Genomic DNA, 56,829 nt, shown 5'->3' on the forward strand with positions numbered 1-56,829 from the left:
CCTGACCACCGGCCTGCCGCGACATCGACTCGCCCCAGCCGCGCAGGCGCGGGAGCAGGTACTCGAGCTGCGCGAGCTCGACCTGCGCCTTGCCTTCGCGACTCTTGGCGTGCTGGCTGAAGATGTCGAGGATCACCGCGGTGCGGTCGATCACCTTCACCTTCACCACGTCTTCGAGAGCGCGCCGCTGGCTCGACGCCAGCTCGGTGTCCGCCACCACGGTGTCGGCGCCGAGGGCGGCGACCACTCCGGCGAGCTCCTCCGCCTTGCCCCGTCCGAGATACGTGCTCGGGTCCGGGTGCGGCCGCCGCTGGAGCAGCCCGTCGAGCACGGCGGCTCCCGCCGTCTCGGCGAGGGCCGCGAGCTCGCGCATGGAGTTCTCGGCGTCCTGCAGGCTGCCCTGCGAGTAGACGCCGATCAGCACCACGTTCTCGAGGCGCAGCTGCCGGTACTCGACCTCCGTGACGTCTTCGAGTTCGGTCGAGAGGCCGCTGACGCGACGCAGGGCCGCGCGCTCCTCCCGGTCGAACTGCTCGCCGTCGTGCGAGCCGTCGGCGGTGCCCGTCGACTGGAGCGCCTGCGCCCCCGTGCCGAAGAGCGTCACGCTCGCGCGGTTCTTCTCGGTCGCCAGCACGCGCGCGACGACGTCGTCGGTGTCGTGTTCTTCGATTTCGGTTCGTTCAGTCATCGTTCGTCCCCGTTCCGGGTCCACCCCAGTTTGTCAGTTCGGCTGCGTCCTGTACGGTCCTCTTATGGCGAGCGGAGACCACTACTTTTCCACGGCTCCCGAGAGCGAGATGAACCTGCGGCCGATCACCGTACGACTGGCCGGCCAGACGTACGAGCTGACGACCGCGAACGGCATCTTCAGCCCCGAGCGCATCGACACGGGAACGAGAGTCCTGCTCGACCATGTCCCCTCGGCGCCGCCGGGCGGTCAGTTCCTCGACCTCGGCTGCGGCTGGGGGCCCCTGGCTCTCACACTTGCTCTCGAATCCCCTCATGCGACGGTCTGGGCCGTCGACGTCAACACCCGAGCCCTGGATGTGGTGCGCTTGAACGCGCAGAAGCTCGGTCTCACCAATGTTAACCCCGTCACCCCCGACGATGTTCCCGACGACGTGATGTTCACGACCATCTGGTCAAATCCGCCGATCCGGATCGGCAAGGACGAGCTCCACAACATCCTCACGCAGTGGCTGCCCCGTCTCGAGCCCGGCTCCGATGCCTGGCTGGTCGTGCAGCGCAATCTCGGCAGCGACTCGCTTCAGCGGTGGATCGAGGCGACCATGCCGGAGCTGAAGACGACCCGGCAGGCGATCTCCAAGGGCTACCGCGTGCTCCGTTCGCACCGCCCCCTCGGCTGACGGCAGCGCGTCCGGCCGCGTGCCCGACCGTGTCAGGCGAGTTCCAGCGTGCCCGTGTAGACGAGTTCGGCGGGACCGGACAGCGCGACGTGCTCGCCGTCCTCCGTCGCGAACATGCGCACGCCCACGGTGCCGCCCGGGACGTCCACCCGCCACTGGTTCGGTGCGCCCTCGCCGGCCCAGTACCGCACGGCCAGCGCGGCCGCCGCGGCCCCGGTGCCGCAGGACAGGGTCTCGCCGCTCCCCCGCTCGTGCACCCGCATGCGTATGCGTCCGATGCCGTCCTTGATGAGCGGCTCGTGCGGGACGACGAACTCCACGTTCGCCCCGTCCTCCGGCGCCGGCTCCAGATGCGGGATGTAGGTGAGGTCGGCCGCCTCCAGCTCGCTTTCGTCCGCGACGGCGACGACGACATGCGGGTTGCCCATGTCGATGCCGAGTCCCGGCCGTGCCACCGGGAGCTCCTTGGCGCGCACCAGCGGTTCGCCGCCGTCGAGCGCCCAGCGGCCGAGGTCGACCTGGAAGCCCGTGAGGTTGCGCTGCACGTCGCGGACGCCCGAGCGCGTGCCGATCGCGAGGGTGTCTCCGTCGGCGAGCTCCACCAGCCCCGACTCGATCAGGTAGCGGGTGTAGACGCGGATGCCGTTGCCGCACATCTCGGCGGCCGAGCCGTCCGCGTTGTAGTAGTCCATGAACCACTCCGCCGCGTCGTCCTCCGCGAGCGCCTCGGCGCCCTCCGGGAGGTGCTTCGACTTCACCGCGCGGATCACGCCGTCGGCGCCGACGCCGAAGTGGCGGTCGCAGATCTCGGCGATCTGGGCGGCCGTCAACGGCAGGCGGCCGTCAGGGTCGGAGTAGAGCACGAAGTCGTTCCCGGTGCCCTGACCTTTGGTGAAGTGGAGTGTCGCCATGCTCACAGCCTAGCGAGCGCGGAGCCGACCAGTTCCGGGGCGTCGTAGGCGAGCCAGTGGAGGTCCGGGTACCGCTTGAACCAGCTGACCTGACGTCGCGCGTAGCGGCGCGTCAGCTGCTGCGTCTGCGCGATGGCGTCCGCCCGGGTGAGGTCCCCGCGCAGCTCGCCGAGCGCTTGGGCGTAGCCGATCGCGCGTCCCGCGGTGACCCCGCGCTCGATCCCCTGAGGGATCAGCTGCCGCACCTCGTCGAGGAGCCCGGCCTCCCACATCCGTTCGACCCGGGCGTCGAGTCTCAGCACCAGTTCGTCGCGCGGTGCCGAGAGTCCCAGGATCGTCGTGGGACGCCACAGCACCGGAGCGTCGGGGAGGGTGCCGCTCACCGGCTCTCCGGTCAGTTCGGCGACTTCGAGCGCGCGCACGATGCGCCGGCCGTTGGTCGACCCGATGCGCGCTGCCGCCTCCGGGTCGACCTCGGCGAGACGACGGAAGAGCAGTCCCGGCCCCTGCTCGCCGAGCTCGCGCTCGAGGCGGGCGCGCAGCTGCGGGTCCGTGCCCGGGAAGCGGAAGTCGAAGATCACACTGGAGACGTACAGCCCCGAACCGCCGACCAGGATGGGCACCGCACCCCGCGCGAGGATCCCCTCGACCGCGGCCCGGGCCTCCGGCTGGTAGCGGGCGACGGTGGCCTCTTCCGTGACGTCGAGCACGTCGAAGAGGTGATGCGGGACGCCGCGCCAGTCGGCCTGCGGGATCTTCGCCGTGCCGATGTCCATGCCGCGATAGAGCTGCATCGCGTCGGCGTTGACGACCTCCGCCGCCTGCCCACGCTCGCGCAGCCGTTCGGCCAGGGCGAGCGACAGGTCGGTCTTGCCTGTCCCTGTCGGCCCGACGATGGCGATGATGCCCGGCGCGCCGAGCCGGGCCGTTGCCTCGCCGGTGGACGCCTCGGCGCTCAGCGCTGTCCGTCCGTCGGGTCGTAGATCGGCATCGTCCCGACGCCGGGAGAGGTGAGCGGTTCGCGTGTGCGCAGGGTGGGAAGCCCGAGCGAGACCGGGCCGGCTCCACTCGCGGCGCCCGATCCGTGGGCCGGGACGGCGCAGGACTCGGCCTCGGCCCGATCCCAGGCGTCGCCCGCCTGCGTGCGCCGAACGGCGAGCGGTGCACCGGTCGCAGCGTCGGCGATCAGGTAGTGCGGCGCCGCTTGGGTGATGTGCACGGTGACGATGTCGCCGGGCCGCGGAGCCTCCGTGCCCTCGGGGAGCTCGAAGTGCACGAGCCGGCTGTCGCGGGCGCGACCGGTCAGCCGGCGCGTGTCCGAGTCCTTGCGGCCCTCTCCGTTGGCGACGAGCAGTTCGACCTCGCGCCCGACCAGCTTCTCGTTCTCCTCCAGGGAGATGCGCTCCTGCAGGCCGATCAGGCGCTCGTAGCGCTCCTGGACGATCTCCTTGGGAACCTGGTCCTCCATCGTCGCGGCGGGTGTCCCCGGCCGGATCGAGTACTGGAAGGTGAAGGCCGACGCGAAGCGGGCGGCCTCGACGACGCGCATCGTCTCGAGGAAGTCCTCCTCGGTCTCACCGGGGAATCCCACGATGATGTCGGTGCTGATGGCGGCGTCCGGCAGCTTGGCGCGCACGCGGTCGAGGATGCCGAGGAACTTCTCGGAGCGGTACGACCGGCGCATGCTGCGCAGGATGCGGTCCGAGCCGGACTGCAACGGCATGTGGAGCTGTGGCATCACGTTCGGCGTCTCGGCCATCGCGTCGATCACGTCGTCGGTGAAGGCCGCCGGGTGCGGGCTGGTGAAGCGGATGCGCTCGAGCCCGCTGATCTGACCGGCAGCCCGCAGCAGCTTGCTGAACGCCTGGCGGTCGCCGAACTCGACGCCGTAGGAGTTCACGTTCTGTCCGAGCAGGGTGACCTCGATGGCGCCGTCGTCGACGAGTGCCTGGATCTCGGCGAGGATGTCGCCGGGGCGGCGGTCCTTCTCCTTGCCGCGCAGCGACGGGACGATGCAGAAGGTGCACGTGTTGTTGCAGCCGACCGAGATGGACACCCAGCCCGAGTACGACGAGTCGCGCTTGGTGGGCAGCGTGGAGGGGAACGTCTCCAGCGATTCGAGGATCTCGATCTCGGCGGCGTCGTTGTGGCGGGCACGCTCGAGCAGGCTGGGGAGGGCGCCCATGTTGTGGGTGCCGAAGACGACGTCCACCCAGGGCGCCTTCTCGAGGATGACGTTCTTGTCCTTCTGGGCGAGGCAGCCACCGACGGCGATCTGCATGCCTTCGTGGCGGCGCTTGACTCCGGCCAGGTGACCGAGGTTGCCGTAGAGCTTGTTGTCCGCGTTCTCGCGCACGGCGCACGTGTTGATCACCACGATGTCCGCCTCGTCGCCGTCCGCGGGCACGTAACCGGCCGCTTCGAGCGAGCCGCTCAGCCGCTCGGAGTCGTGGACGTTCATCTGGCAGCCGAAAGTGCGGACCTCATAGGTGCGTGGCCGCCCGTCGGCCCGGAGGGCCGCCGCCGACGGATCGATGACGCTGCGCTGTTCGACGATGCTGCGCTGTTCGGTGATGCTCATGATGCCGACAATTCTACGTTCGCCTCGCCGTGGATCCGAACGGCTACTGGAACCGCACGCCGCCCCGCTTGCGGGAGACGAATGCCGCATCCATCGCCTGACGCACGATGCCGGAGCTGTAGCCCTTGCGCGCGAGGTAGCCGTGGAGCCGTCGACGGACCGTCTCGTCGTCGTAGGACGACAATTGGCCGATGCGCTTGACGGCGAGTTCGGTGGCGCGTTCCAGCTCGTCCTCGTCGGCGATGTCTGCCAGGGCGATCTCGATGAGCTCCGGATCGATGTGGCGCCGCTTCAAGTCCTGCTCGATGACGCTCCGACCCACACCCTTCCGGCTGTGCTGTGTGAAGGCCAGGCTCACCGCGAGCGACGCATCGTCGATCACGCCGAGAGCCTCGAGCCGGTCGAGTTCGGGGCCGAACGCCTCCGGCTCGATCTCGCGCTTGAGGAGCACCTGCTCCAGCTCCCAGCGAGACATCCCCCGCCGCGCGAGCTGCCGGATCGTCACGGCCGAGACCTTCTTGCTCTGCCGGTCGGCTTCGTCGTCCGCCGGCTCCACCGGCTCCGGGTCGGATCCGGAACGGGCGCCCGCGGCCCGTCCCTCGTCGCCCCAGGTGTTGTTCCATCGTGTCGAACCGGGAAGCTCGACGACCTCCCCGGCCGGCTCGTGACCGGAAGAGCCGCCCACCCGACGACCGCTGCCAGCCGGATGCGTGCTGCCCTCGCGAGGTGTCGCGTTGCGCCGCAACGGCGTCACCGGGGCGAGATGCTCTCCCCCGGTGACACCGTCTGCGTCAGCGCGGGTGTCACCCTGCTCGCCGCCGAAAGGATCGGACGGGAATCTCACGACCATGCAGATCTCCTCGTGCGACGAACGGATGGACAGGCGGCGGGCGGACCGCCCGCCGCCCGTGTCACGCGCCCTTGCGAGCGCGCAGCTTCTCCTCGATGGAGTCGACCTCGGCCTCGGCCACGGGAGCCGCGGCCGGGTTCGGGTCGGGGATGATGCCGAGCTTGATCTTGATCTTCGTCTCGATCTCCGCCGCGATGTCGGGGTTGGCGATGAGGAAGTTGCGCGAGTTCTCCTTGCCCTGACCGAGCTGGTCACCCTCGTACGTGTACCAGGCACCGGACTTCTTGACGATGGCGTGCTCCACGCCGAAGTCGATCAGGCTGCCCTCGCGCGAGATGCCGACGCCGTAGAGGATGTCGAACTCGGCCTGCTTGAACGGCGGTGCCATCTTGTTCTTCACGACCTTGACGCGGGTACGGTTGCCGACCGCGTCGGTGCCGTCCTTCAGGGTCTCGATGCGGCGGATGTCGAGTCGCACCGACGCGTAGAACTTGAGCGCCTTACCACCGGCGGTGGTCTCGGGGCTTCCGAAGAAGACGCCGATCTTCTCGCGCAGCTGGTTGATGAAGATCATCGTGGTGTTCGTCTGGTTGAGCCCACCGGTGAGCTTGCGGAGCGCCTGGGACATGAGGCGCGCCTGGAGACCGACATGGGAGTCACCCATCTCGCCCTCGATCTCGGCGCGGGGCACGAGCGCGGCGACGGAGTCGATGACGATGAGGTCGATGGACCCCGAGCGCACCAGCATGTCGGCGATCTCGAGCGCCTGCTCACCCGTGTCGGGCTGGGAGACGAGCAGGGCGTCGATGTCGACGCCGAGCTTGCGGGCGTACTCCGGGTCGAGCGCGTGCTCGGCGTCGATGAAGGCCGCGATGCCGCCGGCCCGCTGTGCGTTGGCGATGGCGTGGAGGGTCAGGGTCGTCTTACCCGACGACTCCGGACCGTAGATCTCGACGATGCGGCCGCGCGGCAGTCCGCCGATGCCGAGCGCGACGTCGAGGGCGATCGAGCCCGTCGGGACGACCTCCACCGGGGCGCGATCGTCGCTGCCCAGTCGCATGACCGAGCCTTTTCCGAACTGACGGTCGATCTGCGCGAGTGCGGTCTCGAGCGCCTTCTCGCGGTCTGCGGGTGATGGCATGTGCGGTTCTCCTTCTTACGCTTCGCTGACGAGTTCGACTGTACGAGGAACGTCCGACACGGGGCCGTCGTCCGGGAGATCTGTGGGCAACTCGTTTTCGATTGCGGTTGTGAAGCGAGTCTAACCACTTCCGAACATATCTTCGAGTCGTTCGAATCGGCGTGTCGGAGTCAGGGCTTCGGCGCCGGGCGCCCGGCGCCGTACCAGTGCGACGCGGGCACACCGGCTTCGCGGCAGAGCGCGAGCCAGACCTCCCGCGCCGGCACGCCCGCGTCGAGCGCCTGCTGGGCGGTGCGGCCGCCGACCTCGCCGAGCACGAGGTCGGTCAGCACCGCCTGGCCGTAGCTGCTGCCGAACTCGTCGACGACGGCGCGCTGGAATTCGCTGAGCTTCATGGGTCCATTCTCACGGGTGGGGCATGACGAAAGGCGCCCCGCTCACGCGGGGCGCCTTCGAGTCTGGATGGGATGTGGGGTCAGCGAGAGACCAGCGGCGACTCCATCGCCGTGACGAACTCGTCCGGGACCGTGTCGGGGATGACCGGCTCGAGGCCTTCGAGGACGGCGATGCGGTCTCCGACCTCACGCATGATGACCGAGACCGGGGTGTCCAGAGCATCGGCGACCGACGCGAGGATCTCGCTCGACGCCTCCTTCTGACCGCGCTCGACCTCGCTCAGATAGCCGAGGGCTACGCTCGCCTTGCTGGCGACCTGCCGCAACGTGCGGCCCTTCTGCAGGCGGAAGTCCCTGAGCACGTCGCCGATTTCCTGACGTACAAGAATCATTCGGAGCCTCCTTTTCTACCCTGCCGACGAATCGATGGGATGCAACTGTACCGCATCCCTGATGTTCACGATATCGGCGACGACTGGGCTTTTCTTGTGAATGCAGCAGATGTAACGAGACGGAAACAGTGGCTATTCCCGCGGCTTTCCGGGGCGTCCGCAGGCACGTCAGGCGCCTGTCTCGGCGATGAGCTCCGCGACGGCGCGCTCGACCGTCGCACGCCGGATCGCGTCGCGGTCCCCGGACAGGGCGAGCTCGACGACGCGGGTGCCCGACGCCGACGCGATGCCGACGAAGACCGTGCCGACCTCCCGGCCGCCCTGCGGGTCCGGTCCGGCGACGCCGGTCGTCGCCACACCGATGTCGGCCGGGCGGCCGCCGACCGCGAGCCGGCGCCGCACCCCCTCGGCGAGCTGGGCTGCGACCCGCGGGTGCACCGGCCCCTCGGCCGCGAGCAGGTCCGCATCCACCCCGAGGAGCGCGTGCTTCAACTCCGTCGCGTAGACCACCGCTCCCCCGAGCACCACGGCGGACGCACCCGGGATGCGGGTGAGCTCGGCCGTCAGCCCCCCGCCGGTGAGCGACTCGGCCGCGGCGATGGTCCGGCCCGTCGCGCGGAGGCGGGCGATCAGCCGGGCGGTCGGATCAGACAGCGGCACGCTTGGCCCGGTGGCCCTTCCAGGCCTGCCAGAGATAGTCGAGACCGGTGACGACCGTGAGGATGACGGCGAGCGTCATGAAGACGCCGTTGACCCAGAAGACCCAGTCGCCGAGCACCGTCCAGAACGGGAAGAGGGCGAGCGAGATCGCGATGGACTGCACGATCGTCTTGATCTTGCCGCCGCGCGATGCGGCGATGACGCCCTGCCTGATCACGACGAAGCGGTAGAGGGTGATGCCGATCTCGCGCACCAGGATGACGATGGTGACCCACCACGGCAGCTCGCCGAGGATCGAGAGCGAGATGAGCGCGCCGCCCGTCAGCACCTTGTCCGCGATCGGGTCCAGCAGCTTGCCGAGGTCGGTGACGAGGTTGTTGCGGCGCGCGATGGCGCCGTCGACCCCGTCGGTCGCGATCGCGAGGACGAACAGCACGGCCGCCGCCCAGCGCAGCCACCCGTCGGCGCCGGCGTCGGCCAGCAGCATCCACACGAACAGCGGGGCGAGCAGGATGCGCACCACCGTGATCACGTTGGGCACGTTCCAGTTGCTCGGCCGCGGAACCGGGGCTCCCGCCAGCGGGGGTGTCTCGGACGCCATCGCGCTCATCTACTCCCTGCCGGTCAGCTGCCAGGCGTCCTCACCCGAGTCGCCGTCCACCTCAGGATAGCCCTCGGTCATCGCCGCGACCGGGTCGGATCCGTACCGGTCGTCGTCCGCGGGGTGAGCCGGCGGAGCCGCTGGGGCAGCCGCGGCCGGACCGGCGGCGGGAGCGGCAGCGGGAGCAGCGGGGCGTGCGGCCGGCTCCTCGCCGCGCAGGCGCCCGAGCACGTCGGCCAGCTGCTCGACGGTGACGAGCACGTCACGCGCCTTCGACCCCTCCGAGGGGCCGACGATCTCGCGCGACTCGAGCAGGTCCATCAGGCGGCCCGCCTTCGCGAATCCGACGCGCAGCTTGCGCTGCAGCATGGAGGTCGAGCCGAACTGCGACGAGACGACGAGCTCGGCGGCGGCGAGCAGCAGCTCCAGGTCGTCGCCGATGTCCGAGTCGATCTGCTTCTTCTCCGCGGCCTCGGTGACGTCCTGCCGGTACTCGGGACGCGCCTGCCGGGTGACGTGCTCGACGACCTTCTGGATCTCGTCCTCGTTGACCCACGCCCCCTGCACCCGGACGGCCTTGGAGGCGCCCATCGGCAGGAAGAGCCCGTCGCCCTGGCCGATGAGCTTGTCGGCGCCGGGCTGGTCGAGGATGACCCGCGAGTCGGTGACGCTGGTGACCGCGAAGGCGAGTCGCGACGGCACGTTGGCCTTGATCAGTCCCGTCACGACGTCGACCGACGGCCGCTGCGTCGCGAGCACCAGGTGGATGCCGGAGGCACGGGCGAGCTGCGTGATGCGCACGATCGAGTCCTCGACGTCGCGCGGGGCGACCATCATCAGGTCGGCGAGCTCGTCGACCACCACCAGGAGGTACGGGTACGGCTTGAGCGTGCGCTCGCTTCCGGCCGGCAGCACGATCTCGTCGTTGATCACGGCCTTGTTGAAGTCGTCGATGTGACGGAAGCCGAAGCTCGCCAGGTCGTCGTAGCGCATGTCCATCTCTTTGACGACCCACTGCAGCGCCTCGGCGGCCTTCTTGGGGTTCGTGATGATGGGCGTGATCAGGTGGGGCACCCCGCCGTAGATGGTCAGCTCGACCCGCTTGGGGTCGATGAGCACCATGCGCACCTCCGAGGGCTGCGCCCGCATCAGGAGGCTGGTGATCATCGAGTTGACGAAGCTCGACTTGCCCGAACCGGTCGAACCGGCCACGAGGAGGTGGGGCATCTTGGCCAGGTTGGCGACGACGTAGCCGCCGCCGACGTCCTTGCCGACGCCGATGGTCATCGGGTGCACGCTCTTGGTGGCGGCCGGGGAGCGCAGCACGTCGCCGAGCGAGACGATCTCGCGGTCCGAGTTCGGGATCTCGACGCCGATCGCGCTCTTGCCGGGGATCGGCGACAGGATGCGCACCTCGTTGCTGGCGACCGCGTACGAGAGGTTCTTGCTCAGCGCGGTGACCCGCTCGACCTTGACGCCCGGCCCCAGCTCGATCTCGTACTGTGTGACCGTCGGGCCGCGCGAGTATCCGGTGACCTTGGCATCCACGCCGAACTGCGTGAGCACCTCGGTGATCGCCGCGACGATCTCCTCGTTGGCGTTCGAGCGCAGCTTCGCGGGGGTTCCCGGCGACAGCATCGACGCCGACGGGAGGTGGTAGGGAGCGGCTGGACCGCCGTCCGAGGGCACGCTCGTGGACGCGTCGAAGTCCGGTGCCCCCGCCTGGAAGCCGGGGAGCACGGCAGGCGCGGTCGGGACCGCGGCCGCGGCGACGGCCGTGGCGGGGACCTCGCCGGTGAACCGTTTGAGGGCGTCCTCCGCCAGGGCGAGCTCACCGAGCACCTCGGTGTTGTAGTGGTCGCTCGACGGGTCGGGCTCGAGCGGGGTCGCGAACTCGCCCTTGCCGCGCGTCGGCTCGCCGAAGACCTCCGTGAGGCTGTCGCGACCGGAGCCGTCGTACTCCGGGTCCTCCTCGCGCTGCGATTTGTTGCGCCGCCACCAGGGCAGGTTGCCCTCGGGCTCCGGCTCGTCGTCGTCGACGCCGTCGAGCGGGACCTGTTTGGTCTTCGCCTCCTTGGCGGCCTCGCGCGCCTCCTGGCGCTCCTCGTCCGTCGCCAGCTGGGCGCCGAAGAGGTAGGAGTACAGCTCGCGGATGCGGGCCGGGAGCTTGTTCGGCGGCGTCTTGGTGATGATGAACAGGCTGAGCAGGAGCAGGACGATGATCACCGCGCCTGCGCCGTAGGGCGTGATCAGGAGCGACAGCGGCGCCGCGATCAGCCAGCCGAGCACGCCCCCCGCCTGGGCGAGCGCCATCATCCCGTCGCTGGGCGTCGGATGGTGGCTGAACAGGTGGCACAGGCCGGAGACCATGAGCAGCAGGATGCTCAGGCCGATCCCGATCCGCGTGTTGTCGTGCACGGAGCTCGGGTGCCGGAAGAGCCAGGCGGCGAACAGCACCATAATCACGGGCAGCGCGAACGCGACGCGGCCGAACAGGCCGCCGAAGGTCCAGGCGTCGAGCGTGCGCGCGACCTGGTCGTTGATCAGGAACCACTCCACGACCGCACCGGCGACGGCGAGGAGGACGAGGAAGAACGGGAAGCCGTCGCGGCGCTCCTCTTTGCTCAGCTTCTCGGGGCCGAGTGCGCGGAAGGCGCCGCCGGTCAGGTGGGCCAGGCCCATCCAGGCGCGCACGAGAGGGCTCGGTGCGGCGTCGGCGGCCGGGTAGGCCACCGTCTTCTGTGCGGCGGTCTTCGACGCCGGCTTGCGCGCGCTCGAGCTGCCGCGGCCGGAACCGCCGGAGCGCGCGTTCGACTTGGTGCTCGTAGCCATGGGGTCAACGGTACTTCGCACCCGCGACAGCTCGCGGATCCCGCGCCTGGAAACGCGAGAATCGGCCGTTCAGCGCAGAGCGCGCACCATCACATCCGCCCGGTCGTCGGACGCCACCGTGACGTAGCCTTCGCTCACATAGAGACGCTGGGCGAAATTGGCCCGGTCGACGCTGAGGCTGAGGCGCGCGACCCCGGTCGCCGCCCCGCGCCGGGCGATCTCCTTCAAGAGGGCCCGGCCCACCCCGTGCGCGCGCCACTGCGGGTTCACCCCGAGCGTGAGCTCGGGGACGCCGACCGCCACGAATCCGGAGCCCGGCGCGTTGGCCGGGAACAGCCGCGCCCAGCAGGCGCCGACCGGGGTGCCGTTGTGGTCCTCGGCGATGCAGCCGAAGTCGCCCGGACGCATCCAGCCCGCGATGTAGCGCGACACGAACGGGTCCTCGAGCACGGTCACCCGGGGGCGGGCCCGCAGCGCGTTCCAGTTCACGGCCTCGACGAGCATGTCCGCGATGGCCCGCGCATCGTCGCCCGCGGCCGGGCGGATCCGGTATCCGCTCATGGGGGAACGCTACTCGTCTCCGTGTTTCGCGGAGGTTACGGTTGCTCCGGCGACACGTGCCTCAGTACCGGATCGCGTCGATGACCTTCACCCGTACGGCGACCAGCGCCGGGAGCAGACCCGCGATCGCGCCGACGGCCGTCGCGGCGACCAGTCCGAGGATCGCGGCCTCGGCCGGGAAGGGAGGCGGGTCGGCCACCATCCCCCGCCCCACGAGCTCCTCGACCCAGGGGCTCTTGACGATCAGGATCGCCAGCGCGACACCCGCGGCGCCCGCGACGCTCGTGGCGACGACGCTCTCCATCATCACGGCGAAGAAGACCCGGGCGGCGGTCGCGCCGACGCTGCGGCGGATCCCGATCTCGCGGATGCGCCCGCGCACGGTCACCATGGCGATGTTGATCAGGCCGAGCGCACCGAGCAGGAGGATCAGACCGGCGATCCCTCCGACCAGCAGCTTGAGGAAGAGCAGCGGATCCTCCGACTGGTACGCCTGGTAGTCGGAGCGGTTCACGCTGACCGCGCCGACGCCCAGCGAGCGCTCGAACTCGGCGGTGATGGCCCTCGTCATCTCGGCGCCGACCTCGGGCGGCACCCAGGCCTCCTGCGTCGGCGAACCGTACATCTCGGGGTCGGACGAGACGAGCGCGGGCGCTCCCGCGCCGAGGACGAGCGCACTCGGCTGATCCGGCTGGTCGGGGGTGCGGACGACCCCGACGACGACCGCCGTCACCTTCTGCTCGCCGCGGAGGACGGTGGCGGTGGGATGCGCGTCGAGCGACGGGCTGCCCAGCCGGTTCCAGAAGTCCTCGTTCACGACGAGCGACGGAGCCAGGTTCGCGGCATCGGCGTCCGTGAACCAGCGTCCCTGCTTGACGATCGTGCGATGCATGGCGGCGTACGGCTGGTCCACCGTCTGCGTCTGGACCTCCATCGCCCCGGTGCGGAACTGGACCCGGACGCTCCCGCCCTGCACCTGGGAGGTGTACGTGATGCCGTGTCGCTCGACGATCTGCGCCCAGACGGCCTGACTGCGCTCGGCGCTGACGGTTCCGTCACCGGGGTAGACCGAGATCAGTGCCGGGCGGCCGCCGTAGCGTTCGTTGTTCTCGCGCAGCGACTGCTCGGCGATGTTCGCGAGTCCCACGACGGAGCTGAGCGCGCAGACCGCGACGCCGACGCCGATGAGCGACAGCAGCACGCGGGTGCGGTGGATGCGCAGCTCCTGCCACGCCTCGAGAATCGCGCCCCACAGGGACTCGACGGCCCTCATGCGACGACCTCGCTCGCCGCGTGCAGCCGCCCGGCCTCCAGCCGGTAGCGGACGACCGAGCGCGCGGCGACCGCGGGGTCGTGCGTGATGACCACGAGGGCCGCGTCGTTCTCGGCCGCGACCTCCTCGAGGAGGTCGATGACGTCGGCACCGGTCTCGACGTCGAGCGCTCCGGTCGGCTCGTCCGCGAGGATGAGCCGCGGCGTCCTGACGAGGGCGCGGGCGATCGCGACGCGCTGCTGCTCGCCGCCCGACAGGACCTCGGGACGGGCGTCGAGACGATGGCCGAGACCGACGCGGTCGAGCATCGCCGCCGCGATCTCCCGACGGCGCCAGAACTGCCGGCCCCGCGCGTACAGCAGCGGGGTGACGACGTTCTCCAGGGCGGTCCGGCCGGAGAGCAGGTTGAACTGCTGGAAGACGAAGCCGACCGCGTCTCCGCGGAGCCGGTCGCGTGCCCCGCCGCCGAGCCGGTGGACGGGCGCACCGTCGAACGCGAACTCCCCGCCGCTCGGGGCGTCGAGGAGCCCGAGGATGTTGAGCAGCGTCGACTTGCCCGAACCGGACCGGCCGACGACCGAGACGCGCTCGCCTGCGCCGACCTCGAGGTCGATCCCGTGCAGGATGGTCAGCGGCTCGGCATCCGGGATGCGGACGGTCTTGGTGACGCCGTCGAGTCGCAGCAGGCTCACGGCGCCGCGGTCCCCGAGCAGACCGTCCCGTTGCCGACCTGCACGCAGCCGTCCGCACCCGTCGCGGGTGCTCCCGGCACGAATTCCAGGATGGTGTCGCCCTCGGCGAGCCCGCCGGTGATCTGGACGGAGGTTCCGTCAGTGAGGCCGAGCGTGACCGCGACCTCCTTCGGGTCTCCGCCGGCCTCGTCGGGGACGTAGACGATCCCCTTCTCGGCCGAGCCCTTCACGGCCGTGGTCGGGACGGTGAGCACGCCCTCCGCCGTGCCGGCCGAGATGGTGATGTCGGCGGAGAGCCCCGCGAAGACGGTGACGTCGCCGGGGACGGCGCAGCGCACGGTGGTCGTCGAGCCCGACCCCGAACCTCCCGCACCCGACGACGTCCCGGCGCCCGGAGCTGCGCCCGAGGGCGCCTCCGAGGCCGTCGCCGGCGGGGTCGTGATCGACAGCGCCGTGCAGGTGAACGGAGCAGGTCCGCCCTTGACGGTGACCGAGGCGGAGTCCGGGCGCTCGACGAGCCGGTACTGCTGCTCGGGCGGGAGGGAGGCGGTGGCCGAGAACGTCGGCGGCGCGACCGCGCCCGCCTTGTCGCCGATCGCGACGGTCTGACCGCTCAGGACGGGCAGCTCGCTCACGGTGCCTGCGATCGGCGCCGTGACGGCCGAGTAGGTCACCAGCGGCTTGCGCTCGGTGACGGTCTGCGAGCCGTCGGGCGCGGTGGCGACCACCGGGTCGCGGGGCGTCTCGATCTTCACGTCGAAGAGCACGTCGCCGGCCTCCACGTGCTTCCCGACGGCCGTCTGCACCTCGTTGACCGTGCCGGCCGCGGTCACCCGCGCGGGCACGGCGTCGTCGGCGACGATCGACCCCGTCACCCGCACGTCGTTCACGATCGTGCCCGTCGCGACCGCGGTGACGGGATCGCTCAGCTCCCCCGTCGGCACGGCCGGATCGGCCGCCGTCGCCTCGCCGCTCGGGAAGAACGCGAGTTTGACGAGTGCGACGGCGATCGCCGCCATCACGACGATTCTGAGGACCGGGAACACCCAGCGCCGCATAACCCCCATCTGCTGCTGCCTTTCGTCTGCCGGGCCCCTCGCCCGGTACCTCAGTGAATGAGTCGGTCCGCGATCACGCTTCGATGACGAGCGGGACGATCATCGGCCGGCGGCGGTAGCTGGTGTTCACCCAGCGCCCGACCGTGCGGCGCACGACCTGCGAGAGGGCGTGCGAGTCGCGCACGCCGTTCTGCGCGGCCTCGGAGAGCGCCGCGGCGATCTTCGGCTTGACCGCGTCGAAGACCGCGTCGTCCTCCGCGAATCCACGGGCGTGGATCTCGGGCCCGGTGACGATGCGGCCGGTCGCCGCCTCGACCACGACGATGATGGAGATGAAGCCCTCCTCGCCGAGGATGCGCCGGTCCTTGAGGTCGGCGTCCGTGATCTCGCCCACGCTGGAACCGTCGACGTAGACGAACCCGAGGTCGAGCTGTCCGACGACGCGCGCGACGCCGTCGCGGAGATCCACCACGGTGCCGTCCTCCGCGAGGATCGTGTTCTTCTCCGGAACGCCGGTGTCCATCGCCAGCTTCGCGTTCGCCACCAGGTGCCGGTACTCGCCGTGCACCGGCATGACGTTGCGCGGCTTCAGGATGTTGTAGCAGTAGAGCAGCTCGCCGGCGGCCGCGTGGCCCGACACGTGCACCTTCGCGTTGCCCTTGTGCACGACGTTGGCGCCGAGCTTGGTGAGGCCGTCGATGACGCGGTAGACCGCGTTCTCGTTGCCCGGGATGAGGCTGGAGGCGAGGATGACGGTGTCGCCGGGCCCGACCTCGATCTGGTGGTCGAGGTTGGCCATCCGGGCGAGGACAGCCATCGGCTCGCCCTGGGAGCCCGTGGACATGTAGACGATCTTGTCGTCGGGGAGGTCCGACGCCTTCTTGTAGTCGATCAGCACGCCCTCCGGCACCTTCAGGTACCCGAGCTCGGCCGCGATGGTCATGTTGCGCACCATCGAGCGGCCGAGGAGCGCGACGCGTCGGCCGTTCGCGTGGGCGGCGTCGAGCACCTGCTGCACGCGGTGCACGTGGCTGGAGAAGCTCGCGACGATGACCCGGCGCGGCGCGCGGGCGATCACGTTGTCGAGCACCGGGCCGATCGAGCGCTCGAGCGGGGTGAAGCCGGGGACGTCCGCATTGGTGGAGTCGGCCATGAAGAGGTCGACGCCCGCCTCGCCGAGGCGGGCGAAGGCGCGCAGGTCGGTGATGCGGTCGTCGAGCGGCAGCTGGTCCATCTTGAAGTCGCCGGTGTGCAGCACGACGCCGGCCGGGGTCTTGATGGCGACGGCGAGCGCATCCGGGATGGAGTGGTTCACGGCGACGAACTCCAGGTCGAACGGCCCGAGCTGCTCGTGCTGTCCCTCCTTGACCGACAGCGTGTACGGCTGGATGCGGTGCTCCTTGAGCTTCGCCTCCACCAGGGCCAGGGTGAGCCCCGAGCCGATCAGGGGGATGTCCGCGCGCAGCTTCAGCAGGTACGGGACGGCGCCGATGTGGTCCTCGTGGCCGTGCGTGAGCACGACGCCGAGCACGTCGTCGAGACGGTCGCGCACCGGCGCGAAGTCCGGGAGGATCAGGTCGACGCCCGGCTGGTTCTCCTCCGGGAAGAGCACGCCGCAGTCGACGATGAGGAGCTTGCCCTCGTACTCGAAGACGGTCATGTTGCGGCCGATCTCGCCGAGACCGCCCGTCGGGATGATGCGGAGCGTTCCGGGTTCGAGAGCGGGCGGATCGGTGACGAGGTTGGGCATATGCCCTCCTAAAGGTGTTTCGAATGAGTCGGGGGCGCGTCGCGCCCGGGCCGTTTGGTGACGGCGGCCCCTACCGCGTGGTCCCGGCGATCTTGGGGAGCGCTCCACCGGCGGCCGCGTTGCGGTCCGGCCGGAAGTTGGAGAAGTCCACACCGGGGATGTCCTTGACCAGATCGAGCTCGTCCTCGATCTGTGCGGCCTCCCACTCCTCCGGGCCGACGAGCGGCAACCGGACGCGGGGGCTGGAGATACGGCCGAGGCCGTGGAGGATGTACTTCGCCGCGACCGTCCCCGGGACGTGCGTCATGACCGCACGCACCAGGGGTTCGAGCTTCTGGTGCGCGGCGGTCGCCGTGGCGAGATCGCCCGCGTTCACGGCGTCCACGATCTGACGGTACGGGGTGGGGGCGATGTTCGCCGTCACCCCGATCAGACCGCTGGCTCCGATCGCGAGGTGCGGGAGCACGTTCGCGTCGTCGCCCGAGAAGTAGAGCAGGTCGGTCTGGTTCAGCACCCGGCTGACCTCGCTGAAGTCGCCCTTCGCGTCCTTGATGGCCAGCACGTTGGGGTGCTTGGCGATGCGCAGGATCGTCTCGTATTTGATCGGCACCCCGGTGCGACCCGGGATGTCGTACAGGATGACCGGCAGATCGGTCGAGTCGGCGATCATCCGGAAATGGGTCAGGATGCCCGCCTGCGTCGGCTTGTTGTAGTACGGGGTGACCACCATGACGCCGTCGGCCCCGGCCTTCTCGCTCTGCTGATAGAGCTGGATGGCGTGCGCCGTCTCGTTCGAGCCGCCGCCGGTGATGATCTTGGCCCGGCCTGCCGAGACGGACTTGCCGACCTCGACGAGCCGGAGCTTCTCGGAGTCGGTGAGGGTGGACGTCTCGCCGGTGGTCCCGGTGACGACGATGCCGTCCGCACCCGCGGTGATGACGTCGTCGATGTGCTTCTCCACGCCGGCCCAGTCGACTTCGCCATCGGCGGTGAACGGGGTGACCAGGGCGACGAGGACCTGGCCGAACGGGTTCGCAGAGGAAGACATGGGTCCAGGTTATCGGGTCGCGCCGGGGCGGCGCCTCCCCGCCGGGCCCGTCATCTTCCGACACAAACCCTGCGCGCGCGACGTGCCCGCGCGTAGGGTCGGCGCACCATGAACGGCATCGCAGCGCTCGGCGTCCTGCTCGCACTGGTGGCCGTCGCCACCGTCGCGGGCCTGCTCTGGCGCGCCACGACCGGGCGCGCCCGCGCGGCACGCCGTTCCCCGGTCGTCCGCGCCGACGAGGTCGGGGCCGCCGCGCTCGGGGAGCGCGCGACCCTCCTCCAGTTCTCGACGGAGTTCTGCGCCCTCTGCCCGGCCACGTCCCGCGTCCTCGACGGAACCGCGAGCGGTCGGCAGGGCGTCGCCCACGTGGAGGTCGACCTCACCACGCGCCCGGACCTCGCGCAGCGCTTCTCGGTGCTGCAGACCCCCACCACCCTCGTGCTCGACGCGACGGGCGCCGTGCGCGCCCGGATCGGCGGCGCCGTCCGTCCCGCCGACGTGCGGGCCACCCTCGACCGCATCCTCGGGAGCGACCATGTCTCAGCCTGACCGCCCTGCCGGCATCGACCCGCGGTCTCCGCGGTTCGGGGCGGGCATCACCGCCGTCCTCCTGCTGGTGGTCGTCTTCCTCGCCCTGATCGGAGCGACGACGGCGGCGGCGCTGCTCCTGCTGGCCATCGCGCTGCTGTTCGCCTGGGGCGCCTTCGCGGGCATCCGGCGGCATCCCTACGGCGTGCTCTACCGGCGGCTGGTCCAGCCGCGCCTGGCCCCGCCCGCCGAGCGCGAGGATCCGGCCCCGCCGACCTTCGCGCAGGGCGTCGGGCTCGTCGTGACGGCGGTCGGCCTGCTGCTGCACGTCGTGGGCGTGCCGTTTGCGCTGCCCGTCGCCGCCGGCCTCGCCTTCGTCGCCGCCTTCCTGAACTCGGTGTTCGGCTACTGCCTGGGCTGCCAGATCTACCTCCTCCTGGTCCGCGCCGGACTGGTCCGTCGACGCCCCGCCGCGAGCGGCCCTGCGGTCTGAGCGGTCAAACCGGGAATCCCCCGGACGCCGCGGGAGCCGCCCCGGGCCGCCAGTAGTCTGGACGAACCCGCCGTCCCGTGGCGGGACGAACAGGAGTACTCATGCCCGTCACCAGCGAATCCACCACCGTCTGGACCGGAGACCTCACGTCCGGTTCCGGGAACGTCACGCTCGATTCGTCGGGCGCCGCGAGCCTTCCCGTGACGTGGAAGGCGCGCTCGCACGGCGGCGGCGACGTGACGACCCCGGAGGAACTGCTGGGTGCGGCCCACGCCTCCTGCTTCTCGATGGCCTTCTCGAACATCCTCGCGGGCTTCGGCTCCACCGCCGAGAGCATCCGGACCACCGCCGCAGTGACGTTCGACCCCGCCGAGGGCATCACCGGAAGCCACCTCACGGTCGAGGCGACCGTGCCCGGCCTGTCCGCCGAGGACTTCCAGCGCCTCGCCGACGAGGCCAAGCGCACCTGCCCCGTCTCGCGTGCGCTGGTCGGCATCCCGATCACCCTCACCGCCAGCCTGGTCTGAACCATGCAGGTGCTCGTCGCCGGGGCCTCCGGCATGATCGGCACCGAGCTCGTCCGCGGGCTCGCCGCAGCGGGGCACGAGGTGCGCCGGCTCGTGCGTCGCCGTCCGCAGTCCGCGGACGAGTTCCACTGGTCGCCCTCCACCCGGATGATCGACGTGAACGTGATGGAGACGGCCGACGCCGTCGTCAACCTCTCGGGCGCGTCGCTCAACCACCTGCCGTGGACGCCGGCGACGAAGCGCCGCATTCTCTCGTCGCGCCTGGAGGCCACCGGCACTCTGACGGACGCGATGCGCCAGGCGTCGAGCCCTCCGCGCGTCTTCCTGAGCGGCTCGGCCGTCGGGTTCTACGGCGACCGGCCGGGTCAGAAGCTGACCGAGGACTCGGCGAAGGGCACGGGATTCCTCTCGGATGTCGTCGAGGCCTGGGAGACCGCGGCGGGGCTCGCCCCGGAGAAGACGCGGGTCGTGCTGCTGCGCACCGGTCTCGTCATCGGACGCGGCGGGGCGATGAAGCCGCTGCTCCCGGTCGCGCGGCTCGGCCTGGCCGGGCCGATCGCCGGCGGCGGGATGCACTGGCCGTGGGTGAGCCTGCACGACGAGGCCGCGGCGATCGTGCACCTGCTCACGTCGACGCTCGAGGGGCCCGTCAACATCGTCGGCCCGACCCCCGCGACGGCGGGCGGAGTGCTGCGCGCCCTCGCGGCGGCCGTGCACCGCCCGTACGGGCTTCCGGTGCCCGAGAAGGCGGTCACCCTCGCCCTGCGCGACGCCGGGCGCGAACTGCTCCTGGCGAGCCAGAAGGTGGTCCCGGCACGGTTGCTGGACGACGGATTCGTCTTCCGCGACACCACGGTCCGCGACGCGATGGAGCACCTGGTCGCGTCGAAGGCCGCCTGACGGGACCGCGCGCCTCGAGGGCCGCGGTCAGGGTCGCGCGGTGCGCGCCTCGGCCCGGTGGAGCCGGATCGACTGGCGCAGCGCCTCGCGCGCCCGGCGCCGGTCGCCCGAGGCGTCGTAGGCCAGCCCCAGACGGAACCAGGCGCGCCAGCTCTCCGGCTCCGCCTCGACCTCTGCCTTGTACACGGGGAACTCGGCGTCGGCCGCGTCGCGCAGCGGACGTCCGCTCGCGCGGTGCGGGAGGTCCTCCACCGGAAGTCCGCCCTCGGCGTCGAGGATGCGCACGAGCTTCTCGGTCTGGGCTCCGAAGAGCAGTTCGCGGCCGATGGCCCACGCGGCGATGATCGGGAGCAGGAGCAGCGCGATGCCCATGGCGACGCCGACCGGTTCGCCGGTGGCGATGAGCATGATCGAGCGCTGGAAGACCAGCACCAGATACACCAGCAGGATGATCGCCATGACGATGGCGGCGATGCGGTTCCTCACGGCGGGCTCAGCCCTCGCGCACGGTGGGCCGCGGCGGCTCGCCGTCCGGTCCGGAGATGCCGAGGTCGACGAGCGCGTCGAGTCCGACGACCACACCGGTCGCGGTCGCGGCCGCCCGCAGCGCGAGGAGGATGCCCGCCTCGTAGGCCTCGGGGCCGACGGTGTCGTGGCGGATCGTGAGGGTCTCCCCCGCTCCGCCGAAGATCACCTGCTGCTCGGCGACGACGCCGCGCATCCGGAGGCTGTGGATGGGGACGCTCGCGACCTGCTGGCCGCGGGCGCGCTGGTCGGTGTGCGGCGCGTCCACCGGGCCGCGGCCGGCCCGGGCCGCGCCGATCAGCTCGGCCGTGCGCACCGCGGTGCCCGACGGCGAGTCGACCTTGGTCGCGCCGTGCGTCTCGACGATCTCGATCGAGTCGAAGAAGCGCGCGGCGACCGTGGCGAAGGCGGTGCCGAGGGCCGAGCCGAGGGAGAAGTTCGGGATGACGACGGCACCGCTGCCCTCGTGGGCGGCCACGCGACGCTCCAGATCGAGGATCCGGTCGGCGGACCAGCCCGACGTGCCGACGAGGACCTTGAGCCCGTTGTCGACGGCGAAGGCCACGATGCCCGGACTCACCTGCGGCAGCGTCATGTCCACGAGCACATCGGCGCCGAACATCTCCTCGAGCGAGGACGCCGAACCGAGGGTCGCGACGAGCTCGAGGTCGTCCGCCTGCTCGATGAGCCGGACAGCCACGCTTCCCAGTTTTCCGCTCGCCCCCGCGACGGCCACGCGAATAGTCACCCGGACAGCCTACCTGCGTACGGAGCCCGCCCGGCGCGGCCCGTCGTGACGACGCCGCGGCCGGGGCGCGGCGCTACTCTGGGGCGATGGTGTCTTTCGCAGATGTCGCCGTCACCGACGCGACCGCCCACCGGATGCTCGCGGACTACTTCGCCGAACGCGCGTCGACGTTCCCGGCGACCCAGGGCGCCTACCGCACGACCTTCCCGGACCCGGGGCAGTTCGTCGCTCCGGCCGGCGTCTTCCTGCTCGCCTACGACGAGGACGGCGAGGCGGGATGCGGCGGGATCCGCGAGCTGACGGTCCCGGTGGCCGAGACGGAGGATGCCGCACCGATCGTCCGGTACGAGATCAAGCATCTGTGGGTGTCGCCGACCCACCGGGGCCGTGGCCTCGGCCGCGCCATCCTGTCGGAGCTGGAGCACCGCGCGCGGGGGTTCGGGGCGACCGAGATCGTGCTCGACACGAACGCCAGCCTAGAGGCCGCGGGCTCCCTCTACCGTTCGCACGGCTACGCGGACATCCAGCCGTACAACGGCAACCCGAACGCGACGGACTGGCTGGGCAAGTCGCTGGACTGAGGTCCACGCCCTGACCGCGCGGCCGATCGATCAGACCGGCTGCAGCTCCGGGAGCCCGGTGCGCAGCTCGACCGGGAGGTGTCCCAGGTCGTTGTGGACCACGAGCACCGGTGGCTTCGCCGAACGCACCCGGATGATGGTCAGGCCGCAGTTCGCCTGGTTCAGCCCGAGCCACCGCCAGGCGGGGGCGTCGAAGACGTGGCGCACGAACCAGCCGATGACGAAGTTGTGGGTGACCAGGAGGTCGTGGCGGTCGCCCAGCGCGGGCGTCAGGAACTCCCCCACCGCGTCGTCCATCTGAGCGCGCCCCGCTTCGATCTCGGCCTCAGTCACCGAGCCGAAGAACGACTCGAACGCTTTCGGCATGTCGGGCGTCGGACCCGACGGGATGCAGTCGAACAGCAGGCTCGACGGCTCCGGCTCCAGAGCCGGCATCCGCTCGGCCATGATCGACGCGGTCTCGGCGGCACGCACGAGCGGCGAGTGGTACATGGCGGTGAACGGGATGCCGCTCAGTCGTTCGGCGATCAGCTGCGCCTGCCGCTTGCCGCGAGGGGAGAGCGGGCCGTCGGGGAGACCATGTTCGGCGTCCTGCTGCTCGCCGTGACGGACGAGGTAGAGGTAGTGGGGCACCGGGAGACCTTTCGGAAGAGGATGTCGTCGAGCGGAGGATCAGGGGGCGAGACCAACGAGGAGATCGTCGGTCACACTCCCCACCGCGGAGACCGAGACCGGGCGGTCGGCCAGGTCGCGGGCGAGGTCGCGCACGTCGTCGGCGGTGACGAGATGCAGTCGACGGAGGCTTTCGTCGAGGTCGGCGAACTCGCCGAGGCTGATCTCGGCGCGGCCGAGACGGGACATGCGGGTGTCGGAGTCCTCGAGGGCGAGGGCGGCGCCACCGGAGAGCTGGCCGACCGCGCGGCGCAGCTCGTCGGGGGTGATCCCGTCGTCGGCGAGGCGGTGCAGTTCGGCGAGCATCAGCTCGGCGACCTGGCGGGCCTTGGCCGGCGCGCAGCCCGCGTAGAGCCCGAAGATGCCGGCGTCGGAGTAGGAGCCCGAGAACGAGTAGACGGCGTAGGCCAGCCCGCGGCGCTCCCGGATCTCCTGGAAGAGGCGGGACGACATCCCGCCGCCGAGCACGGAGTTGAGGACGCTCATGGCCGTGCGGCGCGGGTCGGTCGCCACGATCCCGGGGACGCCGATCAGGAGGTTGGCCTGCTCGGTCGGCCGCTGCACGGTCACGAGGGCGGCGCCGCGCCGGATAGGTGCGGCGGCGGAGGAGCGGCGGGCGACGGGCGCGGCCGTCACCGCGGGATCCCAGCCGGCGGCCGCGAGCGCACGGACGACCCCGTCGACGAGCAGGTCGTGGTCGACGGCACCGGCCGCCGTGATGACCAGGTCCTGCGGCCGGTAGTTCGCCCGGTAGTGGGACCAGACCGCGTCCCGCGAGGCCTCGCGGATCGTCTCGGGGCGACCGCCGATCGGGCGGCCGAGCGGGTGCTCGCCGAGCACCGCGGAGAAGAGCCGCTCGTTGGCGACGTCGGCCGGATCGTCCTCGGCCATCGAGAGCTCCTCGAGGATGACGCCGCGCTCGTTCTCGAACTCGACCGGGTCGAGCAGCGACGACGTCAGCATGTCGCCGATGACCTCCACCGCCATCGCGAGGTCGCGATCCTGCACCTTGGCGTAGTAGCAGGTGTACTCCTTCGCCGTCATCGCGTTGTGCTCGCCGCCGACGGAGTCGAACGAGATCGCGATGTCGAGGGCGTTGCGGGAGGGCGTCCCCTTGAAGAGCAGGTGCTCCAGGAAGTGCGTGGATCCGAGGCTCCCCGGTGCGTCCGTCTCGTCGCGCGAGCCCACCGCGACCCAGTAGCCGAGGGTGGCGCTGCGCGCACCGGGCACCTGCTCGCTGAGGACGCGGACGCCGCTGGGGAGGACGGTTCGGCGGACCAGCGCCTCGCCGGATGCGGCGAAAGTGAGGTCGGCCAGACCGAGAGGGAGGTCGACTGCGCTGTTCATCCCCCCCAGCCTACGCCAGTGCCTCCGGAATGCCTGAGACTCTTCAATGAGGACAAACAGACTGGTCTGTCTACCTATATACTGGACTCACCACCCGGACCGGTCGCATCCCCCCGGACCCCGTCCCGACCGGTCCGGTGGTTCCCATCCCTGTGGAGGCGGTCACCGCCTCCCGCTACAGAAGGAGTCGCGCCCGATGGTCGTAAGTGCCCGAGCGACGATCCGGCCGCCTGCGCCGTCGAAGGTCAAGATCCTCGCAACCGCGGACGAGCTGTTCTATCAGGAGGGCATCCACACCGTCGGCGTGGACCGCATCATCGCGGGAGCGCGGGTGACGAAGGCGACCTTCTACAAGCACTTCCGCTCCAAGGACCTCCTCATCATCGCGTACGTCGAGGGCCGCGACCGCCAGGTGCGCGAGTGGTTCACCGCACGCGAGCAGGAGGGCGACGACCCGCGCGAGATCGCGCGGGCGCTGGTCGACTCCATCAACGACGAGGCGATCCGCCCCGGTTTCCGCGGCGATCCGTTCATCAACGCGGCCGCGCAGTTCGCCGATGAGAACCACCCGGTGCGCATCGCCGTCACCGCGCACCGCGATTGGTATGCCAAGAGGATCGAGCAGCTCTTCCGCGACCTGGGGCACCCGCGCCCCGGCGACGCCGCGGACGACCTGATCCTCGCGCGCGACGGCGCCCTGGCCGGCGGCTACGTGGGCGACCCGATCGCTGCAGGAGCCGCGCTGCACCGCTCCCTCGAGCGCATCCTCGGCGAGAAGTAACTCCGGAGTTCTCGCGCGGCGCGCCGCTCCGTTCACTGGCCGCACGGAGTTCCGGGGCCGGTCGGCGCACATCTTCCGGAACAGGCAGATGCGGGGCGGCAGCCTCGGTTACTCGGAGACGCGGTCCAGGTCGAGCATCTGGGCGCGGGTCAGCCGGATGCCGGCTGCGACCATGAGCGCGTCCACCTGCTCGGGCCGGCTGGCGCTCGCCACCGGTGCCGCGATGCTGCGCTTGGCCAGCAGCCAGGCGATCGCGATGCTGGCCGGCGCGACCGCGTGCTCGGCGGCGATGCGGTCGACCACGGCGAGCACGCGCTGGCCGCGGCGGTTGACGTACGCGGAGGCGCGCACGCTCCGCGCGTCGGCCGTGAGGTCTCCCTTGGAGCGGTACTTGCCGGTGAGGAAGCCGTTCGCGAGCGCGTAGTACGGCATCACCGACAGGCCCTGCGCCGCGGCGACGATGCGCAGCGCGCTCTCGAACTCGGCCCGGTGCATGAGGTTGTACTGGGTCTGGATGGCGACGAACTTGGGCAGGCCGGAGGACGCCAGGATGCGCGCCTCGATGAGCCGGTCCGCACTGAAGTTGGAGGCGGCGAGGTAGCGGACCTTGCCGGACTCGATGAGCCACTCGGCGGTCGCGAGGCTGTCCTCCAGCGGGACCTCGGTGTCGTCGTCGTGGAAGTAGAGCAGGTCGATGCGATCGGTCTGCAGACGCTCGAGCGACGCCTCGACGGCGCGCACGATGCTGACCGAGCCGAGCCCGGGGTTCTCGTGGTGCCGGCCGACCTTGGTGGCGACCACGACGTCGTCGCGGTTGCCGCGCTCGCGCATCCACTTGCCGATGAGGACCTCGCTGCGGCCGCCGACGTAGCTGTCGGCCGTGTCGATGAAGTTGCCGCCGAGGGCCGCGAACCGGTCGAGGATGGCCAGCGAGGTGTCGCCGTCGGCCGTCCAGCCGAAGACGCTCGCGCCGAGCGACAGGGGGTAGACGGTGAGATCGCTCTCGCCGATGCGGCGCGGGGCGATGATCGAGAGGGGCGCCGTGCGCTCCAGCGCGGGATCGATGTCGAGCGGGCCCCCGGTGTCGGTCGAGGGCTCGACGATCGGCGTCGCGACCGGGGCGGTGCGGAGGCCGACCGTTTCGAGCAGACGCAGGGGAAGCAGCTGCGGCATGTCATCCCCCTGCACCCGATCCTGCCGCTGACCGGCTGGATCGTACTGTCGAATCGATTCGAGAACGGTCTTCTCCCGAACGGTACTTGCAGATTACGGCAAACCTCCGACGCGGCGACGGGGAAACGGGTGAACTGCGACAGAAACCTAGATCACGGTTTCATCACGTTCGGGACCGCCGTCGCCGACGCCCCCTACCGCGTCGCGCGCCGCACGACCGCGCGGGCGTGGGCGAGGACCGGGCCGTCGACCATGCCGCCGCGGAAGCGGAACACCCCTCCCCCGGCCTCCTCGGCCGCGGCCAGCAGCTCGCGCGCAGCGGCCTCCTGCTCGCCCGTCGGACGATAGGCCGAGCGGATCGTGTCGACCTGGCCGGGGTGGATGCACGCCGTCGCGGCGAAACCGACGGCGACGGCGTCCTCCGCCTCCGCCCGCAGCCCGGCGTCGTCCGCGATGTCGAGGTGGACGGTGTCGACGGCGTGCACGCCTGCGGCCCCGGCCGCGAGCAGGACCGCGGATCGGGCGTGACGCGCGACGTCGCGGTACGAACCGTCGGGGTGCCTGCTGGATGTGCCGCCCAGCGAGGCGACCAGATCCTCCGCCCCCCACATCAGCGCCAGCACGTTGCCGGCCCGCGCGAGCTCCGGCGCGGCGAGGACTCCGGCGGCGGTCTCGCAGAGCGCGATGACCTCCATGCCGTCGAAGGCGGCCAGGTCGGCGGCCCGCTCGGCCTTCGGGAGCATGACCGCCCGGTACGGCGTCATCTCCAGAGCCGCGAGGTCGGCGTCGTGATCGCGCCCGCCCGCCGGGTTCACCCGGACGATGACCCGGGCCGGGTCGAGGTCGGAGGCGGCGAGCGCCTCGCGGGCGGCGGTGCGGCGGGAGGGGTCGACCGCATCCTCCAGATCGAGGATGACCGCATCGGCGCGCTCGAGCGCCTTGGCGTAGCGGTCCGGCCGGTCCGCCGGGCAGAACAGCAGCGCAGGCCCCCACGGGAAGACGCGGGTCACGTCGCCGCCTTCTCGTGGGCCTCCCGGCACCAGACCATGACCTGACGAGTCGCCGTGGCGACGACGACGCCGTCCTGGTTGCGCCCGGTGTGCTCCAGCGTGACGATCCCCTGGCCGGGCCGCGAGGCGGAGAGGCGCTTGGCGGTCACGACCGTCTCGGCGTAGAGGGTGTCGCCGTGGTGCATCGGGTGCGGGAAGACCACGTCGGAGAAGCCGAGGTTGGCGACGATGGTGCCCTGGGTGAGCTGCGCGACCGACGAGCCCACCAGGGTGGAGAGGGTCAGCATCGAGTTGACGAGCCGCTCGCCGAACGGCTGGCGGGCCGACCACGCCGCGTCGAGGTGGAGTGCCTGGGTGTTCATCGTGAGCGTGGTGAACAGCACGTTGTCGGCTTCGGTGAGGGTGCGCCCCGGTCGGTGCAGATAGCGGGTCTCGAGGTCGAGCTCCTCGAAGTAGAGCCCGCGCTGCTCGACCTCCCTCACGATGCCTGCTCCAGCTGCACCGACAGCGGCGCACCGGTGGCGGCGACGACCTCGTCGACCGACACCCCCGGTGCGACCTCGCGCAGTACCAGGCCGTCGGGCGTCACGTCGATGACGGCCAGGTCGGTCACGATGCGGTCGACGCAGCCCGAGCCGGTGAGCGGGAGGGTGCACTCGCGCAGGATCTTCGGCCGGCCCTCGCGGTCCAGGTGCTCCATCATCACGATGAGCCGTTTCGCGCCGAACACGAGGTCCATCGCACCGCCCATCCCCTTGACCATCTTGCCGGGGATCATCCAGTTGGCGAGGTCTCCGGTCTCGGACACCTCCATGGCGCCGAGGACGGCGACGTCGACGTGGCCGCCGCGCACCATCCCGAACGACAGGGCCGAGTCGAAGTAGGCGGCGCCCCGCTCGACGGTCACCGTCTCTTTGCCGGCGTTGATGAGGTCGGGATCGACGTCGGCGTCCGCGGGATACGGGCCGACGCCGAGCACGCCGTTCTCGGAGTGCAGGATGACCTCCACGCCCTCGGGGATGTAGTTCGGGATGAGTGTCGGCATGCCGATGCCGAGGTTGACGTACTGGCCGTTGCGCAGCTCGCGCGCCACCCGGGCGGCGAGCTCGGTGCGGGCGAGGCTCATGGGCGGTTCCCTTCGGCGACGGTGCGGCGTTCGATGCGCTTCTCGACCCCGGGCGCGTGCACGACCCGCTGGACGAAGATGCCCGGGCAGTGCACCGAGCCGGGATCGATCTCGCCGGGCTCGACCAGCTCCTCCACCTCGGCGATCGTGATGCGGCCGGCCATCGCGGCGAGCGGGTTGAAGTTCATCGCCGCCGCGTGGAACACCAGGTTGCCGTGGCGGTCGCCCTTCGCTGCGTGCACCAGCGCGAACTCCGGGCGGAGCGACTCCTCCAGCACGTAGTCGGCGCCGTCGAAGGTGCGCACCTCTTTGGGCTCCGATGCGACCGCGATCGTGCCGTCGGGTGCGTACCGGCGGGGCAGGCCGCCCTGGGCGATCTGCGTCCCGACGCCCGCCGGAGTGTAGAACGCCGGGATGCCCGCACCGCCGGCGCGCAGCTTCTCGGCGAGAGTGCCCTGCGGCGTGAGCTCGACCTCCAGCTCCCCCGAGAGGAACTGCCGGGCGAACTCCTTGTTCTCTCCGACGTACGAGCTGATCATCTTGCGGATGCGGCGCTCGGCGAGCAGGAGACCGAGTCCCCAGTCGTCCACGCCGCAGTTGTTGCTGACCACCTCGAGGTCGGTCGTGCCCGCCTCCAGCAGCGCTCCGATCAGGGCGCTCGGGATGCCGCACAGGCCGAATCCGCCGACCGCGAGACTCGCGCCGTCGCCCACGTCGGCGACGGCCTCCGCCGCGGTGGCCATCGTCTTGTCGATCACGCCGGTCCTCCTTCTCTCACCATCGAGCTGCTGTCATTGTCGCGCACGGGGACCGGGCTCAGGAGGTGAACCCGAGAGCCCGCGAGATGACCATGAGCTGGACCTCCGAGGTGCCCTCGCCAATCTCCAGGATCTTCGAGTCGCGGTAGTGCCGGGCGACCGGGTTCTCGTTGAGGAAGCCGTAGCCGCCGAAGATCTGCGTCGCGTCACGCGCGTTGTCCATCGCGGCCTCGCTGGCGGTGAGCTTGGCGATGGAGGCCTCCATCTTGAACGGCGTGCCCGCCATCAGCTTGAAGCAGGCGTCGTAGTACGCCAGCCGTGCCGCGTGCACCCGGGCCTGCATCCGGGCGAGCTTGAAGGCGATGTGCTGGTTGGAGCCGATCGGGCGGCCGAACACGTTGCGCGTCTTCGCGTAGCGCAGCGCCTCCTCCAGGCAGCCCTGCGCCGCACCGGTGCAGAGGGCCGCGAAGGCGACCCGGCCCTCGTCGAGGGTGGCCACGAAGTTGGCGTAGCCCCGGCCGCGCTCCCCCAGCAGGTTCGCCTCCGGGACGTGCACGTCGGTGAGCGTCAGCGGGTGGGTGTCCGAGGTGTGCCAGCCGACCTTGTCGTAGACGGGTTCGGCGACGAAGCCCGGCGTGCCGGAGGGGACGATGATCGCCGACAGCTCCTTCTTGATCGAGCCGTCCGCACGCCGCTCCTCCCCCGTGACGGCGGTGATCGTCACCAGGGCCGTGATCTCCGAGCCGGAGTTGGTGATGAACTGCTTGGTCCCGTCGATGACCCACTCGCCGTCGCGGAGGACGGCGGTCGTCTTCGTGCCGGACGCGTCCGACCCGGCGTCGGCCTCGGTGAGCCCGAACCCGGCGAGCGCCTCGCCGCGGGCCAGCATCGGCAGCCAGCGCTGCTTCTGCTCCTCGCTGCCGCTGCGGAAGATCGGCATGGCGCCGAGGCCGACGCCGGCCTCCAAGGTCACTCCGATGGACTGGTCGACGCGGCCGAGCTGCTCGACGGCGAGGCACAGCGAGAGGTAGTCCTTGCCCTGGCCGCCGTACTCGACCGGGAAGGGCAGGCCGAAGAGTCCCATCCGCCCCATCTCGGCGATGATGCCGTACGGGAGGCTGCGCTTGGTGTCGTACTCGTAGGCGGCGGGCGCGACGACGGTGTCGGCGAAGTCGCGCACCTCGTCCCGCAGGGCGCGCTGCGCGGCGGTGAGCTCGAAGCCGGTGACATCGGAGTCGGCGGCGACGCTGCGCCCGGTCATCTGCATGGTCATGGGGTTCCTGTCTCTTGTGGTGACTGTCCATGGGGTTCCGCGTCGTCCGGCGATGGTGTCGCGTCGACGTGGGCGACGAGCTGATCGAGTCGCACGAGGTCGCCGGGGGCGACCTGCACGCGCACGACGCCCGAGATCGGGGCGAGGAGACGGTGCTCCATCTTCATGGCCTCCACGACGGCCACGGTGTCGCCGGCCACGACGGGGTCGCCGTCGGCGACCGGCACGGCCACGACGGTCCCCGGCATCGGGGACCGCAGTTCGGGATGCGCGGCGGCGTCGCCGCGCTCGACCGCGGCCAAAGTGTCGGCCAGGCGCTCCTCGCGGGTGCGCAGGCGCAGCCCGCGGGTGCGGCCGTCGCCGGCCACCCAGACGGTCGCGCCGTCCACCGCGACGTCGTAGCCGGCGGTGACGCCGTCGACGGTGAGGATCGCCCGGTCGGGCTCACCCGGCCGACCGCCCCGGACGGTGAGCTCCGTCGTGTGCTCGCGATCGGCGACCCGGACGCGCGCACCGCCGTCGGTCACGGCGACGGCGTGACCGTCGACGTCGTAGCCGACCGGCCGGGAACCCGCCATCCGCCAGCCGGTGGGGGCGCCCCACAGGGCACCGGCCCCCTGCGGTGCCGACGCGGACCGCGCGCGGTGCGCCAGCAGGGCGGCGAGCACGAGCTCGGCGACGGAGGCCGCGGCCGGTTCGCGGTCGGAGTGACGACGGTCGATGAGCGTGGTGTCCATCGTGCCGTCGACGACATCCCGATCCGCGAGCAGATCCCGCAGCCATCCGACATTGTTCGTCGCGCCCAGGATGCTCGTCCCGGCGAGGGCGGCATCGAGGCGGGCCAGCGCCAGGGGGCGGTCGTCGCCCCAGGCGACGATCTTCGACAGCATCGGGTCGTACTCGGTCACGACGTCGAGCCCGGCGACGAGACCGCTGTCGACGCGCACGCCCTCCCCCGCCGGCTCGCGCAGGGCGAGCACGCGTCCGCCACCCGGCAGGAACCCCCGATCGGGGTCCTCGGCGTAGACGCGTGCCTCGACGGCGTGCCCGCTCAGGCGCACATCGCTCTGCGCGAAGCCGAGCGGCTCGCCCGCGGCGATGCGCAGCTGCCACTCCACCAGATCGAGTCCGGTCACCAGCTCGGTCACGGGATGCTCGACCTGCAGCCGCGTGTTCATCTCCATGAAGAAGAACTCGCCGGGAGCATCCGCTGAGACGAGGAACTCCACGGTGCCCGCGCCGACGTAGTCGACGCTCGCAGCCACGCGGCATGCCGCCGCACCGATCCGCGCGCGGGTCTCGCCGTCGAGGAGCGGCGACGGCGCCTCCTCGATCACCTTCTGGTGGCGGCGCTGGAGGGAGCACTCGCGCTCGCCGAGGTGGACCACCGTGCCGTGCGTGTCGGCCAGCACCTGCACCTCGATGTGCCGGGGGGCGTCGACGAGGCGCTCCAGGAAGAGGGTGTCGTCGCCGAAGGCGGAGGCGGCGACCCGGCGGGCGGTGCGCAGCGCCTCCGGGAGGTCGTCCGCGTCGCGCACGGCCTGCATCCCCTTGCCGCCGCCGCCCGCGGACGGCTTCACCAGCACCGGGAATCCGATCCGCTGCGCGGCGGCGATCAGGGCCTCGTCGTCGAGCTCGGGTTCGGCGATGCCCGGGATCGTCGGCACGCCGTGCGACTCGACCTCGCGTTTCGCCGCGATCTTGTCGCCCATGACCTCCAGGGCGCGGACTCCCGGGCCGACGAAGACGACGCCCGCAGCGGCGCACGCCTGGGCGAGCTCCGCGTTCTCGGAGAGGAATCCGTACCCGGGGTGCACGGCGGAGGCGCCTGTCGCGGTCGCGGCGGCGACGATGGCGTCGACGTCGAGGTAGCTCTCGCGTGCCGCGGCGGGGCCGAGCCGCACGGCGACGTCGGCGAGCGCCACGTGCGGGGCGTTCCGGTCGGCGTCGCTGTACACCGCGACCGAGCGGATCCCGAGCCGGCGCAGGGTGCGGATGACGCGGCACGCGATCTCGCCGCGGTTGGCGACGAGCACGGAGGGGAAGGGCACTGACGGGAAGGGAACGGAAGAGGAGGGAGCGGGAGAGGTCACGGTCACGGCGATCACATCCGGAAGAGCCCGAAGGCGGTGTCGGGGAGCGGGCTGCGGGAGCAGACGTCGAGCGCGAGCCCCAGCACGGTGCGGGTCTCCGCCGGGTCGATCACGCCGTCGTCCCACAGCCGGGCGGTCGAGTAGTAGGGGTCGCCCTGCTCTTCGTAGCGGGCGGCGATGGGAGCACTGAACGCCGCCTCGTCGTCGGCGCTCCACTCCTCGCCGTCGCCCTCGAGCTGGTCGCGCTTGACGGTCGCGAGCACGCTCGCCGCCTGCGCGCCGCCCATCACGGAGATCCGCGCGGCCGGCCACATCCAGAGGAACCGGGGCGAATAGGCACGCCCGCACATCGAGTAGTTGCCTGCACCGAACGAGCCCCCGATGACGACGGTCAGCTTGGGGACGCGGGCCGTCGCGACCGCGGTGACCATCTTCGCGCCGTTCTTGGCGATGCCGCCGGCCTCGTAGTCGCGTCCGACCATGAAGCCGGAGATGTTCTGCAGGAACAGCAGCGGGATGCCGCGCTGGTCGCACAGCTCGATGAAGTGCGCTCCCTTGAGGGCGGATTCGCTGAAGAGCACCCCGTTGTTGGCGACGATGCCGACGGGGTGGCCGTGGATGCGCGCGAAGCCGGTGACGAGGGTCGTGCCGTACTCCGGCTTGAACTCGTGCAGCCCGCCGGCGTCCACGATGCGGGCGATGACCTCGTGCACGTCGTACGGCGCCTGGACGTCGACGGGGACGACGTCGTACAGCTCCGCCTGGTCGGCCTCCGGCTCCTGCGCGGGCAGCACCTCCCAGGCCGGTGCCGCGGGCGGCGGCAGGGTCGCGACGATGTCGCGCACGATGGCGAGCGCATGCTCGTCGTTCTCGGCGAGGTGGTCGACGACGCCGGAGGTGCGGGCGTGCAGGTCGCCCCCGCCGAGCTCCTCGGCCGTGACGATCTCGCCGATCGCGGCCTTCACGAGGGGCGGCCCGCCGAGGAAGATCGTGCCCTGGTTGCGCACGATCACGGTCTCGTCGCTCATGGCGGGCACGTACGCGCCTCCCGCCGTGCAGGAGCCGAGCACGGCGGCGATCTGCGGGATCTTCGCCGCCGAGAGCCGGGCCTGGTTGTAGAAGATGCGGCCGAAGTGGTCGCGGTCGGGGAAGACGTCGTCCTGCATCGGAAGGAACGCACCCCCGGAGTCCACCAGGTAGATGCACGGGAGGCGGTTCTCCAGGGCGATCTCCTGCGCCCGCAGATGCTTCTTGACGGTCATCGGGTAGTACGTGCCGCCTTTGACGGTGGCGTCGTTGCAGACCACCATCACGTGCCGTCCGCGGACGAGCCCGATGCCGGCGATCACTCCGGCCGACGGGCTCTCGTCGCCGTACATCCCCGTGGCCGCGAGCGGCGCGATCTCGAGGAAGGGACTGCCCTCGTCGAGGAGGGTGTCGATGCGGTCGCGCGGGAGCAGCTTGCCACGGGCGACATGACGCTCGCGCGAGCGCTCCGGACCGCCCGCCGCCGCGACGGCGAGGCGCTCGTGCAGCTCGGCGACCAGCTCGCGCTGGGTGGTGGTGGCGGGCATCGTGCTCCCTGTCGTCGTCGACATTCGGTTAGTAGTCGCTAACCCGTTTTTAGGTTAGTGTTCATTAACCCAAATGTCCAGCCATCCGGAGACCGCATGACCGACCTCGACGCACCCGGCCGCCCCACCCAGCGCAGCCAGGCCAAGGCCGACCGGCGCGCCGCGCTGCTCGACGCCGCCGCCGGGCTGTTCGCCGATCGCGGCTACAACGGCGTCTCCATCGAGGACCTCGGATCGGCCGTCGGCGTCAGCGGCCCGGCCGTGTACCGCCACTTCGCCTCCAAGCAGGCCGTGCTCGCGGCACTGCTCGTCGGGGTGAGCGAGAGCCTGCTCGACGGAGGCACGACGGTCGAGCAGGACAGCGGCGACCCGGCGGGAGCCCTGCGCGCCCTCATCGCCTTCCACGTCGACTTCGCACTCGGCGCCCCGGACACCATCCGCGTGCAGGACCGCGACCTCGAGGCCCTCCCCGAGGAGGACCAGCGCGAGGTCCGGCGGCTCCAGCGCCGCTACGTCGAGCTCTGGACCCGGGTGCTCGGCGCGCTCCACCCCTCCCTCGCCCCCGACGAGCTGCGGGTCCGCGTGCAGGCGACCTTCGGACTGATCAACTCCACCCCGCACTCGACCCGCGTCGGCTCGTCGCACGTCGCCGACGCCGAGGTGCGCCCGGTGCTGGAGCGGATGGCCTGGGCGGCGCTGACCTCCCGCTGAGTCGAGACCGGGTCGCAGCCGAAGCGCTGCCGCGACGTCACCCGCGTGGGTTAGGGTCCAAGGACAGCACCGAGCTCGAGGAGGGACGTGGGCGACGACACCCCGCGACTGCGACGGCACCACCGGGTCCTTCGGGTGGTGGGCGGTGTGCTCGCGGTGCTCCTGGTCGTCGCGGCCATCGCCGGCGGCGCCGGATTCTGGACGGTGACGCGCTCCTTCCCGCAGACCTCCGGATCGCTCGACGTCCCCGGCCTCCAGAAGCCCGTCACGGTCTACCGCGACAGCGCGGGCGTCCCCCAGATCGTCGCGTCGACGGCCGACGACCTCTTCCGCGCGCAGGGCTTCGTGCACGCGCAGGACCGCTTCTGGGAGATGGACTTCCGGCGCCACGTGACCGCAGGGCGCCTCTCGGAGATGTTCGGTGCGAGCCAGGTCCCGACGGACACCTTCATCCGCACCCTCGGCTGGCGCCGTGTCGCCGAGCAGGAGGTGAAACTCCTCGACCCGACGGCCCTGCGGTACTACCAGGACTACGCCGACGGAGTGAACGCCTACCTCGCCACGCACTCGGGAGCCCAGCTGAGCGTCGAGTACGCCGTCCTCGGCCTCCAGAACCCCGGCTACCGCCCCGAGAAGTGGACGCCGGCCGACTCCATCGCCTGGCTGAAGGCGATGGCCTGGGACCTCCGCTCCAACCTCGAGGAGGAGGTGGACCGCGGACTGCTCGCCGCCACCCTCACCCCGCAGCAGATCGCGGACCTCCATCCCGGCTACGACTACGCGGCGCACCCGACCATCACCGCGGAGGGCGGCGGCGACCCGGCCCGGACGACCCCCGATGCGGTGGCAGCGGGCTCCGCGACGGATCCCGGAGCGACGGCGGATGCCGGCGCTCTCGCCACGGCACCGCCGTCGGACTACCGCGCACAGCTGGAGCAGGTGTCGGCGAGCCTGGAGTCGCTCCCCCGCCTGATGGGGCCGGCCGGGAGCGACATCGGCTCCAACTCCTGGGTCGTCTCGGGCGCGCTGACCGCCACGGGCAAGCCGCTGCTCGCCAACGACCCGCATCTCGGGGCCTCGCTGCCGTCCGTCTGGTACCAGGTCGGCCTGCACTGCGCGACGGTGGACGCGCAGTGCCCGTTCGACGTCAGCGGGTTCGGGTTCTCCGGCTTCCCCGGCGTCGTCATCGGCCACAACGACCGCATCTCCTGGGGTTTCACGAACCTCGGGCCCGACGTCGCCGACCTCTACGTCGAGAAGGTCAGCGGGGACACCTACGAGTACGACGGCGCACAGGTGCCGCTCGACGTCCGGCGCGAGACCATCAGGGTCGCCGGCGGCGCAGACGTCCCCCTCACGATCCGGTCCACCCGGCACGGCCCCATCATCACCGACCTCAGCGACGGGTACGCCGCGATCGCGAAGGATCAGGCCGGCAAGCTCGGCATCCCCGCACAGCAGTTCCAGTTGTCCCTGGAGTGGACCGCCCTCACACCCGGGCCGACGGCCGGGGCGATCTTCGCGTTCGACACGGCGCACGACTGGGCCGGCTTCCGGGCTGCGGCGGCGGAGTTCCAGGTGCCGTCGCAGAACCTCGTCTACGCCGACGTGGACGGGCACATCGGCTACCAGGCGCCCGGCAGCGTTCCCATCCGGGCCGCAGGTGACGGCACCGTGCCGGTCCCCGGCTGGACGAGTCAGTACGGCTGGGTCGGCACCGTGCCGTACGACCAGCTCCCCTCGGTGCTCGACCCGCCCAGCGGCTACATCGTCACCGCCAACAACGCCGCCGTCGGACCGGACTACCCGGTGATGATCACGCGGGACTGGGAGTACGGCTACCGGGCCAACCAGATCGCCGTGCGCCTGCAGGGGCTCATCGCCTCGGGGAAGAAGGTCACCGCGACGCAGATGGCCGCGATCCAGGGCGACACCTACGATGCGAACGCCGCGACGCTCGTGCCCCTCCTGCACACTGTCGGGGAGGCGGCCGACCCGACGTCGGGCGTCGCCCGCGGGGCCGCGCTCCTCGCGGGCTGGGACTACCACGACGATGCCGACAGCGCCGCCGCCGCCTATTTCAACGTGTTCTGGAAGAACCTCCTGCACGATGCGTTCGGGCGCAAGCTCCCGTCGACAGCCCAGCCGACGGGCGGCGACCGCTGGTTCGCCGTGACGCAGAACCTGGTCGCGCAGCCCGATTCGCCCTGGTGGGCCGACTCGGAACTGGGCACGAGCGACCGCGACTCGATGATCGCCCGCGCGGCCGACCAGGCGTGGACGGAGGCGCGCTCCCTGATGGGCGACGATCCGTCACGCTGGCGCTGGGACCGCATCCACACGCTCACCCTCACGAACGCCAGCCTCGGCGAATCGGGCATCGGTCCGGTGGAGTGGCTCCTCAACCGCGGACCGTATCCGATCGGGGGCAGCGCGAGCGTCGTGGAGGCGACCGGGTGGGACGCCTCAGTGGGTTACGGAGCCGACCGGGTCCCGTCGATGCGCATGGTCGTCGACCTGGCCGATTTCGACCGGAGCCGCTGGATCAACCTCGCCGGGGCCTCCGGTCACGCGTTCGACCCGCACTACACCGATCAGACCGATCTCTGGGCGGCGAACAAGACCCTGCCTTGGGCCTTCAGCCGCGCGGCCATCGCCGCAGCGGCCGCACAGACGCTCACCCTGCGCCCGGCGTCGCGCTGACGCGCGCCTCGTCGAAGACGACCGGATGCCGGGCCGCTCGGCTCAGCGGTCGATGGGCCAGGAGCGCTCGGGGCTGCCCGTGTAGAGCTGCTGCGGGCGGCCGATCTTCGTGGCCGGGTCGAGGTTCATCTCACGCCAGTGGGCGATCCAGCCCGGCAGCCGGCCGATCGCGAAGAGCACGGTGAACATGCGGGTCGGGAAGCCCATCGCCTTGTAGATCACACCGGTGTAGAAGTCCACGTTCGGGTAGAGCTTGCGGTCGATGAAGTACTGGTCGGCCAGCGCGACCTCCTCCAGCTCCTTCGCGATGTCGAGCAGCGGGTCGTGCACACCCAGCGCGGCGAGCACTTCGTCCGCCGACTGCTTGACCAGCCGGGCGCGGGGGTCGAAGTTCTTGTAGACGCGGTGCCCGAAGCCCATCAGCTTGACGCCGGACTCCTTGTTCTTCACGCGCTCGACGAACTTCTGGACACTCTCGCCCGAGTCGCGGATACCCGCGAGCATGTCGAGCACGGCCTCGTTCGCGCCGCCGTGCAGCGGCCCGTAGAGGGCGTTGATGCCCGCGGAGACGGAGGCGAACAGATTCGCCTGGGTGGAGCCGACGAGGCGCACGGTCGAGGTGGAGGCGTTCTGCTCGTGGTCCTCGTGCAGCATGAGCAGACGCTCGAGCGCACGGGAGAGGACCGGGTTGACCTCGTACGGCTCGGCGAGCGTCCCGAAGTTGAGGCGCAGGAAGTTGTCGACGAAGCTCAGCGAGTTGTCCGGGTACAGGAACGCCTGACCCAGGCTCTTCTTGTGCGCGTACGCGGCGATGACCGGCAGCTTGGCGAGCAGGCGGATGGTGGAGAGCTCGACCTGCTCGGGGTCCGAGACGCTCAGCGAGTCCTGGTAGAAGGTCGAGAGCGCGGAGACGGCGCTCGAGAGCACCGACATCGGGTGCGCGTCGTGCGGCAGCGCACTGAAGAATCGGCGCAGGTCTTCGTGGAGCAGGGTGTGACGGCGGATGCGCTCGTCGAAGTCCGCGAGCTCGGCCGGCGTCGGCAGCTCGCCGTGGATCAGGAGCCACGCCGTCTCGAGGAACGAGGAGTTCTCGGCGATCTGCTCGATCGGGTAGCCGCGGTAGCGCAGGATGCCCTGGTCGCCGTCGATGTAGGTGATCGCGGAGCGCGTCGCCGCGGTGTTCACGAAGCCGTAGTCGAGGCTCGTCAGCCCGGTCTGCCGGGTGAGGCTGGAGAGGTCGATGCTCGACGCGCCCGAGGTGCTCGGCAGGATGGGGAACTCGGCCACGCCTCCCGGGTAGCGGAGCTCGGCGACGGGCGCCTCGCCCTCGACGGAGCCGACACGCTCCGCCGGTGCATTCTCGGTGCCGAGTCCAGTCACAACGCCTCCAGGTCTTGGGGTTGGCATAACCACGCGCGCCGATCGTGGCAGCGCTGCAATCATTCGTGCGGGTACAGCCTAACGAACGCGCGCGGCTACTGTCGCATCGCGCAAAGCCGAGGGCCTCGCGTTAGAGGGAGTCTCCAAACGCGCGCAGACGCGCGGCCCCCGCGGCGATCCGTTCGTCGGTCGCGGTCAGCGACAGCCGCACGTGCTGAGGGTAGGCGTCGCCGTAGAAGTGACCGGGGCCGGCCAGGATGCCGAGGTCGGCGAGACGGCCGATGCTCTCCCAGGCGTCGCGGCCCTCCGTCGCCCAGAGGTACAGGCCCGCCTCGCTGTGGTCGATGCGGAAGCCGGCCGCCTCGAGCGCGGGACGCAGCTGCTCGCGACGGGCGCGGTAGCGCTCGCGCTGCACCGCGACGTGCTCGTCGTCTCCCAGAGCGACCACCATCGCGGCCTGCAGCGGGGAGGGCAGCATCAAGCCGGCGTGCTTGCGCACGTTGGTCAGCCTCCCGACGACCGTGCGGCAGCCCGCCACGAAGGCGGCGCGGTAGCCGGCGAGGTTGGACTGCTTGCTGAGGGAGTACACGGCGAGGATGTTGCGGCGGTCGTCTCCGATCACGCGCGGGTCGAGCACGCTCGGGATGCGCTCGCCGTCCCACGGGGAGTCCCAGCCGAGCTCGGCGTAGCACTCGTCGCTGGCCAGGTAGGCGCCCAGCTCCCGGGCGCGGGCGACGGCCGCACGCAGCTCCTCGACCGACAGCACCCGGCCGTCGGGGTTGCCCGGGCTGTTCAGCCAGATCAGACGCGTGTTCTCGGGCCACTCGGCGGGGTCGTCGCTGGCGAGCGCATCGGCGCCCGCCATCGCCGCGCCGATCGCGTAGGTGGGGTACGCGGCGCGCGGGTGCACCACGACGTCGCCCTCCCCCAATCCCAGGAGGAACGGCAGGAAGGCGACGAGCTCTTTGGACCCGATCGTCGGGAGCACGTTGTCCACGGTAAGCCCGGGGACGCCGCGCCGGCGCGCGAACCAGTGGACGATCGCCTCGCGCAGCGCCGGAGTCCCGACCGTCTGCGGGTATGCGTGCGCGTCCGTCGCCTCGGCGAGCGCCGCGCGGATCAGATCGGGCGTCGCATCCACCGGCGAGCCGATGGAGAGATCGACGATGCCGTCGACGTGCCCGCGGGCACGCGCGGCGTACGGGGCCATGAGATCCCAGGGGTAGTCCGGGAGCTCCTTCAGCGCCACGTCAGTGCGCCTGAGGCGGCAGGGCGGCGATGACGGGGTGGTCCTTGGCGATGACGCCGACCTTGGCCGCGCCGCCGGGCGAGCCGATGTCGTCGAAGAACTCGACGTTGGCCTTGTAGTAGTCCGCCCACTCCTCGGGGAGGTCGTCCTCGTAGTAGATCGCCTCGACGGGGCACACGGGCTCGCAGGCGCCGCAGTCCACACACTCGTCGGGGTGGATGTAGAGCGACCGTTCACCCTCGTAGATGCAGTCGACCGGGCATTCGTCGATGCAGGCGCGGTCTTTGACGTCCACGCACGGGAGGGCGATGACATAGGTCACGGTGTTTCTGTTCCCTTCGCGAGAGCTACGAGAGCTACTCGCCTAGCTTATTCCGAAATGGATTCGGCTTATTCCGAAATGGATTCGGCGGATTCCGCGGCAGGCCCGGGAGCCGGGGCGGCTGCTGCGGGCCGCGCGTCCCGGCGGCGGAGGTCGGGCCACGCGATCACGATGGCCGCGATCAGCAGAGGGGCGACGAGCCAGATCTGACCGGGCAGGGTGTTCGGGATGAGCACCGAGCCTCCCGGGCTCTGCTGGGTGAAGAGCAGGATCGTCCCGATCGCGCCGAGCGCGGCGAGGATCGCGGGAACGCGGGTCTCGGCGAGCAGCCGCAGCCCGACCAGCAGCAGGGTGAACGCCAGCAGGCTGCCGACGAGCCCGAGCGGGATGCTCACACCCCAGGTGACGTCGATCTGATGCGCCACCGTTCCGACCGCCCCGACCAGGATGCCGGCCAGCACGAGCAGGACGGCGTTGAGGATCCGGCTGAGCATTCTCGCATCCTATCTGGACAGATCGAGAGGGCAGGACGTACTCTCGAATCGGTAAGGTTAGCCTTACCAATCCCCTCCCCCTCTCTCAGCAAGGTCCTCTGTGCTCGCGAACTACCTGATCGGCCTCCGCGAAGGCCTCGAGATGGCGTTGATCGTCACCATCCTCATCGCCTATGTCGTCAAGGTCGGCCGGAAGGACGTGCTCTCCAAGCTCTGGGTCGGCGTCGGCATCGCCCTCGTCGTCCCGCTCGGGATCGGCGCCCTGCTCACCTGGGGGCCCTACGGTCTCAGCTTCCAGGCGCAGGAGATCGTCGGCGGCGGCCTCTCCGTGGTCGCGGTCGGCTTCGTGACCTGGATGATCTTCTGGATGGGCAAGACAGCCCGCTCGATGAAGTCCCTGCTCCACGACAAGCTCGACTCCGTGCTCGTCGGCGCGGGCTGGGGCGTCGTCATCCTGGCGATGCTCAGCGTCGGCCGCGAGGGCATCGAGACGGCCCTCTTCGTGTGGGCCACCGTCGACAGCGCCGGCGGAGGCTGGGAGCCGTTCGTGGGCGCCGTGCTCGGCCTCCTGACGGCGGCCGTGCTCGGCTTCCTGCTCTACCGAGGAATGGTCCGCATCAACCTCGGCACCTTCTTCGCCTGGACCGGCGCCTTCCTGATCCTGGTCGCCGGCGGCGTGCTCGCCTACGGGATCGGCGACCTGCAGGAGGCGGGCGTGATCCCGGGCGCCGGCATCCACGCCTACGACATCAGCGCGGCCATCCCCGCCTCGAGCTGGTACGGCACCGTGCTCGCCGGGGTCATCAACTTCAACCCGTCGCCCACCTGGTTCCAGGTGATCGCGTGGTTCGGCTACATCCTCATCGTCTCGTTCTTCTACATCCGCGCCCAGCGGGCGGCCCACCGGAAGCCCGCGGCCACCGGCCCGGCCGGGAAGACGGCCGGGACGCCTGTGGCGTCCTGACGGGCCCCGCACCACCACAGCACCGCATTCCACAGCACCGCATTCCACAGCACCCGAAGAGAAAGCACAGCACTCACATGGCTCGATACCGTCCGCTCGGCGTCATCGCCGGCAGCATCGCCGGCGCCGCCGCCCTCGCCGCCGCCCTGACGGGGTGCGTCCCGAACAAGGCCACCGCCGAGGCCGAGGCGATCTCTGTCACGCTCACCGACGACAGCTGCACCGTGTCGACCGCGACGGCCCCGTCGGGTCCGGTCACCTTCCAGGTCACCAACAAGGGCACCGACGTCAACGAGTTCGAGGTGCTCGCCCAGGACAAGCTCCGCATCGCCGGCGAGAAGGAGAACATCGGCCCGGGCACGACCGTCAACTACGTCGTGCAGCTCGCCGAGGGCGACTACTTCACCGCCTGCAAGAAGGGCATGGTCGGCAGCCCCACCTCCGTCACGGCGTTCTCCGTGACCAAGGGTGCGGCCGACACGAAGACCGCGAGCGAGAGCAAGCAGGTCGCGCAGGCCGTCACCAACTACACCAGCTACGTGAAGGACCAGGCCGGTCAGCTCCTCACCGCGACGAAGGCGTTCGCCGCCTCGTACGAGAGCGGCGACGACGCGGCCGCGCAGGCCCAGTACCCCGCCGCCCGCATGTTCTACGAGCGCATCGAGCCCACCGCCGAGCAGTTCGGCGACATCGACCCGGCCCTGGACCTGCGCGAGGCCGACCTCGAGGCCGGCCAGGACTGGACCGGCTGGCACCGTATCGAGAAGGACCTCTGGGCACCGGCCGGCTTCACCGCCTCCGACGCCGCAGGCCGCAAGGTGCTCGGCGACCAGCTCGTCGCCGACACCCAGAAGCTCTACGACCTGGTCTACGCCAAGGACTTCACCCTCACCCTCGATCAGATCTCCAACGGCGCCAGCGGTCTGATGGAGGAGGTCTCGCGCAGCAAGATCACCGGCGAGGAGGAGACGTTCTCGCACACCGATCTGTGGGACTTCAAAGCGAACGTCGAGGGCGCCGAGGTCGCATACGGAACCGTCCGTGACATCCTGTTGGAGAAGGGCAGCACCGGCAAGAGCACTGCGAAGACGCTCGACACGGAGTTCGCCGCGATCGACAAGCTGCTCGCCCAGTACACCTCGGGCGACGGCTACGTCAGCTACACCGAGCTCACCACCGAGCAGGTGAAGGAGCTCTCCGACGAGGTCAACGCCCTCAGCGAGCCGCTCAGCCAGCTGACGTCGATCCTCGTCAAGTAGGAGGCGCGTGAGCGAGGAAACACCCGTCGAGCGCCCGGAGTCCGCCGAGGACCCCGGGCGCTCCGGCCTGTCCCGGCGGGGCCTCCTAGGCCTCGCCGGTCTCGGCGTGGGAGCCGGGGTCGTCGGATTCGGCGCCGGGATCGCCGTCGACCGCGCCGTGTCCGGAGCGCAGGCCGATGCAGGCGCCGTCCACCCGTTCTACGGCGAGCACCAGGCCGGCATCACGACGGCCGTGCAGGACCGCCTGCATTTCGCGGCGTTCGACGTGCTCCCCGGCATGGACCGCGCCGGACTGATCGAGCTGCTGCGCGACTGGACCGTCGCCTCCGCCCGCATGACGCAGGGCAAGGCGGCCGGGAAGTACGGTCCGGCGTCGGGACCGGCGGACCAGCCGCCGGACGACACCGGTGAGGCGCTCGACCTCCCCCCGGGCGGACTGACGCTGACGTTCGGGTTCGGCCCGACGCTCTTCACGACGGCCGACGGACAGGACCGATTCGGCATCGCCTCCCGGCGACCCGCAGCCCTGGTCGACATCCCCCACTTCCCCGGCGACGCCCTCGTGGAGTCGGCGAGCGGCGGCGACCTCTGCATCCAGGCGTGCAGCGAAGACCCGCAGGTCGCCGTGCACGCCATCCGCAACCTCTCCCGCATCGCCTTCGGCCGGGCGGCGATCCGCTGGTCGCAGCTCGGGTTCGGCCGCACGTCGTCGACGTCACGCAGCCAGGTGACCGCCCGCAACCTGTTCGGCTTCAAGGACGGCACCGCCAACATCAAATCGGAGGACCCGAAGGTCGTCGACAGCCAGGTGTGGGCCGCAGGGTCCGACGGCGCCGGATGGATGGAGGGCGGCTCCTACCTCGTCGCCCGCAAGATCCGGATGGTGATCGAGAACTGGGACCGCCAGCAGCTCGGCGAGCAGGAGCGCATCATCGGTCGCGACAAGGGCGAAGGCGCGCCGCTCTCGGGTGGGACCGAGTTCAGCGACCCGAATTTCCTCGCGCTCGCCCCCGACGGCGGCACGAAGATCGACCCTGACTCGCACGTGCGGCTCGCCCACCCCACGATGAACGACGGCGCGCAGCTGCTGCGCCGCGGCTACAACTTCGTGGACGGCAACGACGACCTCGGGCGGCTCAACGCGGGACTGTTCTTCATCGCCTTCCAGCGCGATCCGCGCACGCAGTTCATCGCCATCCAGTCGCGCCTCTCGCGCAGCGACCTGATGAACGAGTACCTCAAGCACGTCGGCTCCGGCATCTTCGCCGTACCGCCCGGCGCGGCCGAGGGTTCGTACGTGGGGGCTCCGCTCTTCTCATAGCGCCCACCTTCGTGCCGAATGCGCGAAAAGGGGCGGGGATTCGCGACATTCGTCACGAATCCCCGCCCCTTCGTCGTCGGCGCTACGCGTCCTGGCGCTTGAGGCGCGCGGCGGCACGGCCGCGGGCGGTGGCGTCGAGCTCGACCTTGCGGATGCGCACGGCCTCCGGGGTCACCTCCACGCACTCGTCCTCGCGGGCGAACTCCAGGCACTCCTCGAGCGTCAGCTGACGCGACGGCGTCATCGACTCGAAGTTGTCGGCCGTCGACTGACGCATGTTGGTCAGCTTCTTCTCCTTGGTGATGTTCACGTCCATGTCGTCGGCGCGCGAGTTCTCGCCGATGACCATGCCCTCGTAGACCTCCTCCGTGGGGTTCACGAAGAAGGTCATGCGCTCCTGGAGCGCGATGATGGCGAACGGGGTGACCACACCGGCGCGGTCGGCCACGATGGAGCCGTTGCTGCGGGTGACGATCTGGCCGGCCCACTCGTCGTAGCCCTGCGAGATCGCGTTCGCGATGCCGGTGCCGCGGGTGGTGGTCAGGAACTCGGTGCGGAAGCCGATGAGGCCCCGCGACGGGATGATGAACTCCATGCGGACCCAGCCGGTGCCGTGGTTCGCCATGTTGTCCATGCGGCCCTTGCGCGCTGCGAGCAGCTGCGTGATCGCGCCGAGGTACTCCTCGGGCGCGTCGATCGTGAGGTGCTCGAACGGCTCCTGGAGCTTGCCGTCGACGCGCTTGGTGACCACCTGCGGCTTGCCGACGGTGAGCTCGTAGCCCTCGCGGCGCATCTGCTCGACGAGGATCGCCAGCGCGAGCTCGCCGCGGCCCTGGACCTCCCACGCGTCCGGACGGCCGATGTCGAGCACGCGGAGCGACACGTTGCCGATGAGCTCGCGGTCGAGGCGGTCCTTCACCATGCGGGCGGTGAGCTTGTGGCCCTTGATCTTGCCGACCAGCGGGGACGTGTTCGTGCCGATGGTCATCGAGATCGCGGGCTCGTCGACGTGGATGGCCGGAAGCGGCCGGATGTCGTCGGGGTCGGCGAGCGTGTCGCCGATCATGATGTCGGCGAAGCCGGCGACGGCGACGATGTCACCGGGGCCCGCGCTCTCGGCCGGGTAGCGGTCGAGCGCCTTGGTGATCATGAGCTCGGTCACGCGCACGTTGTGCACGTCGCCGTCGTGGCGCACCCAGGCGACGGTCTGGCCCTTGCGGAGCGTGCCGTTGAAGATGCGGAGCAGGGCGAGACGACCGAGGAACGGCGAGGCGTCGAGGTTGGTCACGTGGGCCTGCAGCGGCGCCTCGGGGTCGTAGCTCGGGGCCGGGATGTGCTCGAGGATGGCCTCGAAGAGCGGCTCGAGGTCGTCGTTGTCGGGCAGCTCGCCGTTGGCGGGCTGGTTGCGGCTCGCGGCGCCGGCACGGCCGGACGCATAGACCACCGGCACGTCGAGGATGGCGTCGAGGTCGAGGTCGGGGACGTCGTCGGCGAGGTCGCTCGCGAGACCGAGGAGCAGGTCCTGGCTCTCGCTCACGACCTCCTCGATGCGGGCGTCGCTGCGGTCGGTCTTGTTGACCGCGAGGATGACGGGGAGCTTGGCCTCGAGCGCCTTGCGCAGCACGAAGCGGGTCTGCGGGAGCGGGCCCTCGCTCGAGTCGACCAGGAGCACGACGCCGTCGACCATGGACAGGCCGCGCTCGACCTCGCCGCCGAAGTCGGCGTGGCCGGGGGTGTCGATCACGTTGATGGTGATCGGACCGTTGGCGGCGTGCTTGCCCTTGTACGAGATCGCCGTGTTCTTGGCGAGGATCGTGATGCCCTTCTCACGCTCCAGCTCGTTGGAGTCCATCGCACGCTCTTCGACGTGCTCGTGGTCACCGAACGAGTTCGTCTGGCGCAGCATGGCATCGACCAGCGTGGTCTTGCCGTGGTCGACGTGGGCCACGATCGCGACGTTGCGCAGATCGTCGCGGTGGGCGACGGCGTTCTCGGACATGCGTGAAGGCTCGACTCTCGTCAGGTGGTTTTCGGGGAACGGTCCATTCTATCCCCTCCGGACAGCACAGAACGCCGCCTCCGCGCGGAGCGGGGCGGCGTTCCGTGACCATCCGGTGGACGGGAGGTTACAGACCCTGTGCGACCGGCGGCTCGGGCTCCTGCGGCAGGCCCTCGTTGACGGGCACGACCTCGTCGGATCCGGCGGCCAGCAGTTCGAGGCGCAGGGCGCGGCGGGCGCGCTGCTGCTCCGGGTCCGGCAGGGGCACCGCGGCGAGGAGGCGCTGCGTGTACGCCTCCTTCGGGTAGCGGAGGATCTCGTCGCGCGTGCCGACCTCGACCAGGCTGCCGTGGTGCATCACGGCGATGCGGTCGGCGAGCACGTCGATGACGGCGAGGTCGTGCGTGATGAACAGGCAGGCGAAGTTCATCTCCTTCTGCAGCTGCTGCATGAGCTCCAGGACACGCGCCTGCACCGACACGTCGAGCGCACTGGTCGGCTCGTCGGCGATGAGCACCTGCGGCTTCAGCGACAGCGCGCGGGCGATACCGACACGCTGCTTCTGGCCGCCCGAGAGCTCGTGTGGGAAGCGGCTGCGGTAGGCGCGCGGCAGCTCGACGCTGTCGAGCAGGCGGTCGACCTCCTTGGAGAGGTCGGCGCCCTTCAGGCCCTTGGCCAGGCGCAGCGGCTCGCCGATCGAGTCCGAGATCTGCAGGCGCGGGTTGAGCGACGACGACGGGTCCTGGAAGACGATGCCGACGTTGCGGTGCAGCTTGCGGATCTCGTCGCGCTTGGCCGTGCTGATGTCCTGGCCTGCGACGACGAGCTTGCCGGAGTGGATCGGCAGGAGTCCGATCGCGGCGCGGCCGAGCGTCGTCTTGCCGGAGCCCGACTCGCCGACGAGCCCCACGACCTCGCCCTCGTGGATGGTCAGGTCGATGTCCGTCGCCGCCCGGAAGGCCGGCACGCGGCCGTGCTTCGGGTACTCGATCGCGACCTTCGAGAAGTCGACGACGACCTTGCGCTTGTCCATCTCGGACTTCTCGTGCTCGGCCGCGGCGATGCGCTCGTTGACGCGGATGCGCTCCGCGAACGCGGCGTCGGGGTTCTCCGTGCCGGCGGCGAGGGCGGCCGTGGTGTCGATCTCCTCGTCGTCCCGCTGGCCGAGGTGGGGCACGGCGTCGAGCAGGGCGATCGTGTACGGGTGCTTCGGCTCGGCGAAGACCTCCGCCACGGTGCCGGACTCGACGATGTCGCCCTTGCGCATCACGACGATGTTGTCGGCGAGGTCGGCGACGACGCCCATGTCGTGCGTGATCAGCAGGATGGCGCTGTCGAGCCGGTCGCGGAGGCTGCGCAGCAGCTCCAGGATCTCGGCCTGCACCGTCACGTCGAGTGCCGTGGTCGGCTCGTCCGCGATCAGGAGCTTCGGGTCACACGAGATCGACTGCGCGATCATCGCGCGCTGACGCTGGCCGCCCGAGAGCTGGTGCGGGTACGAGTTGTACGCCTTGACCGGGTCCGGCAGCTCCACCATGTGGAGCAGCTCGAGCGCGCGCTCCTTCGCCTCGTGCGGCGACATCCCGAAGTGGATGCGCAGCGTCTCGACGATCTGGAAGCCGACCGTGTAGACCGGGTTGAGGGCCGTCATCGGCTCCTGGAAGATCACCGCGACCTGGTTGCCGCGGATCCGGCGCATCTGAGGCTGGGAGAGGCCGGTGATCTCGCGCCCGTCCAGCTTGATGGAGCCGCGGATGCGCGAGTTCTTCGGCAGGAGGTCGAGGATCGCCATCGAGCTCGCGCTCTTGCCGGAGCCGGACTCGCCCACGATCGCGAGCACCTCGCCCGCCTTGATCGCGTACTTGAGCTTCTTGGCCGCGGGGACCCACACGCCGTCGACGCCGAAGTCGACGGAGAGGTCGGTGACCTCCAGGACGGGGGCGTCGGTGACGACGCCGGCCTGACCGGTGGTGGTGTCGGTCATGATTCGAGGTTCCTTTCGGGGGCGGTCGGCGTCGGGATGCCTTGTGGGCGGGATGAGAGCATGGATCCATGCCCTACGTCCCCTCCCCCGACCGCGAGGTTTTCGTCTCCCGGTTCAACCGGGTCCTTGCCGTCCTGATCTGGGTGGCTGCCGCCGTCCTGACCGTCGGACTGCTGCTGAGCGTCCATGATGCGCGACTGCTCTACATCGTGCCGGGCGCGCTGTTCGCGCTCATCGGCTGGGCGATGCTGTGGCGCCCGCTCTTCATCGTGGATCGCGACGGACTGACCGTCCTCAACGTGACGCGGACCATCCGCATCCCGTGGGAGGCGCTCATCCACGTCGACACCAAGTACGCGCTGACCCTGTACACGCCCGGGAAGAAGTTCCCGGTGTGGTCCGCGCCCGCTCCCGGCACCAGCCGTACGCTGCGCGCGACCCGCGAGGAGACCAAGGGCCGGATCGGCAAGCCGAGCGTCGAGTCCAGCGTGCGCCGGCCGGGCGATCTGCTGTCGACCGAGTCGGGCGCGGCCGCCGAGGTGGTCCGCCGTCGCTGGGCCGAACTGCAGGCGTCCGGTGCGATCGAGCCCGGTCGCGCGGACGCGACCCCCGTGACGAGCCGCTGGCACGTCGCGACGCTGTGCGCCGTCGCGGTGCTCGCGGCGGGCACGGTCGCCGCCCTGCTCCTGGCCTGAAAAGGCCGGGAGCACGGCGGCGAAGCGGGTGGTCACAGCACGTCCTCCGCGAGGGCGGCGCCCGTCTTCGGTCCGCCGTCGCCGCCCTCACCGGGCTCCGGCTCCTCCTCGCGCATCTTGCGGAGGTTGAACCGCCGGTGGCGCGGGTCGAAGGCGTCGCGCAGGCCGTCGCCGACGAAGTTGACCAGCAGCGCGAGCGTCACGATGAACGCACCCGGCCACCAGAACAGCCACGGGCGCGTCTGGAACGCGGACTGGTTCGAGCTGATCAGCAGACCGAGCGAGACATCCGGCGCCTTGATGCCGTAACCGAGGTACGACAGCGCCGTTTCGAGCAGGATGGCCGAGGCCATGATCAGCGTCGAGGAGACGATGACGACGCCGATGGCGTTCGGCAGGATGTGCTTGAAGATGATCCGCATGTCCGACGCGCCGGCCACACGGGCCGCCTCGACGAACTCGCGCTCGCGCAGCGAGAGGAACTCGCCGCGGACCAGTCGTGCGATGCCCATCCACGAGAAGAAGCCGAGCATCAGGGCCAGGAAGAACGCGCCGAGGCCGCCGAATGCGTGACCGACGACCGAGCCGATGACGAGCGCGGGGATCACGATGAAGACGTCCGTGATGCGCATCAGGATGGCGTCGACGACGCCGCGGAAGTAGCCGGCGATCGCGCCGACGACGACCCCGAGGACACTCGCGATGAGGCCGAGGACCACCATGACGAGCACCGAGTTCTGGATGCCGCGCATGGTGAGCGCGAAGTAGTCCTTGCCGATGCGGTCCTGGCCGAACGGGTGCTCGGCCGAGGGCGAGCCCTGGGAGACCTGGTCGTTCAGCTCGGTGTAGTTGTACTTCCACCAGCCGTGGATGGGGCCGATGCCGATCGCGGAGATAGAGAAGATCACGATGAGGATGAACAGGATCGCGCTGACGACGGCGATCCTGTTGGACAGGAACCGCTTCCAGATGAGCTTGCCCTGGCTGACGGGCGGGGAGCTCGGGGCTTCCAGCTCGTCGGCGATGCGGGTTTCAGGTGCAGACATTTAGCGGACCCTCACTCTCGGGTCGAGTGCGGCGTATGCGAGGTCCGCGAGGAAGTTGAACAAGATCGCCATCGCGGCGATCACCAGGAAGTAGGCCATCACCGGGTTCAGATCGCCGCGGCTGAGACCGAGCGCGAAGACCGAGCCCATTCCCGGGATCGCGAAGACCCGCTCCGTGATGATCGCTCCACCGAGGAGAGCGCCCACGTCGAAGGCGACGAGCGTGGTGATCGGGATGAGCATGTTGCGGAACGCGTGGCGGACGACGACGGTGCGCTCCGGCAGGCCCTTGGCACGGGCGGTGCGGATGAAGTCCTGGTTGAGGACTTCGAGCATCCCGGCCCGGGAGTACCGCGTGTACGACGCGAACGAGATCAGCAGCAGCGCGATCGTCGGCAGCAGCAGGTGGGTGAACGTGTCGAGACCCGTCTCCCACATGTCCCCGCTCAGCCCCGGCGTGGACGAGCCGACGGTCGCGATGGGGCGCCCGTTGGTGTCCTGGAAGTACTGCGGCCACGCCCCCATGAAGCGGTCGACCAGGATCAGGAAGCCCGACACCGCGGTCACGATGACCGAGATGCGGATGTTCTGCCCTCGGTCGTAGCCGCCGACGAACCAGCCGATGGCGATGCTCACGACGATGGCGACCACCGCGAGGATGACGATCGTGGCCGGGGTCGAGACGTTGAACAGACCCTGGAGCGCGAAGTAGCAGACAAGCGAGATCGCTCCGCTGATGGACGCCGAGATCAGCGCCCGGCGGCTCTGCAGCCCCGAGATCAGCGCGGTCGTGCCGATCACGACGGCGGCGATCAGCAGGATCATCACCACCGGGCCGAGGCCCGGCTCGAGGAACCAGTTGAAGGCCGACATGAGCAGCAGCACACCTGCGGTGGCCACGCCCGAGATCACGAAGGTCAGCAGCCTCCTGCGCCGATCACCGCCGATGAGGGATTGCCAGATGAACCCGGCCACGATGCCGATGATCACCGCCACCCACCACGGGATCACCGGGTGCACGAGGAAGTTGTTGAAGCCGATCGCGACGAACTCCTTGAGGAGCACCGCCACGAGGAAGGCCGGGAGCGAGTACAGGAAGAAGCTGAGGAACGTGACGACGTTGTCGAGTCCGCTGTACTGCCGGAGGGCCGTGACGATACCGATCGTCACACCGAGGAGGATCGCGAGGACGAGGGCGACGGTCACGAGCTGGACGGTCGAGCCCAATGCCTGCGGCAGGATGTCGACGACCTTCGCGTTGGACACGGTCGAGCCGAGGTCGCAGGCGTTGGCGAACGGGATGAGGCACTTGGCGGCGCCGCCCAGCCACAGCAGCCAGCGAAGCGGCGGAACCACGTCGAGGTCGAGGAGCTGGATGCGGGCGTTGATGAGCGCCTGCTTGTTCGGAGAATTGCTGCTTCGGAGGTCCTGGAGCGGGTCGGCGCTGTAGGCCACCAGCATGTACATCAGGAACGAAGCGGCGATGATGATGAGCACTGAGACCAGAAGGCGTCTCAGAATGAAACTCGCCATAGGTGGGGAACCCTTACTGACAGGACGCGCCGAACGGGTAGGGCGGCGGGGCTCAGCTCGCCTGGGCGCGTCTCGGATGGGCGGACGGATCGCGTCCACCGACTACATGATACGGGGCGCCGGCCGGGAGGCCGACGCCCCGCCGCAGGAGAGTGCCCGGGGTTCACCCGGGCACTCTCGCTGTCGGTGGTGTTACTTCGAGGTGGAGGACTTGACCGACCACTCCCAGAAGTTCCAGAACGGACCGGACTGGCCGCCGTTGAACTTCACGCCGTCGACCCGCGAGGTGGTCGCGAAGACGCCGGGGAGCTGGAAGAGCGGCAGGCCGTACGCGTCAGCGAAGGTCTGCTTGTCGATCTGGTACTCGATCTTCGTGAGCGCGTCCGTGTCCAGCGTGGTCTGCGACTTCAGTGCGAGGTCGTTGGTGCCCGTGTAGCGGTTGTAGTTACCGCCACCGTTGGAGGAGAACACCTGCGGCAGCTGCGTGGTGCCTGCACCCGGGCTGATCCAGCCGAAGAGCGAGGCGTCGTAGTCGCCACCCGGCAGGAGCTTGCTCCAGTCGGGCGAGCCGGCGTCGACGACCTTGATTCCGGCCTTGGCGGCGGACGCCTGGATGGCCTGGAACTCGTCGACACGGTTCGGGTTGTTGGTGTTGTACAGGATGCGGACCGTCGGGGTGGCACCGGCGAGGAGCGTCTTGGCTCCCTCGATGTCGACCTTGTCGTACGCGTCGGAGCCGTTCTGCTTGACGCTGCCCGCGTACTGCTCCTGGTTCGGCAGGAAGATCTGCGAGTTCAGGACCTTGGCCTTCGAGTCGACCGGGGTGACGATCGAGTCGAGGATCTGCTGACGCGGGATCGTCTTGAGGAACGCCTCACGGACCTTCGCGTCCGCGAACACGGCGGAGCCGAAGTTCAGGTCGAGGTGGTCGTACGACGCCTGGGCGCCGGTGAGGATCTTCGCGGTGCCCTGCTTGAGCGCGGTGATCGTGTCCGCAGAGGCCTGCGGGTTGATGATGTCGACCTCACCGTTCTGGAGAGCGGTGACCTGGGCGTTGGCGTCCGGGATGATGCGGAAGACGATCTTGTCCACGTTGGCCTTGAGGCCGCCCGCGTAGTACTTGTTCGGCACCATGGTGAGCGACTGGCCCGGGGTCCACGAGGAGACGACGAACGGACCGGACGAGACCAGGAGGTCCTTGTCGGTCGGGAACGCGGTCACGTCGTAGCCGGTGTTGACGAACTTGGCCGCCTTCTCCAGCGTCGGGTCGGCGGGCGCCGGGTTGGCGGTGTCGCCCTTCGGCAGGCCCTTGAGCAGCTTCGTCAGGTCGGCGGCCGAGGACAGGCCCGCCTTCTTGGCGACGATGTGCGCGGGCTGCGCGATCGGGTTGACGAGCTCCCAGTCCACGTAGGGCGTGGAGTACTTCAGGGTGATCGACGTGTTGTCGTCGCCCACGGTCGGGAAGTCGGTCGCGTCGATGCCCGCGGTGGAGCCGGCGATCGAGAAGTACTGCGTGCCCTTGGTGACGTTGCCCTGGTCGTCGGTGGTCGCCGAGTCGTAGTGACCGGAGGCGATCGCCCAGGCGAGGACCATGTCGTCAGCCGTGACGGGCTCGCCGTCGGACCACTTGTCGTCCTTGTTGAGCGTGTACTTGACGGTCAGCGGGTCGTCCGAGATCTTCTCGAACTTTCCGAACTTGTCGTCGTGGACGATCTTGTAGTTGTTGTCGATGTACTGGAAACCGGTTCCGTACGATCCGTTCAGGTAGCCGACCTGGCCGTTGGTGTCCAGGTTGCCCTGCGGGGTCTGCGAGTTGAACGAGGTGAAGTCGTTCACGACAGCGACCGTCACGGTGCCGCCCTTGGCAGCCGACGAGCTGCCGGTGCTGCCGGACGTGGTGCAGGCGGAGAGGGCGAGCGCTGCGACGCCGGCGATGGCGACCGCGCTGACCGCGAACCTGACCTTTCTTCCCTTGGTGTGCAATGTTCCTCCTGTGCGAAGTGTGCGCGGAATAGGCATGCGAGAGTGCCCGGTCCGCGCTCGATAAGAATGACCCTAGGTAGCGCACGCCGCCAATGCAAAATGAGGCTCGAAAACGTTACACAGTGGTAACTCACTCGGCGGATTATTGCGCACTCTGCTCGAAAACGCCCGGAATGCTTCGCCTTGCGCAGGATTTCAAGCGCTTCCAAGGGATTCGAGACCGTTCAGACGCTCGGAGGAGGCCTTACACCACCATGGCCGCCGACTGGCAGGATGCACATATGAGCAGTGAACCGACCTGGTCCGCCGAGGTGCCCGTCGAGCGCGCCGGACGGGCCCGGCTGTGGTGGGAGATCGCACTCGTGCTGGGGCTCTCCCTCGGCCAGTCGGCGATCTACTCCATCGTCGACATCATCGACAAGAGCACCCGGGCGCAGGCCCTGGCCGACCAGGTGGCGCAGGTCAATCCGTCCCAGTCGAGCCGCGAGATCTTCGACTTCCTCTACCAGGTGCTCGGCAACCTCTTCCCGCTGTTCGCCGTCGGGCTCGTGATCTTCCTCCTCTGGCAGCCCGGCCGCACCGGATTCCGGCGGATCGGCCTCGACGCCACCCGGCCGTGGTGGGATCTCGGGCGCGGCGGACTGCTGTTCCTGGTGATCGGCATCCCGGGCATCCTGTTCTTCGCCCTCACCCGCCTCCTCGGGATCACCGTGACGGTGGAGGCGTCGTCGCTCAGCACGCACTGGTGGACGGTGCCGGTGCTGATCCTCGCGGCGCTGCGGGCGGGCCTCCAGGAGGAGGTCATCGTGGTGGGCTACCTCTTCACGCGCCTGCGGCAGCTCGGCTGGGGCCGGTGGTCGATCATCCTGGGCGCTGCGGCCCTTCGCGGCAGCTACCACCTCTACCAGGGCTTCGGGCCGTTCATCGGGAACGCGATCATGGGCGTCGTCTTCGGCTGGTGCTACACGCGCTGGGGCCGCACGATGCCGCTCGTGGTGGCGCATGTCGTCATCGACATCGTGTCGTTCGTCGGGTATCCCCTCGCCGTCGCCTGGTGGCCGTCGATCTTCGCGTGAAACCGCGAATGCGGTCTCCCGGTACACCTGCGCCGCGTCGAACGACGGCGGATGTACCGGGAGACCGCACTCGGTCGGTTCAGCGAGTGGAGCGGCTCAGGAGAACGCCTCCGGCGGTGGGCACGCGCAGAAGAGGTTGCGGTCGCCGTAGGCCTGATCGATGCGGCGCACCGGCGGCCAGTACTTGCCCCGGACGAGACCCGGAACCGGGTAGACGGCCTGCTCGCGCGTGTACGGGTGGCTCCAGTCGGCCGCGACGACGGACTCGGCCGTGTGCGGAGCGCCGCGGAGCGGGTTGTCGTCAAGCGGCCACACGCCGTCCGCGACGGCGTCGGCCTCCGCCTTGATCGCGACCATGGCGGTCACGAAGCGGTCGAGCTCGCCCAGGTCCTCGCTCTCCGTGGGCTCCACCATCAGGGTGCCGGCCACCGGGAACGACATGGTGGGCGCGTGGAAGCCGTAGTCGACGAGCCGCTTGGCCACGTCGTCCACGGTCACCCCGGTGCGCTCGGTGAGCGGGCGGAGGTCGAGGATGCACTCGTGCGCGACGAGTCCGTCGTCGCCCGCGTACAGCACCGGGAAGTGGTCGCGCAGGCGGGCGGCGACGTAGTTCGCCGCGAGCACCGCTGCGCCGGTGGCGTCGCGCAGGCCGTCCGCTCCCATCATCCGCACGTAGGCCCAGCTGATCGGGAGGATGCTCGGGCTGCCGTACGGCGCCGCCGAGACCGGTGCGCCGCCGTGCTCCACGCGTCCCCCGCCGGCGAGCACGTGGGTGTCGTCCTGTGCGAGCGGGTGCCCGGGGAGGAAGGGCGCGAGGTGGGCCTTGGCCGCGACCGGCCCGACACCGGGACCGCCGCCGCCGTGCGGGATGCAGAACGTCTTGTGCAGGTTGAGGTGGCTGACGTCCCCGCCGAAGTCGCCGAAGCGCGCGTAGCCGAGCAGCGCATTGAGGTTGGCGCCGTCGACGTAGACCTGTCCCCCGGCCTCGTGCACCGCGGTGGTGATCGCGACGACCTCGTGCTCGTACACGCCGTGCGTCGACGGGTAGGTGATCATGAGGGCGGCGAGGGTGTCGGCGTGCTCGGCGATCTTGGCGCGCAGGTCGCCGAGGTCGACGTTGCCGAGCTCGTCCGTCGCCACGACGACGACGCGCATCCCGGCGAGCACGGCCGAGGCCGCGTTCGTGCCGTGCGCGCTCTGCGGGATGAGGCAGACGGTGCGCTGGTCGTCGCCGCGGGAGCGGTGGTAGCCGCGGATCGCCAGCAGTCCGGCGAGCTCGCCCTGGCTGCCGGCATTGGGCTGCAGGGAGACGGTGTCATAACCCGTGACGTCGGCGAGCCAGGCCTCGAGCTGGTCGATGATCTCCAGCGAGCCCCGCACGTCCGCCGCCGGGGCGAACGGGTGGAGCGCCGCGAACTCGGGCCAGGTGACGGCCTCCATCTCGGTGGCGGCGTTGAGCTTCATCGTGCACGACCCGAGCGGGATCATGCCGCGGTCGAGGGCGTAGTCGCGGTCCTGCAGCTGGCGCAGGTAGCGCATCATCGCCGTCTCGGAGCGGTGCGTGTTGAAGACCGGGTGGGTCAGGTAGGCCGACTGCCGCGCGAGCGCGGGGTCGTACGACTCGGCGGCGGTCAGCGAGAACGGAGGGATCGCGTCCACGGTGCCGCCCAGCGCCTCGATCAGGTCCGCGAGCGGGAAGACACCGTCGCGGAGGTCGGCGGCGACCTCCTCGTCCACGCTCAGCGACACGAGGCCGGCGTCGGTGGCGTGCAGCAGCAGGCCGCGCTCGTGCGCGCGCTCGACCACGGCGGATGCGTCGTCGACGGCGACCTGGACGGTGTCGAAGAACGACCGCGAGACGACCTCGACGCCCGCGCCGCGCAGCGCGT

General features: G+C 70.3%; 53 protein-coding genes (2 of these 53 running past the window's edge). 14 read left to right on the forward strand and 39 right to left on the reverse strand.

The window, feature by feature from the left end; all coding sequences use genetic code 11:
- A protein-coding gene (hflX, locus tag ACFVU2_RS11650) for a GTPase HflX (protein ID WP_387874142.1) crosses the window boundary here: on the reverse strand, positions 1-688 show its 5' portion. It extends 824 nt beyond the left edge of the window; 688 of the gene's 1,512 nt are visible here — the first part of the coding sequence; its start codon is at positions 686-688; its stop codon lies off the left edge, out of view.
- 64 nt (positions 689-752) lie between these two features.
- Between hflX and ACFVU2_RS11655 the strand changes: the two genes are divergently transcribed.
- Positions 753-1,367: a class I SAM-dependent methyltransferase gene (locus ACFVU2_RS11655; RefSeq protein ID WP_387874145.1), complete on the forward strand. Its 615-nt coding sequence runs from the start codon at positions 753-755 to the stop codon at positions 1,365-1,367.
- A gap of 32 nt (positions 1,368-1,399) precedes the next feature.
- On the opposite strand, the gene dapF is transcribed toward ACFVU2_RS11655, so the two are convergent.
- The 16 genes from dapF to dapA form a co-directional block, all read right to left on the reverse strand.
- On the reverse strand, positions 1,400-2,278 hold the full coding sequence (gene dapF / locus ACFVU2_RS11660; protein WP_387874148.1) for a diaminopimelate epimerase: 879 nt from the start codon (positions 2,276-2,278) through the stop codon (positions 1,400-1,402).
- A 2-nt stretch (positions 2,279-2,280) separates the two neighbouring features.
- The gene (gene miaA / locus ACFVU2_RS11665) at positions 2,281-3,237 is read right to left on the reverse strand and encodes a tRNA (adenosine(37)-N6)-dimethylallyltransferase MiaA (RefSeq protein WP_387874455.1); all 957 of its coding nucleotides are present in this window, start codon (positions 3,235-3,237) and stop codon (positions 2,281-2,283) included.
- Positions 3,234-4,859 (reverse strand): tRNA (N6-isopentenyl adenosine(37)-C2)-methylthiotransferase MiaB, encoded by a 1,626-nt coding sequence (gene miaB / locus ACFVU2_RS11670; RefSeq protein ID WP_387874150.1) that lies wholly within the window; start codon positions 4,857-4,859, stop codon positions 3,234-3,236. Before miaB ends, miaA begins: the two co-directional genes overlap by 4 nt.
- A gap of 43 nt (positions 4,860-4,902) precedes the next feature.
- Positions 4,903-5,709, reverse strand: a complete 807-nt coding sequence (locus ACFVU2_RS11675; RefSeq protein WP_387874152.1) for a RecX family transcriptional regulator — start codon at positions 5,707-5,709, stop codon at positions 4,903-4,905.
- A 61-nt stretch (positions 5,710-5,770) separates the two neighbouring features.
- Entirely contained in the window at positions 5,771-6,850 is a 1,080-nt protein-coding gene (gene recA / locus ACFVU2_RS11680; protein ID WP_387874155.1) for a recombinase RecA, read from the reverse strand.
- 170 nt (positions 6,851-7,020) lie between these two features.
- Positions 7,021-7,245, reverse strand: coding sequence for a DUF3046 domain-containing protein (locus tag ACFVU2_RS11685; protein WP_387874156.1), 225 nt, complete (start codon positions 7,243-7,245; stop codon positions 7,021-7,023).
- 80 nt (positions 7,246-7,325) lie between these two features.
- Complete coding sequence (locus ACFVU2_RS11690; protein WP_387874158.1) at positions 7,326-7,637, reverse strand: helix-turn-helix domain-containing protein; 312 nt, start codon at positions 7,635-7,637, stop codon at positions 7,326-7,328.
- A 168-nt stretch (positions 7,638-7,805) separates the two neighbouring features.
- Positions 7,806-8,297, reverse strand: a complete 492-nt coding sequence (locus ACFVU2_RS11695; RefSeq protein ID WP_387874161.1) for a CinA family protein — start codon at positions 8,295-8,297, stop codon at positions 7,806-7,808.
- On the reverse strand, positions 8,284-8,898 hold the full coding sequence (pgsA, locus tag ACFVU2_RS11700) for a CDP-diacylglycerol--glycerol-3-phosphate 3-phosphatidyltransferase (protein WP_387874164.1): 615 nt from the start codon (positions 8,896-8,898) through the stop codon (positions 8,284-8,286). The genes ACFVU2_RS11695 and pgsA overlap by 14 nt, the downstream gene beginning before the upstream one ends.
- Before the next feature lie 9 nt (positions 8,899-8,907).
- Complete coding sequence (locus ACFVU2_RS11705; protein WP_387874166.1) at positions 8,908-11,730, reverse strand: DNA translocase FtsK 4TM domain-containing protein; 2,823 nt, start codon at positions 11,728-11,730, stop codon at positions 8,908-8,910.
- Between the two features lie 69 nt (positions 11,731-11,799).
- Positions 11,800-12,291: a GNAT family N-acetyltransferase gene (locus tag ACFVU2_RS11710; protein ID WP_387874169.1), complete on the reverse strand. Its 492-nt coding sequence runs from the start codon at positions 12,289-12,291 to the stop codon at positions 11,800-11,802.
- A 61-nt stretch (positions 12,292-12,352) separates the two neighbouring features.
- A complete protein-coding gene (locus tag ACFVU2_RS11715) occupies positions 12,353-13,564 on the reverse strand; it encodes an ABC transporter permease (protein WP_387874172.1) in 1,212 nt (403 codons plus the stop codon).
- A complete protein-coding gene (locus ACFVU2_RS11720) occupies positions 13,561-14,256 on the reverse strand; it encodes an ABC transporter ATP-binding protein (protein ID WP_387874173.1) in 696 nt (231 codons plus the stop codon). The genes ACFVU2_RS11715 and ACFVU2_RS11720 overlap by 4 nt, the downstream gene beginning before the upstream one ends.
- Positions 14,253-15,275: a hypothetical protein gene (locus tag ACFVU2_RS11725; protein WP_387874175.1), complete on the reverse strand. Its 1,023-nt coding sequence runs from the start codon at positions 15,273-15,275 to the stop codon at positions 14,253-14,255. Before ACFVU2_RS11725 ends, ACFVU2_RS11720 begins: the two co-directional genes overlap by 4 nt.
- A gap of 112 nt (positions 15,276-15,387) precedes the next feature.
- Positions 15,388-17,064: a ribonuclease J gene (locus ACFVU2_RS11730; RefSeq protein WP_387874178.1), complete on the reverse strand. Its 1,677-nt coding sequence runs from the start codon at positions 17,062-17,064 to the stop codon at positions 15,388-15,390.
- A 70-nt stretch (positions 17,065-17,134) separates the two neighbouring features.
- Positions 17,135-18,112, reverse strand: a complete 978-nt coding sequence (gene dapA / locus ACFVU2_RS11735; RefSeq protein ID WP_387874181.1) for a 4-hydroxy-tetrahydrodipicolinate synthase — start codon at positions 18,110-18,112, stop codon at positions 17,135-17,137.
- Positions 18,113-18,220: 108 nt separating this feature from the next.
- Between dapA and ACFVU2_RS11740 the strand changes: the two genes are divergently transcribed.
- The 4 genes from ACFVU2_RS11740 (at position 18,221) to ACFVU2_RS11755 (ending at position 20,560) form a co-directional block, all read left to right on the forward strand.
- Positions 18,221-18,661: a TlpA family protein disulfide reductase gene (locus tag ACFVU2_RS11740; protein WP_387874182.1), complete on the forward strand. Its 441-nt coding sequence runs from the start codon at positions 18,221-18,223 to the stop codon at positions 18,659-18,661.
- A complete protein-coding gene (locus tag ACFVU2_RS11745; protein WP_387874184.1) occupies positions 18,648-19,133 on the forward strand; it encodes a DUF4395 domain-containing protein in 486 nt (161 codons plus the stop codon). The genes ACFVU2_RS11740 and ACFVU2_RS11745 overlap by 14 nt, the downstream gene beginning before the upstream one ends.
- Positions 19,134-19,234: 101 nt before the next feature.
- Positions 19,235-19,660 (forward strand): OsmC family peroxiredoxin, encoded by a 426-nt coding sequence (locus ACFVU2_RS11750; RefSeq protein WP_387874185.1) that lies wholly within the window; start codon positions 19,235-19,237, stop codon positions 19,658-19,660.
- Positions 19,661-19,663: 3 nt separating this feature from the next.
- Positions 19,664-20,560 (forward strand): TIGR01777 family oxidoreductase, encoded by an 897-nt coding sequence (locus ACFVU2_RS11755; RefSeq protein WP_387874187.1) that lies wholly within the window; start codon positions 19,664-19,666, stop codon positions 20,558-20,560.
- A gap of 27 nt (positions 20,561-20,587) precedes the next feature.
- Here the strand turns inward: ACFVU2_RS11755 and ACFVU2_RS11760 are convergent, their stop codons facing one another.
- Together ACFVU2_RS11760 and dapB are read right to left on the reverse strand one after the other, a co-directional pair.
- Positions 20,588-21,046 (reverse strand): tetratricopeptide repeat protein, encoded by a 459-nt coding sequence (locus tag ACFVU2_RS11760; protein ID WP_387874189.1) that lies wholly within the window; start codon positions 21,044-21,046, stop codon positions 20,588-20,590.
- Positions 21,047-21,053: 7 nt separating this feature from the next.
- Positions 21,054-21,833 (reverse strand): 4-hydroxy-tetrahydrodipicolinate reductase, encoded by a 780-nt coding sequence (gene dapB, locus ACFVU2_RS11765; protein WP_387874192.1) that lies wholly within the window; start codon positions 21,831-21,833, stop codon positions 21,054-21,056.
- Between the two features lie 86 nt (positions 21,834-21,919).
- Between dapB and ACFVU2_RS11770 the strand changes: the two genes are divergently transcribed.
- Positions 21,920-22,414 (forward strand): GNAT family N-acetyltransferase, encoded by a 495-nt coding sequence (locus ACFVU2_RS11770; protein WP_387874194.1) that lies wholly within the window; start codon positions 21,920-21,922, stop codon positions 22,412-22,414.
- Between the two features lie 30 nt (positions 22,415-22,444).
- Here ACFVU2_RS11770 and ACFVU2_RS11775 read toward each other — a convergent pair whose 3' ends face one another.
- A complete protein-coding gene (locus ACFVU2_RS11775; protein ID WP_025158355.1) occupies positions 22,445-23,047 on the reverse strand; it encodes a histidine phosphatase family protein in 603 nt (200 codons plus the stop codon).
- Positions 23,048-23,086: 39 nt separating this feature from the next.
- Positions 23,087-24,433 carry a M16 family metallopeptidase gene (locus tag ACFVU2_RS11780; protein WP_387874196.1) on the reverse strand — a complete coding sequence of 449 codons (1,347 nt, stop codon included), beginning with the start codon at positions 24,431-24,433 and terminating at the stop codon, positions 23,087-23,089.
- Positions 24,434-24,629: 196 nt separating this feature from the next.
- On the opposite strand from ACFVU2_RS11780, the gene ACFVU2_RS11785 reads away from it, so the two are divergent.
- Complete coding sequence (locus ACFVU2_RS11785) at positions 24,630-25,214, forward strand: TetR/AcrR family transcriptional regulator (protein WP_387874198.1); 585 nt, start codon at positions 24,630-24,632, stop codon at positions 25,212-25,214.
- A gap of 108 nt (positions 25,215-25,322) precedes the next feature.
- Here the strand turns inward: ACFVU2_RS11785 and ACFVU2_RS11790 are convergent, their stop codons facing one another.
- The 8 genes from ACFVU2_RS11790 to ACFVU2_RS11825 all read right to left on the reverse strand — a co-directional run bounded on the left by ACFVU2_RS11790 (position 25,323) and on the right by ACFVU2_RS11825 (position 34,221).
- Positions 25,323-26,387 (reverse strand): aldo/keto reductase, encoded by a 1,065-nt coding sequence (locus ACFVU2_RS11790; protein ID WP_387874201.1) that lies wholly within the window; start codon positions 26,385-26,387, stop codon positions 25,323-25,325.
- A gap of 194 nt (positions 26,388-26,581) precedes the next feature.
- Positions 26,582-27,397 (reverse strand): HpcH/HpaI aldolase/citrate lyase family protein, encoded by an 816-nt coding sequence (locus tag ACFVU2_RS11795; protein ID WP_387874202.1) that lies wholly within the window; start codon positions 27,395-27,397, stop codon positions 26,582-26,584.
- Entirely contained in the window at positions 27,394-27,879 is a 486-nt protein-coding gene (locus tag ACFVU2_RS11800) for a MaoC family dehydratase (protein WP_387874204.1), read from the reverse strand. The genes ACFVU2_RS11795 and ACFVU2_RS11800 overlap by 4 nt, the downstream gene beginning before the upstream one ends.
- On the reverse strand, positions 27,876-28,523 hold the full coding sequence (locus tag ACFVU2_RS11805) for a CoA transferase subunit B (protein WP_387874205.1): 648 nt from the start codon (positions 28,521-28,523) through the stop codon (positions 27,876-27,878). Before ACFVU2_RS11805 ends, ACFVU2_RS11800 begins: the two co-directional genes overlap by 4 nt.
- Positions 28,520-29,281: a CoA transferase subunit A gene (locus ACFVU2_RS11810; RefSeq protein WP_387874208.1), complete on the reverse strand. Its 762-nt coding sequence runs from the start codon at positions 29,279-29,281 to the stop codon at positions 28,520-28,522. Before ACFVU2_RS11810 ends, ACFVU2_RS11805 begins: the two co-directional genes overlap by 4 nt.
- A 58-nt stretch (positions 29,282-29,339) precedes the next feature.
- Positions 29,340-30,554: an acyl-CoA dehydrogenase family protein gene (locus tag ACFVU2_RS11815; protein ID WP_387874211.1), complete on the reverse strand. Its 1,215-nt coding sequence runs from the start codon at positions 30,552-30,554 to the stop codon at positions 29,340-29,342.
- Positions 30,551-32,605 carry a biotin carboxylase N-terminal domain-containing protein gene (locus ACFVU2_RS11820; RefSeq protein ID WP_387874212.1) on the reverse strand — a complete coding sequence of 685 codons (2,055 nt, stop codon included), beginning with the start codon at positions 32,603-32,605 and terminating at the stop codon, positions 30,551-30,553. The genes ACFVU2_RS11815 and ACFVU2_RS11820 overlap by 4 nt, the downstream gene beginning before the upstream one ends.
- A 53-nt stretch (positions 32,606-32,658) precedes the next feature.
- Entirely contained in the window at positions 32,659-34,221 is a 1,563-nt protein-coding gene (locus ACFVU2_RS11825; RefSeq protein WP_387874214.1) for a carboxyl transferase domain-containing protein, read from the reverse strand.
- A 96-nt stretch (positions 34,222-34,317) separates the two neighbouring features.
- Between ACFVU2_RS11825 and ACFVU2_RS11830 the strand changes: the two genes are divergently transcribed.
- Positions 34,318-34,932, forward strand: coding sequence for a TetR/AcrR family transcriptional regulator (locus tag ACFVU2_RS11830; protein WP_387874216.1), 615 nt, complete (start codon positions 34,318-34,320; stop codon positions 34,930-34,932).
- Positions 34,933-35,019: 87 nt separating this feature from the next.
- Entirely contained in the window at positions 35,020-37,635 is a 2,616-nt protein-coding gene (locus ACFVU2_RS11835; protein WP_387874219.1) for a penicillin acylase family protein, read from the forward strand.
- Between the two features lie 42 nt (positions 37,636-37,677).
- On the opposite strand, the gene ACFVU2_RS11840 is transcribed toward ACFVU2_RS11835, so the two are convergent.
- The 4 genes from ACFVU2_RS11840 to ACFVU2_RS11855 form a co-directional block, all read right to left on the reverse strand.
- Complete coding sequence (locus ACFVU2_RS11840; RefSeq protein ID WP_387874220.1) at positions 37,678-39,015, reverse strand: citrate synthase; 1,338 nt, start codon at positions 39,013-39,015, stop codon at positions 37,678-37,680.
- Between the two features lie 130 nt (positions 39,016-39,145).
- Positions 39,146-40,264 (reverse strand): succinyldiaminopimelate transaminase, encoded by a 1,119-nt coding sequence (gene dapC / locus ACFVU2_RS11845; RefSeq protein WP_387874223.1) that lies wholly within the window; start codon positions 40,262-40,264, stop codon positions 39,146-39,148.
- A gap of 1 nt (position 40,265) precedes the next feature.
- Complete coding sequence (fdxA, locus tag ACFVU2_RS11850) at positions 40,266-40,586, reverse strand: ferredoxin (RefSeq protein ID WP_021762463.1); 321 nt, start codon at positions 40,584-40,586, stop codon at positions 40,266-40,268.
- Between the two features lie 68 nt (positions 40,587-40,654).
- Positions 40,655-41,080 (reverse strand): hypothetical protein, encoded by a 426-nt coding sequence (locus ACFVU2_RS11855; protein WP_387874227.1) that lies wholly within the window; start codon positions 41,078-41,080, stop codon positions 40,655-40,657.
- A 100-nt stretch (positions 41,081-41,180) separates the two neighbouring features.
- On the opposite strand from ACFVU2_RS11855, the gene efeU reads away from it, so the two are divergent.
- The 3 genes from efeU (at position 41,181) to efeB (ending at position 44,624) form a co-directional block, all read left to right on the forward strand.
- Entirely contained in the window at positions 41,181-42,044 is an 864-nt protein-coding gene (gene efeU / locus ACFVU2_RS11860; RefSeq protein WP_387874229.1) for an iron uptake transporter permease EfeU, read from the forward strand.
- A 77-nt stretch (positions 42,045-42,121) separates the two neighbouring features.
- Positions 42,122-43,303 carry an iron uptake system protein EfeO gene (efeO, locus tag ACFVU2_RS11865; protein WP_387874232.1) on the forward strand — a complete coding sequence of 394 codons (1,182 nt, stop codon included), beginning with the start codon at positions 42,122-42,124 and terminating at the stop codon, positions 43,301-43,303.
- 7 nt (positions 43,304-43,310) lie between these two features.
- Positions 43,311-44,624, forward strand: coding sequence for an iron uptake transporter deferrochelatase/peroxidase subunit (gene efeB, locus ACFVU2_RS11870; RefSeq protein ID WP_387874234.1), 1,314 nt, complete (start codon positions 43,311-43,313; stop codon positions 44,622-44,624).
- Between the two features lie 82 nt (positions 44,625-44,706).
- Here efeB and typA read toward each other — a convergent pair whose 3' ends face one another.
- On the reverse strand, positions 44,707-46,623 hold the full coding sequence (gene typA, locus ACFVU2_RS11875; protein ID WP_387874236.1) for a translational GTPase TypA: 1,917 nt from the start codon (positions 46,621-46,623) through the stop codon (positions 44,707-44,709).
- A gap of 127 nt (positions 46,624-46,750) precedes the next feature.
- Positions 46,751-48,607 carry an ABC transporter ATP-binding protein gene (locus ACFVU2_RS11880; protein WP_387874239.1) on the reverse strand — a complete coding sequence of 619 codons (1,857 nt, stop codon included), beginning with the start codon at positions 48,605-48,607 and terminating at the stop codon, positions 46,751-46,753.
- A gap of 68 nt (positions 48,608-48,675) precedes the next feature.
- On the opposite strand from ACFVU2_RS11880, the gene ACFVU2_RS11885 reads away from it, so the two are divergent.
- Positions 48,676-49,302: a PH domain-containing protein gene (locus ACFVU2_RS11885; RefSeq protein WP_387874241.1), complete on the forward strand. Its 627-nt coding sequence runs from the start codon at positions 48,676-48,678 to the stop codon at positions 49,300-49,302.
- 32 nt (positions 49,303-49,334) lie between these two features.
- Here ACFVU2_RS11885 and ACFVU2_RS11890 read toward each other — a convergent pair whose 3' ends face one another.
- The 3 genes from ACFVU2_RS11890 to ACFVU2_RS11900 form a co-directional block, all read right to left on the reverse strand.
- Positions 49,335-50,348: an ABC transporter permease gene (locus ACFVU2_RS11890; protein WP_387874243.1), complete on the reverse strand. Its 1,014-nt coding sequence runs from the start codon at positions 50,346-50,348 to the stop codon at positions 49,335-49,337.
- Positions 50,349-51,881: an ABC transporter permease gene (locus ACFVU2_RS11895; RefSeq protein ID WP_387874245.1), complete on the reverse strand. Its 1,533-nt coding sequence runs from the start codon at positions 51,879-51,881 to the stop codon at positions 50,349-50,351.
- Positions 51,882-52,073: 192 nt separating this feature from the next.
- Positions 52,074-53,864: an ABC transporter family substrate-binding protein gene (locus ACFVU2_RS11900; protein ID WP_387874247.1), complete on the reverse strand. Its 1,791-nt coding sequence runs from the start codon at positions 53,862-53,864 to the stop codon at positions 52,074-52,076.
- A gap of 281 nt (positions 53,865-54,145) precedes the next feature.
- Here ACFVU2_RS11900 and ACFVU2_RS11905 point away from each other — a divergent pair, with 281 nt between their 5' ends.
- On the forward strand, positions 54,146-54,940 hold the full coding sequence (locus tag ACFVU2_RS11905) for a CPBP family intramembrane glutamic endopeptidase (RefSeq protein WP_387874249.1): 795 nt from the start codon (positions 54,146-54,148) through the stop codon (positions 54,938-54,940).
- 96 nt (positions 54,941-55,036) lie between these two features.
- Here ACFVU2_RS11905 and gcvP read toward each other — a convergent pair whose 3' ends face one another.
- A protein-coding gene (gcvP, locus tag ACFVU2_RS11910) for an aminomethyl-transferring glycine dehydrogenase (protein WP_387874252.1) crosses the window boundary here: on the reverse strand, positions 55,037-56,829 show its 3' portion. The gene runs 1,123 nt beyond the window's last position; only the last 1,793 of its 2,916 coding nucleotides appear in the window; the start codon falls outside the window, past its right edge; its stop codon occupies positions 55,037-55,039.

This window comes from Leifsonia sp. NPDC058194, from assembly GCF_042883605.1.
Lineage (GTDB): Bacteria > Actinomycetota > Actinomycetes > Actinomycetales > Microbacteriaceae > Leifsonia.

Bases quoted from the DNA above. Each gene is read 5' to 3' on its own strand.
- ACFVU2_RS11825 (WP_387874214.1), bottom strand. From the start codon at position 34,221: ATGCCCGCCACCACCACCCAGCGCGAGCTGGTCGCCGAGCTGCACGAG.
- ACFVU2_RS11725 (WP_387874175.1), bottom strand. From the start codon at position 15,275: ATGGCGGCGATCGCCGTCGCACTCGTCAAACTCGCGTTCTTCCCGAGC.
- ACFVU2_RS11705 (WP_387874166.1), bottom strand. From the start codon at position 11,730: ATGGCTACGAGCACCAAGTCGAACGCGCGCTCCGGCGGTTCCGGCCGC.
- ACFVU2_RS11790 (WP_387874201.1), bottom strand. From the start codon at position 26,387: ATGCCGCAGCTGCTTCCCCTGCGTCTGCTCGAAACGGTCGGCCTCCGC.
- ACFVU2_RS11785 (WP_387874198.1), top strand. From the start codon at position 24,630: ATGGTCGTAAGTGCCCGAGCGACGATCCGGCCGCCTGCGCCGTCGAAG.
- ACFVU2_RS11880 (WP_387874239.1), bottom strand. From the start codon at position 48,607: ATGACCGACACCACCACCGGTCAGGCCGGCGTCGTCACCGACGCCCCC.
- recA (WP_387874155.1), bottom strand. From the start codon at position 6,850: ATGCCATCACCCGCAGACCGCGAGAAGGCGCTCGAGACCGCACTCGCG.
- ACFVU2_RS11855 (WP_387874227.1), bottom strand. From the start codon at position 41,080: ATGCTCAGCCGGATCCTCAACGCCGTCCTGCTCGTGCTGGCCGGCATC.
- ACFVU2_RS11675 (WP_387874152.1), bottom strand. From the start codon at position 5,709: ATGGTCGTGAGATTCCCGTCCGATCCTTTCGGCGGCGAGCAGGGTGAC.
- ACFVU2_RS11740 (WP_387874182.1), top strand. From the start codon at position 18,221: ATGAACGGCATCGCAGCGCTCGGCGTCCTGCTCGCACTGGTGGCCGTC.
- ACFVU2_RS11710 (WP_387874169.1), bottom strand. From the start codon at position 12,291: ATGAGCGGATACCGGATCCGCCCGGCCGCGGGCGACGATGCGCGGGCC.
- ACFVU2_RS11745 (WP_387874184.1), top strand. From the start codon at position 18,648: ATGTCTCAGCCTGACCGCCCTGCCGGCATCGACCCGCGGTCTCCGCGG.
- ACFVU2_RS11805 (WP_387874205.1), bottom strand. From the start codon at position 28,523: ATGAGCCTCGCCCGCACCGAGCTCGCCGCCCGGGTGGCGCGCGAGCTG.
- ACFVU2_RS11715 (WP_387874172.1), bottom strand. From the start codon at position 13,564: ATGAGGGCCGTCGAGTCCCTGTGGGGCGCGATTCTCGAGGCGTGGCAG.
- dapA (WP_387874181.1), bottom strand. From the start codon at position 18,112: ATGTCTTCCTCTGCGAACCCGTTCGGCCAGGTCCTCGTCGCCCTGGTC.
- ACFVU2_RS11890 (WP_387874243.1), bottom strand. From the start codon at position 50,348: ATGTCTGCACCTGAAACCCGCATCGCCGACGAGCTGGAAGCCCCGAGC.
- ACFVU2_RS11655 (WP_387874145.1), top strand. From the start codon at position 753: ATGGCGAGCGGAGACCACTACTTTTCCACGGCTCCCGAGAGCGAGATG.
- ACFVU2_RS11905 (WP_387874249.1), top strand. From the start codon at position 54,146: ATGAGCAGTGAACCGACCTGGTCCGCCGAGGTGCCCGTCGAGCGCGCC.
- ACFVU2_RS11770 (WP_387874194.1), top strand. From the start codon at position 21,920: ATGGTGTCTTTCGCAGATGTCGCCGTCACCGACGCGACCGCCCACCGG.
- ACFVU2_RS11750 (WP_387874185.1), top strand. From the start codon at position 19,235: ATGCCCGTCACCAGCGAATCCACCACCGTCTGGACCGGAGACCTCACG.
- ACFVU2_RS11815 (WP_387874211.1), bottom strand. From the start codon at position 30,554: ATGACCATGCAGATGACCGGGCGCAGCGTCGCCGCCGACTCCGATGTC.
- ACFVU2_RS11690 (WP_387874158.1), bottom strand. From the start codon at position 7,637: ATGATTCTTGTACGTCAGGAAATCGGCGACGTGCTCAGGGACTTCCGC.
- typA (WP_387874236.1), bottom strand. From the start codon at position 46,623: ATGTCCGAGAACGCCGTCGCCCACCGCGACGATCTGCGCAACGTCGCG.
- pgsA (WP_387874164.1), bottom strand. From the start codon at position 8,898: ATGGCGTCCGAGACACCCCCGCTGGCGGGAGCCCCGGTTCCGCGGCCG.
- ACFVU2_RS11780 (WP_387874196.1), bottom strand. From the start codon at position 24,433: ATGAACAGCGCAGTCGACCTCCCTCTCGGTCTGGCCGACCTCACTTTC.
- ACFVU2_RS11755 (WP_387874187.1), top strand. From the start codon at position 19,664: ATGCAGGTGCTCGTCGCCGGGGCCTCCGGCATGATCGGCACCGAGCTC.
- ACFVU2_RS11685 (WP_387874156.1), bottom strand. From the start codon at position 7,245: ATGAAGCTCAGCGAATTCCAGCGCGCCGTCGTCGACGAGTTCGGCAGC.
- efeO (WP_387874232.1), top strand. From the start codon at position 42,122: ATGGCTCGATACCGTCCGCTCGGCGTCATCGCCGGCAGCATCGCCGGC.
- ACFVU2_RS11830 (WP_387874216.1), top strand. From the start codon at position 34,318: ATGACCGACCTCGACGCACCCGGCCGCCCCACCCAGCGCAGCCAGGCC.
- ACFVU2_RS11895 (WP_387874245.1), bottom strand. From the start codon at position 51,881: ATGGCGAGTTTCATTCTGAGACGCCTTCTGGTCTCAGTGCTCATCATC.
- ACFVU2_RS11730 (WP_387874178.1), bottom strand. From the start codon at position 17,064: ATGCCCAACCTCGTCACCGATCCGCCCGCTCTCGAACCCGGAACGCTC.
- miaB (WP_387874150.1), bottom strand. From the start codon at position 4,859: ATGAGCATCACCGAACAGCGCAGCATCGTCGAACAGCGCAGCGTCATC.
- dapF (WP_387874148.1), bottom strand. From the start codon at position 2,278: ATGGCGACACTCCACTTCACCAAAGGTCAGGGCACCGGGAACGACTTC.
- ACFVU2_RS11885 (WP_387874241.1), top strand. From the start codon at position 48,676: ATGCCCTACGTCCCCTCCCCCGACCGCGAGGTTTTCGTCTCCCGGTTC.